Annotated in this window: 51 protein-coding genes and 1 pseudogene (1 of these 52 running past the window's edge); 45 read left to right on the top strand and 7 right to left on the bottom strand. The window is 66.0% G+C overall.

Going from position 1 to position 57,671, the window contains the following annotated elements:
- Positions 1-243: 243 nt before the first annotated feature.
- On the bottom strand, positions 244-1,242 hold the full coding sequence (locus tag ABZ319_RS12275) for a YdcF family protein (protein ID WP_354986435.1): 999 nt from the start codon (positions 1,240-1,242) through the stop codon (positions 244-246).
- 77 nt (positions 1,243-1,319) lie between these two features.
- On the opposite strand from ABZ319_RS12275, the gene ABZ319_RS12280 reads away from it, so the two are divergent.
- Positions 1,320-2,372 (top strand): hypothetical protein, encoded by a 1,053-nt coding sequence (locus ABZ319_RS12280; protein WP_354986436.1) that lies wholly within the window; start codon positions 1,320-1,322, stop codon positions 2,370-2,372.
- Between the two features lie 474 nt (positions 2,373-2,846).
- On the opposite strand, the gene ABZ319_RS12285 is transcribed toward ABZ319_RS12280, so the two are convergent.
- Positions 2,847-5,240: an N-acetylmuramoyl-L-alanine amidase gene (locus ABZ319_RS12285; RefSeq protein ID WP_354986437.1), complete on the bottom strand. Its 2,394-nt coding sequence runs from the start codon at positions 5,238-5,240 to the stop codon at positions 2,847-2,849.
- A 273-nt stretch (positions 5,241-5,513) separates the two neighbouring features.
- Between ABZ319_RS12285 and ABZ319_RS12290 the strand changes: the two genes are divergently transcribed.
- Together ABZ319_RS12290 and ABZ319_RS12295 are read left to right on the top strand one after the other, a co-directional pair.
- Entirely contained in the window at positions 5,514-6,692 is a 1,179-nt protein-coding gene (locus ABZ319_RS12290) for a SpoIID/LytB domain-containing protein (protein WP_354986438.1), read from the top strand.
- Between the two features lie 105 nt (positions 6,693-6,797).
- Complete coding sequence (locus ABZ319_RS12295) at positions 6,798-7,181, top strand: hypothetical protein (protein ID WP_354986439.1); 384 nt, start codon at positions 6,798-6,800, stop codon at positions 7,179-7,181.
- A gap of 890 nt (positions 7,182-8,071) precedes the next feature.
- Here the strand turns inward: ABZ319_RS12295 and ABZ319_RS12300 are convergent.
- Positions 8,072-8,326, bottom strand: a complete 255-nt coding sequence (locus ABZ319_RS12300; protein WP_354986440.1) for a helix-turn-helix transcriptional regulator — start codon at positions 8,324-8,326, stop codon at positions 8,072-8,074.
- Between the two features lie 140 nt (positions 8,327-8,466).
- On the opposite strand from ABZ319_RS12300, the gene ABZ319_RS12305 reads away from it, so the two are divergent.
- The 24 genes from ABZ319_RS12305 to ABZ319_RS12420 all read left to right on the top strand — a co-directional run bounded on the left by ABZ319_RS12305 (position 8,467) and on the right by ABZ319_RS12420 (position 31,928).
- The gene (locus ABZ319_RS12305) at positions 8,467-8,706 is read left to right on the top strand and encodes a hypothetical protein (RefSeq protein WP_354986441.1); all 240 of its coding nucleotides are present in this window, start codon (positions 8,467-8,469) and stop codon (positions 8,704-8,706) included.
- Entirely contained in the window at positions 8,703-9,422 is a 720-nt protein-coding gene (locus ABZ319_RS12310) for a PE-PPE domain-containing protein (protein ID WP_354986442.1), read from the top strand. The genes ABZ319_RS12305 and ABZ319_RS12310 overlap by 4 nt, the downstream gene beginning before the upstream one ends.
- Entirely contained in the window at positions 9,422-10,159 is a 738-nt protein-coding gene (locus ABZ319_RS12315) for a hypothetical protein (protein WP_354986443.1), read from the top strand. Before ABZ319_RS12310 ends, ABZ319_RS12315 begins: the two co-directional genes overlap by 1 nt.
- Before the next feature lie 541 nt (positions 10,160-10,700).
- Positions 10,701-10,910 carry a hypothetical protein gene (locus ABZ319_RS12320; RefSeq protein ID WP_354986444.1) on the top strand — a complete coding sequence of 70 codons (210 nt, stop codon included), beginning with the start codon at positions 10,701-10,703 and terminating at the stop codon, positions 10,908-10,910.
- Positions 10,911-11,207, top strand: a complete 297-nt coding sequence (locus ABZ319_RS12325) for a hypothetical protein (protein ID WP_354986445.1) — start codon at positions 10,911-10,913, stop codon at positions 11,205-11,207. It abuts the gene before it with no gap.
- Between the two features lie 270 nt (positions 11,208-11,477).
- Positions 11,478-12,095, top strand: a complete 618-nt coding sequence (locus tag ABZ319_RS12330) for a hypothetical protein (protein WP_354986446.1) — start codon at positions 11,478-11,480, stop codon at positions 12,093-12,095.
- Positions 12,096-12,097: 2 nt separating this feature from the next.
- On the top strand, positions 12,098-14,617 hold the full coding sequence (locus ABZ319_RS12335) for a hypothetical protein (RefSeq protein WP_354986447.1): 2,520 nt from the start codon (positions 12,098-12,100) through the stop codon (positions 14,615-14,617).
- A gap of 17 nt (positions 14,618-14,634) precedes the next feature.
- The gene (locus tag ABZ319_RS12340) at positions 14,635-14,937 is read left to right on the top strand and encodes a hypothetical protein (protein ID WP_354986448.1); all 303 of its coding nucleotides are present in this window, start codon (positions 14,635-14,637) and stop codon (positions 14,935-14,937) included.
- A 47-nt stretch (positions 14,938-14,984) separates the two neighbouring features.
- Complete coding sequence (locus ABZ319_RS12345) at positions 14,985-15,422, top strand: hypothetical protein (RefSeq protein ID WP_354986449.1); 438 nt, start codon at positions 14,985-14,987, stop codon at positions 15,420-15,422.
- A gap of 77 nt (positions 15,423-15,499) precedes the next feature.
- On the top strand, positions 15,500-16,087 hold the full coding sequence (locus ABZ319_RS12350; RefSeq protein ID WP_354986450.1) for a hypothetical protein: 588 nt from the start codon (positions 15,500-15,502) through the stop codon (positions 16,085-16,087).
- 233 nt (positions 16,088-16,320) lie between these two features.
- Positions 16,321-16,611: a hypothetical protein gene (locus ABZ319_RS12355; protein ID WP_354986451.1), complete on the top strand. Its 291-nt coding sequence runs from the start codon at positions 16,321-16,323 to the stop codon at positions 16,609-16,611.
- A gap of 185 nt (positions 16,612-16,796) precedes the next feature.
- Positions 16,797-16,985, top strand: a complete 189-nt coding sequence (locus tag ABZ319_RS12360) for a DUF5361 domain-containing protein (protein WP_354986452.1) — start codon at positions 16,797-16,799, stop codon at positions 16,983-16,985.
- 116 nt (positions 16,986-17,101) lie between these two features.
- Positions 17,102-19,513 (top strand): hypothetical protein, encoded by a 2,412-nt coding sequence (locus ABZ319_RS12365; RefSeq protein WP_354986453.1) that lies wholly within the window; start codon positions 17,102-17,104, stop codon positions 19,511-19,513.
- Positions 19,510-20,403: a phage tail protein gene (locus tag ABZ319_RS12370; RefSeq protein ID WP_354986454.1), complete on the top strand. Its 894-nt coding sequence runs from the start codon at positions 19,510-19,512 to the stop codon at positions 20,401-20,403. Before ABZ319_RS12365 ends, ABZ319_RS12370 begins: the two co-directional genes overlap by 4 nt.
- Positions 20,403-22,022, top strand: a complete 1,620-nt coding sequence (locus ABZ319_RS12375) for a phage tail protein (RefSeq protein ID WP_354986455.1) — start codon at positions 20,403-20,405, stop codon at positions 22,020-22,022. Before ABZ319_RS12370 ends, ABZ319_RS12375 begins: the two co-directional genes overlap by 1 nt.
- 20 nt (positions 22,023-22,042) lie before the next feature.
- Positions 22,043-23,068: a hypothetical protein gene (locus ABZ319_RS12380; RefSeq protein WP_354986456.1), complete on the top strand. Its 1,026-nt coding sequence runs from the start codon at positions 22,043-22,045 to the stop codon at positions 23,066-23,068.
- Between the two features lie 10 nt (positions 23,069-23,078).
- The gene (locus tag ABZ319_RS12385; RefSeq protein WP_354986457.1) at positions 23,079-24,155 is read left to right on the top strand and encodes a hypothetical protein; all 1,077 of its coding nucleotides are present in this window, start codon (positions 23,079-23,081) and stop codon (positions 24,153-24,155) included.
- A gap of 13 nt (positions 24,156-24,168) precedes the next feature.
- Positions 24,169-25,212 carry a hypothetical protein gene (locus ABZ319_RS12390; RefSeq protein WP_354986458.1) on the top strand — a complete coding sequence of 348 codons (1,044 nt, stop codon included), beginning with the start codon at positions 24,169-24,171 and terminating at the stop codon, positions 25,210-25,212.
- Positions 25,213-25,370: 158 nt separating this feature from the next.
- Positions 25,371-26,663 carry a hypothetical protein gene (locus tag ABZ319_RS12395; RefSeq protein WP_354986459.1) on the top strand — a complete coding sequence of 431 codons (1,293 nt, stop codon included), beginning with the start codon at positions 25,371-25,373 and terminating at the stop codon, positions 26,661-26,663.
- Complete coding sequence (locus ABZ319_RS12400; RefSeq protein ID WP_354986460.1) at positions 26,663-27,103, top strand: hypothetical protein; 441 nt, start codon at positions 26,663-26,665, stop codon at positions 27,101-27,103. The genes ABZ319_RS12395 and ABZ319_RS12400 overlap by 1 nt, the downstream gene beginning before the upstream one ends.
- Before the next feature lie 71 nt (positions 27,104-27,174).
- Positions 27,175-27,873: an N-acetylmuramoyl-L-alanine amidase gene (locus tag ABZ319_RS12405; RefSeq protein ID WP_354986461.1), complete on the top strand. Its 699-nt coding sequence runs from the start codon at positions 27,175-27,177 to the stop codon at positions 27,871-27,873.
- Positions 27,874-27,881: 8 nt separating this feature from the next.
- Positions 27,882-28,067: a hypothetical protein gene (locus ABZ319_RS12410; RefSeq protein WP_354986462.1), complete on the top strand. Its 186-nt coding sequence runs from the start codon at positions 27,882-27,884 to the stop codon at positions 28,065-28,067.
- 135 nt (positions 28,068-28,202) lie between these two features.
- On the top strand, positions 28,203-31,304 hold the full coding sequence (locus ABZ319_RS12415; protein ID WP_354986463.1) for a hypothetical protein: 3,102 nt from the start codon (positions 28,203-28,205) through the stop codon (positions 31,302-31,304).
- Positions 31,305-31,388: 84 nt separating this feature from the next.
- Complete coding sequence (locus ABZ319_RS12420) at positions 31,389-31,928, top strand: SUKH-4 family immunity protein (RefSeq protein ID WP_354986464.1); 540 nt, start codon at positions 31,389-31,391, stop codon at positions 31,926-31,928.
- A gap of 151 nt (positions 31,929-32,079) precedes the next feature.
- Here ABZ319_RS12420 and ABZ319_RS12425 read toward each other — a convergent pair whose 3' ends face one another.
- Positions 32,080-32,823: a helix-turn-helix domain-containing protein gene (locus ABZ319_RS12425; RefSeq protein WP_354986465.1), complete on the bottom strand. Its 744-nt coding sequence runs from the start codon at positions 32,821-32,823 to the stop codon at positions 32,080-32,082.
- Positions 32,824-33,757: 934 nt separating this feature from the next.
- Between ABZ319_RS12425 and ABZ319_RS12430 the strand changes: the two genes are divergently transcribed.
- Entirely contained in the window at positions 33,758-34,156 is a 399-nt protein-coding gene (locus ABZ319_RS12430) for a hypothetical protein (protein ID WP_354986466.1), read from the top strand.
- A 331-nt stretch (positions 34,157-34,487) separates the two neighbouring features.
- On the opposite strand, the gene ABZ319_RS12435 is transcribed toward ABZ319_RS12430, so the two are convergent.
- Positions 34,488-34,988, bottom strand: a complete 501-nt coding sequence (locus tag ABZ319_RS12435) for a MarR family transcriptional regulator (protein WP_354986467.1) — start codon at positions 34,986-34,988, stop codon at positions 34,488-34,490.
- Positions 34,989-35,090: 102 nt separating this feature from the next.
- Between ABZ319_RS12435 and ABZ319_RS12440 the strand changes: the two genes are divergently transcribed.
- Together ABZ319_RS12440 and ABZ319_RS12445 are read left to right on the top strand one after the other, a co-directional pair.
- Positions 35,091-36,017: an EamA family transporter gene (locus tag ABZ319_RS12440; protein ID WP_354986468.1), complete on the top strand. Its 927-nt coding sequence runs from the start codon at positions 35,091-35,093 to the stop codon at positions 36,015-36,017.
- Between the two features lie 80 nt (positions 36,018-36,097).
- Positions 36,098-36,736, top strand: coding sequence for an NAD(P)H-binding protein (locus ABZ319_RS12445; protein ID WP_354986469.1), 639 nt, complete (start codon positions 36,098-36,100; stop codon positions 36,734-36,736).
- 81 nt (positions 36,737-36,817) lie between these two features.
- Here ABZ319_RS12445 and ABZ319_RS12450 read toward each other — a convergent pair whose 3' ends face one another.
- Positions 36,818-37,549 carry a S1 family peptidase gene (locus ABZ319_RS12450; protein WP_354986470.1) on the bottom strand — a complete coding sequence of 244 codons (732 nt, stop codon included), beginning with the start codon at positions 37,547-37,549 and terminating at the stop codon, positions 36,818-36,820.
- Positions 37,550-37,784: 235 nt separating this feature from the next.
- Here ABZ319_RS12450 and ABZ319_RS12455 point away from each other — a divergent pair, with 235 nt between their 5' ends.
- Both ABZ319_RS12455 and ABZ319_RS12460 read left to right on the top strand, forming a co-directional pair.
- The gene (locus tag ABZ319_RS12455) at positions 37,785-38,537 is read left to right on the top strand and encodes a MerR family transcriptional regulator (RefSeq protein ID WP_354986471.1); all 753 of its coding nucleotides are present in this window, start codon (positions 37,785-37,787) and stop codon (positions 38,535-38,537) included.
- A gap of 144 nt (positions 38,538-38,681) precedes the next feature.
- Complete coding sequence (locus ABZ319_RS12460) at positions 38,682-39,263, top strand: hypothetical protein (protein ID WP_354986472.1); 582 nt, start codon at positions 38,682-38,684, stop codon at positions 39,261-39,263.
- An 84-nt stretch (positions 39,264-39,347) separates the two neighbouring features.
- Here the strand turns inward: ABZ319_RS12460 and ABZ319_RS12465 are convergent, their stop codons facing one another.
- Complete coding sequence (locus ABZ319_RS12465; RefSeq protein ID WP_354986473.1) at positions 39,348-40,616, bottom strand: hypothetical protein; 1,269 nt, start codon at positions 40,614-40,616, stop codon at positions 39,348-39,350.
- Positions 40,617-40,886: 270 nt separating this feature from the next.
- Here ABZ319_RS12465 and glf point away from each other — a divergent pair, with 270 nt between their 5' ends.
- From glf to ABZ319_RS12530, 13 genes and pseudogenes are all read left to right on the top strand, one after another.
- Positions 40,887-42,083 carry a UDP-galactopyranose mutase gene (glf, locus tag ABZ319_RS12470; protein ID WP_354986474.1) on the top strand — a complete coding sequence of 399 codons (1,197 nt, stop codon included), beginning with the start codon at positions 40,887-40,889 and terminating at the stop codon, positions 42,081-42,083.
- Positions 42,080-44,038, top strand: a complete 1,959-nt coding sequence (locus tag ABZ319_RS12475; protein WP_354986475.1) for a glycosyltransferase — start codon at positions 42,080-42,082, stop codon at positions 44,036-44,038. Before glf ends, ABZ319_RS12475 begins: the two co-directional genes overlap by 4 nt.
- Complete coding sequence (locus tag ABZ319_RS12480; protein ID WP_354986476.1) at positions 44,035-44,619, top strand: phosphatase PAP2 family protein; 585 nt, start codon at positions 44,035-44,037, stop codon at positions 44,617-44,619. The genes ABZ319_RS12475 and ABZ319_RS12480 overlap by 4 nt, the downstream gene beginning before the upstream one ends.
- Before the next feature lie 26 nt (positions 44,620-44,645).
- Complete coding sequence (locus ABZ319_RS12485) at positions 44,646-45,593, top strand: decaprenyl-phosphate phosphoribosyltransferase (protein WP_354986477.1); 948 nt, start codon at positions 44,646-44,648, stop codon at positions 45,591-45,593.
- A 46-nt stretch (positions 45,594-45,639) separates the two neighbouring features.
- On the top strand, positions 45,640-47,571 hold the full coding sequence (gene zomB, locus ABZ319_RS12490) for a flagellar motor control protein ZomB (RefSeq protein WP_354986510.1): 1,932 nt from the start codon (positions 45,640-45,642) through the stop codon (positions 47,569-47,571).
- 243 nt (positions 47,572-47,814) lie between these two features.
- Positions 47,815-48,900 (top strand): alpha/beta hydrolase family protein, encoded by a 1,086-nt coding sequence (locus tag ABZ319_RS12495; protein WP_354986478.1) that lies wholly within the window; start codon positions 47,815-47,817, stop codon positions 48,898-48,900.
- Between the two features lie 338 nt (positions 48,901-49,238).
- On the top strand, positions 49,239-50,348 hold the full coding sequence (locus ABZ319_RS12500) for an alpha/beta hydrolase family protein (RefSeq protein WP_354986479.1): 1,110 nt from the start codon (positions 49,239-49,241) through the stop codon (positions 50,346-50,348).
- 244 nt (positions 50,349-50,592) lie between these two features.
- Positions 50,593-51,639 (top strand): alpha/beta hydrolase family protein, encoded by a 1,047-nt coding sequence (locus ABZ319_RS12505; protein ID WP_354986480.1) that lies wholly within the window; start codon positions 50,593-50,595, stop codon positions 51,637-51,639.
- Positions 51,640-51,833: 194 nt separating this feature from the next.
- Complete coding sequence (locus tag ABZ319_RS12510; protein WP_354986481.1) at positions 51,834-52,805, top strand: alpha/beta hydrolase family protein; 972 nt, start codon at positions 51,834-51,836, stop codon at positions 52,803-52,805.
- 297 nt (positions 52,806-53,102) lie between these two features.
- On the top strand, positions 53,103-54,107 hold the full coding sequence (locus ABZ319_RS12515; protein WP_354986511.1) for an alpha/beta hydrolase family protein: 1,005 nt from the start codon (positions 53,103-53,105) through the stop codon (positions 54,105-54,107).
- A gap of 220 nt (positions 54,108-54,327) precedes the next feature.
- Positions 54,328-55,548: pseudogene (locus tag ABZ319_RS12520) on the top strand (alpha/beta hydrolase-fold protein); the annotation flags it as partial.
- Between the two features lie 232 nt (positions 55,549-55,780).
- Positions 55,781-56,965 (top strand): alpha/beta hydrolase family protein, encoded by a 1,185-nt coding sequence (locus tag ABZ319_RS12525; RefSeq protein ID WP_354986482.1) that lies wholly within the window; start codon positions 55,781-55,783, stop codon positions 56,963-56,965.
- A gap of 212 nt (positions 56,966-57,177) precedes the next feature.
- Positions 57,178-57,671: the 5' end (the start) of an alpha/beta hydrolase-fold protein gene (locus tag ABZ319_RS12530; protein ID WP_354986483.1), read on the top strand. Its footprint extends 1,507 nt past the window's final position; the window shows 494 of its 2,001 coding nt (coding positions 1-494); the start codon lies at positions 57,178-57,180; its stop codon lies beyond the right edge, outside the window.

Below are 57,671 nucleotides of genomic sequence, written 5' to 3' on the forward strand. Positions count from 1 at the left end.
GGGGCGCTTCGAGCAGGGTTTCCGCCGCGGCACCGAGTGCGAGTGCACCCTGCGCGGCTGTGGATTCCCCTCCCGAATTCATACCCCCATTCTACCCCTCAATAGCAATCCGCAATAGCCTAATTGCATTGTGATACAAAGCTATTCAGACACACCCACCCTTCGCAATCCTCTGATAATCGAGCCCGCGACAACCCCGGCATTCCCATCGAGTGCCAACGGCAATAGTCCCGAATATCCCATTCAGTAGCGCACAGCCACCATTGCCAGCAAAGGCAGCGAGGCAAGCGCCGCGCAGATCAGCGCGTTGGTCCAGCGGTGCTCGACCAAAATCGCGACATACTCGCGCAGGATCGCGCTGGGAAGGTAGTAGAAAGCCGTCTCGGCCCCGACCACCGTCGCATCCAACCCCAGTCGGCGAGCCAGGATTCCCGTACGCAGCGCATGGAAATTACTGGTAACCAACACCATTGGACCCGACAACCCCCGAGCAGCCAGCATCCCCGCCGTATAGAGCAGATTTTCGCGTGTGGTGGCGGAGCGATCCTCACGCAGAACCCCCTCCGCCGGAAAGCCCCTGCCGACCACGTAGTCGGCCATCGCGTCGGCCTCGGCGACATCCTCATCGGACCCCTTGCCGCCGCTGGTCACCAGCACCGGCGTGCGTCCCGCCGCCGTCTCCGCGGCATGAACCTCCAGCGCCTTGTCCAGCCGCGCCGCCAGCAGCGGCGGCACCCGCGCGCCGATCAGTCCCGACCCGTGCACGACGATCGCGCTCATCCCGCGCCGATACGGCAGCCGCAGATACACCCACGAATACACCAGGAAGGCCAGCAGAATGAAGCCCAGGTAGCACTCCACCAGCAGTACCGAGCCGAAAACCGCTGTCATCCATTCCCATTCCAGCTCGAATGCCACGATGAACAGCGCGTACGGAAGCAGCATCGCCACGCCGAGCCCGAACGAGAGCAGGTTCGCCGGCCGCCGCCCCTCGCGCCGCCACATCTGCACGCCGTTCATCATCAGCAACCCCGCGAGAATGAGCAGCACCAGCGGCGAGGCCGCCAGCAACAGCACGACCGCGATCGACACCGGGCTCTCGCTGTCCAGCTCGATCAGCCCCAGCACACAGAACGCGGCCGCGATCAACAGCAGCACGCCGTTGCCGATGCGCCGCGGCTCCCGGTACACCCGCAGGCCGAGCCAGCCGAGCAGCACGACGCCGATCATAAGAGCAAACATTCAGCAATCGTATGGGTTGCGGGTCGGCCGCCAATGACGCCGGGGCCTGTCGGTGCGGGCCGATACCGTCCCGCCTCGTGAGCACCATGACCGACAGCCGGTTCACCGCCCTCCTCGACGAAGTGGCCCGGCACGCTCCCGCGTTCTGCCACCGTGACCGCGCCGAGGCGGCCTGCCGCGAACTGGGCTGGACCCTGACCGGCAAGAAGATCGAGATCAGCGAAACGCCTTCGAGTGGAAGACTTTTCGAGGAGGACGACCAGTACAGCAAGGGCGATGGCCAGTGGCAGTCGCTGTACATCCGCATCGCGGTCATCGAGCCCGAGAACTTCCGCCACCACCTCGACCTCGCTACCGCGATCTGGGGAAAACCCTCCTGGTACACCGGATACGGCGATCTGGTCGTCTGCTGGGCGGTCGGCGACGACACCATTCGCCAACTGGCGCTCGACGAAGACGGCACGCTGACCCTGCGCGTTCATCTCTCCGAGGCCGAAGCGGACCAGAACTGGTGGCTGTGGAAGACCCAGTACCACTACCCGGATTTCGTCGATGACGATGACCTGGTCCTGCTCGATGAGAACGATCTGGCCGAGACCTCGGCCGACGAATACGAGATGACCTTCACCTGGACCGGCCACGAGGGCCGCGGCAACGCACACGGTCCCGCCGAGATCTGGAGCGTCTACACCCCGCGCCACCTGCGTGGCATCCTCACGGACGCGCTGCGCGATGTGCACCTGGCCATGCGCGCCCTCGGCCCGGGACCAGATCCGCTGCGTGTGGAGTTCTTCCCCGCCACCGCCGAGTCGGACGCCCGCGCCCGACTCGAATTGTCACCGGACGAAATTCGCCTGTCCGTCGATCTCACCGACGCCACCCGCGACTACCTCACCGCGCACGACGGCTTCGACCTCGACGGCGACACCGCCGAACGCCGCTGGCCCGCCACACCCGACTATTTCCGCATCGCCGCGACGGCGACCGTCGTCAGCCTGCACCACGTCGGCCTGGCCATTCCGGTCCCCGGCGAAGACGACGACGAGGACAACGAAGGCGTGGTCACCATGACCATATGCGGAAACCCGCTGCCCCTGGCCGATTTCGACCTCGCCATCACCATCGGCTGAACGGCGTTCCTCGATGGGCCGGAGATCCGGGTCGGCCGAACACTTTGGCGCGGTGGAAAACTCGGCACGATCGGTTCCCGTCATTCCGAATCCCGCCCCGTTCGGAAACGCCATGCTCCTTGCGGATTTCGATCGGCCGTCTTCATCGGCCGACCCTGCGGCAGGCCGGGAATCGAGGGTGCCGAAGATCTATCGGGTTCGGAACGCCGCGGCCGCCTCGGTGATGACACGACCGCGTAACCCGCAGTGATCATCCAGCGGTTGCCTCGCCGCACCGGCTCGGGCTGTTGGCCCCAACATGGATTGCATACGGGGCGTAGAGGGCGGGGCAGCCTTGCTGCCGCGACACCCCCGGGGCGCGATCGCGCCGCCGCGTCGTCTCGCACAAGGCCCGGAATTGGACGAGGACCGGGGGGCGCACCCCGGTCCTCTGGTAGGGGGTCCGGCAGCCGGCCCGCCGAACCCTTTCGAAAGCTACTGCTGCGCTGGGATTCCCGGCATGACGCGCGGAATCTCGGCGACAGCGGGCTGTTGTCCCGAGGTGTCCGGTATCGCCGCGACGGCGGGCTGCTGCCCACCCGCATCCGGAATCGGTGCGACAGCGGGCAGATCACGCCCGGGCCGCACCGACGGCGCCGGATCCTGCACCGCACCCCAGTGCTGCAGGATGGTGGTCACGATCCCCGTCATCTTGTTGAGAATCAGTGAGCCGAACTGGAAGTCGGCGCGCACACCGTCCTGCACCGCGTACTCCCCGCCGGTGGGCAGCCCCAGAATCCCGGTGGCGCCGCCCAATTGCACGAAGCGCTCCAGGATCTTGCCGACGACGGCGAAGACCTGCCCCTTGGGCGTCGAGTACACGTAGCCGTTCACGAACTGTGCGTACTGCCCGCCGTCCATCGTCGGCTGCGGCGCCGACTTCGGCTGTCCCAGTGAGCTGTTCGGGCCACCCTGATCGTTCCAGTACTTGGCCACCGGATTCGTGTCGATCAATCCGAGCAACCGCGTGGTGAGCTCGGCCAGCGTCGCGATGTCGTCCTCGGTGTCCGGCGCGGCCTGCGGATGCTGGTAACCCGCGTTCTGCTCCGGCCGGGTGCGGGGCGCGGGCGGCTTGGTGGTGGCGGGGGCGTCCGCCAGCGGACTCGGCCCGGCCGTCTTCAGCGCGATCTCGCGAATCCGATCCATCAGGTCGTAGAGGGAGTCACCCGGGCACGAGGTGTTGCCGACATCGCGGTGCGCGAAGATCGTCGGCAGCTTCACGGCCTGCCCGAGCGCGTAGCGCGTGTAATCGCTGCCCTCGGAGAACATCGTGGTCGTGCCTTCGGGATCGATCCCGGCGACCTTGGACCGCCAGCCGATGAACTTGCCCATCGCCTGCATCGCGACCTCGCTCGGGGTGTCTTCCTCGTAGTTGCCCATCAGGGCCACACCGGCGGTGTTGATATTGAACCCGCCCGAATGCGCGCCTTCGACCGGGCGATCCAGTCCGCCGTAGCGTCCCTCGAAGATCTGCCCGTACTTGTCGACCAGTGCGTTGTAGCCGATGTCGCACCAGCCCAGCGTCTTCGCGTGGTACGAGTAGATCGCACGCACGATGCCCGCCGACTCCGAACGGCTGTAGTCGTTGCGACCCGCGGTGTGGTGCACCGTGATCGCGGCCAGCCCGTCGTCGTAGGTCGGCTCCTCGCAGCGCAGGTCCTCGTCCGCGCCCCACTGCGAGCGGGTGATCACCTTCGGCCCGCCGCCGGGCAGCGCGGCCGCCACCTCGTTGAGGTTCTCGTCCGCCGCGCCGCGGCCCGGATCGATGAGGATCGCGGCGAGCTTCTCGAGGTCGATCTGTGCGGGATCGCCGTGATCGGTGAACGGCGCGGGTTCGGCCGGCGCGAGCGCAGCCGGTTCGCCCGCGGGCGCGGCGGCGTCGACCGGCGCGGCGGGATCCACGGGCGCTGCCGGATCGAGCGGCGCTTCTTCCGAAACCGCCGGTTCGACCGGCGCGGGCGCTTCGCCTTCGACGGGCGCGGGCGCCTCACCCTCGACGGGCGCCGCGGCGTTCTTCTTCGTCATCAGGATCTGCACGGCCTTGGTGTTGCCGACGTAGATCGGTTCGGTACCCGATCGTGTCCGCCCGGGCGTGTCGACCGGTTCGGTCGAATACCACGGTCCCCAGCCGCCGTCGGGCAGCTGGGCGCGGATCATCGCCGTCATCCCGGCCAGATTCTCGGCGGTCAGCGCCACCATGCTGAAGGGCTTGTCTCGGGTCAGCTCCTTGACCTGCGCGCCGACCTTGGACACGAGTTCGGTGGGTACCGCGCCCGGTGCGAGGGCGGGCTTGCTGAGGTCGCCGGGAATCGCCGGGCGAGCGTCCGGACCCGGAGCGGGGGCTTCGACGGGAGCGGGATCGACTGGGGCGGGGAGGTTTTCACCCGCGGCCGCACCGGGTGCCACCGGCGCGGGAACGCTGCCGGGCTCGCCGGTAGGAGCGGGAGGGACCGCGTTCGGATCCTGCGGTCCGGGTGCGGCGATGAAGCCGGGTGCTGCCGCGTCCGGTCTCTGGGCGCCGCGTCCGCCGGGCTCCGCGGGCCGGCTCAGTCGGGGGAGTTTGATCTCGTCCGGCAGCTGCACCCCGCCCGGCAATTCGAGCCCCGCCGGGATCTTGATGGACGCGGGCAGCGGGATGGACCGCAGGTCGGATAGTCGCAGATCCGGCAGGTCGAGCCCGGTCAGCTCGCGCAGCGGCAGCACCAGATCCGGGGCGGAAGCCAGCGCCACCTCGGCCATGTTCGCGGGTATAGCTGCCAGATTGCTCTCGTCGACAGACTGAATCTTCGGCGAGTCGCTCAGCCCGATCATGCCGAAGGGTGCGGTCATCGCCAGGATGGTGACGACCGGCAGGACATATGAGTTTTTCGGTCTGCGATATGGCACTGATAGCTCCCATTCCAGGTAGATCCGTCGAACTTCGCCGGAATGCCTTGGTTGCGTCCTGACGGCTCAACGATCACACTAGTCACAACTGTCCCATAGTCTGAACCTGTTGTTGAGGATTAGCTGCGGTAACTCGAATGTAGCTTTGGCTTACAAGAGAACGGGTATGACATGCCGAACGGTCACTTACACGCGCAACGTCGTCGCCGACGCCTCTTGGCCCTATCGCTCGCCGCCACGACCATGGCGGGCACGTCCGCCGGCCTGCTCTGGGCCTGGCCGGACGGAGAATTCCGGGTAACAGCGAGTCCCGGCCACGGCCGCGGCCTCAGCCAGAACGGCGCGTTCGACCGCGCCCTGGAGGGCAATACCGCCGAATCGATTCTGGCCCACTACTACCCGGGCGCGGAGCTGCAGACGATCGCCTCCACCCCCATCCGCGTGCGCCTGCAACAGCAGGACGACAGCACCCTGGACGTGGAGTCCGAGTCCGGCCTGTACGTCGCCGGCCGCCGCGTGATCCCCGGCCAGGCCGCCCACCTGACCCCCACCGAAACAGGCGCGGACGTGGTCATCACCACCGGCTGCGAGGGCGAGGTGCTGTGGGAGGGCACAACAGACGACCCCTACATCTACCCCCTGGAGGCGGGTTCCGACCGCCCCGCGGAGGAACACCTCAGCCTATGCGGCGGCAACGCCTACCGCGGGGTCCTCGGCGTGGCCCTGGAGGACGGCGCGTACCGCACGGTGAACGAGGTGGACATCGAGGACTACCTGAAGGGCGTGGTCCCCGCCGAGATGGTCCCGAACTGGGCCGACAAGGGCGGCGCGGAAGCCCTACGCGCACAGGCGATCGCGGCCCGCTCCTACGCGCTGGCCGAAGACCGCTACGTCTACGCCCAAACCTGCGACAGCACCGACTGCCAGATGTATCCCGGCACGGAACGCGAAGACTCGCGCACGTCGGAGGCGGTCCGCGTGTCCGCTGGCAAGGTCCTCGTCCACGAGGGCCACATCCTCCGCGCCGAGTACTCGGCAGCCCCCGACGCCGGGATCCCCAGCATAGAAAACCTCTCGGTGGGCCCCGCGGTCTCCGAATTCCCCTCCGCCCCAACGATGGTCGACCCGACGGTCCCGCCCATCGACCCCACCACCGAGGACCCGTCCTACGGCCCCACCTACGGACCCCCCACGCATTCGGACCCCACCCTCCCCACCGATACCGAATACACGATCCCCCTGGACCTCCCGAGCCTCCTGAACGAGATCTTCCCCCCGGCCCCCCGCAGGGTCGACCTCCAGCCCAACAGGCCCCGCGTCCCAGCCCCCGCGACCTCGGAGCCACTGGCCGCGGTCCCGCCGAGCGCCGCCGCGGGCGGTTACGCCGACGAGTAGTCCCGAAGGTTTCCGTTTCACACGTTGTCCGTCGGTACGATCGCTGCCTCCGACACCGAATCGAATTGGGCAAGTTCGGTGATCGGCAGTCCGGGAGGCGAAGTCGTGACCGTTGAACCCGCTCGATTCGAGTCGGCTATCCACCATCTCCAGCACGGCGACCCTCGCGAGCGATTCGAAGCCTGCGAAACGTTCGTCGATTGGATTCGAGCGCTGAGTCCGGATCAGGGAGCTGTGGCGGGGCGGGCACTGGCCGAGGCCGCCGTGGGGGAAAGCGATGCCTGGGCGCGCGAAGCGCAGTTCAATGCGCTCGTGCAGTTGTGGACCGCCGATCTGATCGGCCGCGTCGACCTCGATGCCCTCGCTCGGATTCCGAGGTCAACCCTTACCGCGGAGAATGCCGAACACCTGTCGTATCTCGAAGAGGACTTCGGTGCGCTGGTTTCGGACTCATGGACATCTCGGACTGCCCGGCGTTTCCGCGATTAGATCAGTTGAACCGCAAAAGATGTGGGCAGAGGTTGGCTTGACGGTCTCTCCTCGGGACGCTGCACCGTCGTCGCGCGGTCTAAGGGATTTCGATGGCATTGGACTAGTGCACGAGGTCGTTCTTCATGTCTGCGAATGGCAACCTACCTCGAGTAATAGGGAATTGCCATAGCGATTTGCGCGGGAATTCGCGTACTGTCGGTTTTGGGGGATGAGGCGCGATCACTTTCAAAGGCCGACGGATCACGTTGTGTCCTAGGTGAATCGGAATGCCAGAGCATAGAAGCAGCGGTAGAAGCATTGTCGCAGAGCGCAATTCCCGCCTGAGCAGCGCAAACAGAAGGAATCGATACTTCCGGATTGCCCATCCGAGCGCCTGCTTGTTACCGCAGAGTCGCTTCCGCGCAACGTATTTCGGCACCCGCTTCGCCTTCCTTCGACTGACGAACTACGATCACGCACGTGTATACTCCGCCTCGTCAACATTGTCCTGTGGCGTTGTGTCACAGGACATTACGGACGGTGGGGTGAGATGGGTTAAACGTGGGAGTGCCGCCTTGATTTTCCGGGGGCCCGGGTGGCGGATTTGTGCTGCTGTCCGATGTGGGGAGTTCGGCTGGAGGGAGCCGGTATCGACTCGTCGGCGGTCTCTTTCGGCTCCAGTTGGGCCGGAAGTCGGATGTCCGTGTCGACGGATCGAGTCATAGGGGTTTTCAGCCGTGCATGCAGCGTCATTGGTGGCGTGGTTCAGCCAAGTTGTAGATCATGAACAGATGTCGGTCGTGGCCGGCCAATTGGGTGTCGAAATGGCGGAGCGAGTCGCACAGGGGCGACTCACCGTGGCTGATCTGTGTTTGGTGGCAGAGGTGCTCGGTCGAAATGTGGTCGACCTACTCCCCAGAACCGTTGACCTTCTGAACGGACCGGGCGACGATCTCCTGCGGAGAGATGTCGAGTGCACTGCATAGCTGGTAGAGCTGTGTGAGGTCCGGTGAGCGTTCACCGTTCTCGAAACGTTGAATCGTGCTCACCGCAACTCCCGAGGTCGCCGCGAGCTGAGGGCGTGTCAGCCCGCGGCGGGCGCGCGCGGCACGGAGCTCGTCACCGACGGCGCGGTTGAGGTCGTCGAGGTCCCGCAATTCCATACGGACCATTCTGAGGTCCGAACGGCGTAGTTGCAAACAGCACCCTGAAACTCAAGCCTTAAACCTAAATGTTTGGAACTTCATAGTAGAAGGTCCGTTCGGACTTGTGAAAGGTCCGTACGGACCTTAGAGTGTTCCGTATGGACTTGATAGACGGACAGATCGCCGATCGCGTCAGGTATGCGATGGGTGCGATCGGTATGGATTCGCACACCCTCGCGGCCCGAACCGGCCTCGCCGAGCCCGTGCTGGAGCTGCGGTTGCGCGCCGCCGGCTCGTTCAAGCTCGATGAATTGCTGCTGGTCGGAAGCGTGCTGGGCTGCGATCCGATCGCCCTGCTGCCGACATCCGAGCGCGACCGCGCGGAGGTGGCCGCATGATCGACGTACTGATCGTCGGCGGCACGTGGGCCCCCAATGGCGAAAGCGTGACCGACACCTTCTCCCGGGCACTGGACCTGAGCCGCTTCGCGCCGCGCATGATCCCCTACCCGGCCGAATACGGCGGCCGGATGTCCTACGCGGAGAGCAGCGCGGCGGGGAAGGCCGCGCTACTCGCAGCGATCGAGAAGACCCCCAATCGCGTTGTCGTCGCGGGATATTCGCAGGGTGCGGCCATCGCGGGCGACGTCGCCGCCGAAATCGGCCGCGGCCTGTGGCCCAAGCTCGACGTCGCCGCCTGCGCCCTCATCGCCGACCCCCTGCGTCCGGCCGGCGAATGCGTCGGCACCGATCCCGGCGGTTACGGCATCGCCGGTCAGCGCTGGGTGACCGACATCCCGACCTACTGGGCCGCCGCCCCCGGCGACCCGATCACCGCGCTCCCCGCCGGAAACGCCCTGCGCCTGGTCGCGGACCTCTCCCAATACTTCTGTATGGACAGCCCCGAGGCCGCCCTGACCTGGGGTCGCAGCCTCGTCGACACCGTCGTGCACCGCCGCGTCCAGCGCTGGTGGGCCCCCAAGAACTGGAGCGCCTGGAGCGGCGCCCTGGCCTACGCCCGCGGCTACCTCACCGACGGCCGCCACACCGTCGACTATGTGCGCCACGGCCACGCCGCCCGCCTTGCCGAAACCATCAACCGGGAGATCGCCTGATGCACAGCGAGATTGATCCGAACCACCTGTTCCTGGATCGCGCCGCGGTGCTGGATCTCGTGCGCATGCTGCGCGAAATCCCGGAACTGGCGGTCGATCTCGAAGACGCGGTCCTGCGGCGCTCCCGGCTCGGCGACCCGAACCTGCGACTGAGCTCCCGCTCCGGTGACCAGCCGCTACCGTTCAGCCCCGCGGCCACCCGTGCTCGCGATCAGCTGCACGCGGTCCTGGTGTCCTGGGTGCGCCTGATCTGCGAGCAGCGCGGACTCGACTACACCGGTGGCACCTCGACCGGCGGCCTGGCCCGTTGGCTGGACCGCAATGTCATCGCCCTCGCCATGACCGAGGGCGCGGAAACCGCCCCGGCCGAGATCCGCGCCGCCGTGCAGACCGCCCTGCACGTCATCTGCCCGCCGACCTCGCAGATCGAGGTGGACGCGGCGCAGCTGGAGGCCGCCCGCACTGCCCGGCTGAACGTCAACGGAATCGCCACCCTGGCAAAGGAAATGGGTGAGGCGTTCCAGTCGATCACCGTCCGTCGCATCCAGACCCTGCGCGATGCCGGCCGGATCAGCCCGGTGCCGGGGCCGTGGGCGCCGGATTGGCCCGAGCTGTTCGTGGTGGGGGAGGTGCTCGAAGCCCATCTGGCCCACCCCGCGCGTAAGCGCCGGTCCAAGTCGGCCGCGGGGGAGCGGTACCAGCCACTGCTGCGTATCCGAGAGAAGATCGCCGGCTGACCGCCGACAAGTGCACAGAGCTCATGGAAGTCCCAGTCCTCGCCGAGGACTGGGACTTCGTCGTTCCCGGAGCATGCGTGCGCCGCGAGCCGGCGAGCTTGCGGTCACTGTTCCGCCGGATGCCAACCCTCGCGAGAACCACTCCCCACCTGCGGTTTCCAGGAATCTTCAAGATGGGTGTTGACTTTTGAATCCGCTTAAGTGAAGCTATGTGCAGCGCCACAGTTGCGCCTTCATCCCGAACTCACGGGAAACACACTCTCTGGCAAGAGGTTCCAACCTCGTCGGCCTCCCAAGCTCTTCACCCGAACCCTCGATCCGCATCCGGATCGAGGGTTCGGTCGTTGAGGCCTGCCTCGCGCCTTCGAATCAGGAGCAATCGCAATGCTTTTCGGTCTCACCATCGATCAGTGGATCACCGTCGGCTCGTACATCGCGCAGCTGATCGCGATCATCGTCCCGCTACTCATGTAGATCCGCCCCGCGTCCCCTGCTTCCAGAGCGGCAAACGGGGTCCGCGGCGCTGTCGGAAGGAAACATCATGCGTATCAACAGGGTTCCCGAACCCGCTCTGGTGCGATCCGTACTCGTCGCCATCACCGGTGTCGCGGCCTACCTGCTCGGCAGGCAGGTCGGCACCGAATGGATCGAATCCGCACTCACCCTCTACGGCCTGCTCACCCCCGTCATCGCGGGAGCGCTCATCCGCCCGGCCGTGACGCCGGTGCGATCACCGGGCGGTGAGGACTGAATGCAGACCTGGCTCAACCCCGACTTAGTCCAGGCGATCGGCCTGGCGATCGCCACCGTGATCGGCGCGGTCACCGCCTGGCAGGCCCGCGAGGTATCCAAACTCCGCGAACGCGTTGTGGCCCTGGAAGATCAGGCCGCCAGCGATCAGCGCCGCTTCCGCGACGCGATCCGCCTGATCCGCGCCCTGCAACGCCACATCGACGAGCTGCTCGCCTTCTTCACGTTCCACGTCCCGGGCCAAGAGCCCCCGGCCGCGAACTACAAGATCCCCGCGACGCTCGAAGAAGAGATCTGACGGTTTCCCCCGTCGCCCAGCCCATGCGGCCGGCCCCCGAAGCCTCTCGGTAGGTACACAGCGGGTTCAGAGCCTCGCCGCATGCCCGCTCCCCAGCGCGCCCGTCTCCCGCAGGTGGTCCGCGGTCGCAGACACGGACGCGGCGCTGGGGCGCAAGGTCCCGCCCCCGGGTAGTCCCCTCACCCGGGGGCGGGACCCCAATCCACACGATTCCGCGCCCGGGGAAGGGCGCGGAATCGGTCATGCCCTGAATCGGAAGGACCGAACCCTATGTCCGGCAAGGAAGTAATCAGTTCCGTCAGCTTCGGCCACCAGCCCCCGCCGTCGTCGGACTACGTGGAAACCGATACCGGCCAACTGGTTACGCCGGAGTTCTTGTCCTTCCTCCAGCAGACCCTGACCGGCAAATTGGCTGAGCACAAGCCCGACGAGACCCTGGATCCCCAGGTCCGAGCCCTCGCCGAGGAGCTCTCGATCATCCACCTGCCGGAGTGGTACAGCGAGGTAGGCCGCAAACTGGCCGACCCCACGGTGACCAGTATCAAGCAGGCGACCCGCGTAGCCGAGTACCTCGTAAAACGCGGGGTCCGAGTCCACCCCGATCTCGAAGAAATCCGCTGGACCCCCACCCCCCTGGGCCCGCCCGGAGCCTTCGACACCGGCATGCACATCACCCGCGACGAGCACGGCCACTGGCCCGCCCCCGACCCCGAATCCTTCTACGACCTGGAAGAAATCCAAGTCAAACAATCCGAAGACGGCCTCTGGTCCGCCACCCACCCCCGCGGCCTCTCCACCGAAGCCCCCACCAAAACCGACGCCTACGCCGCCATGGTCGACCAACTCCGCCAGCGCATCGACCAGGCCCGCCGCGCCCGTGAGGAGTGATCATGACGATCACCCCGTACGAGACGGGCAGCCCGCCCTCGTGGGTCGGCCGGCGATCGGCGGCCTGGAATCTGATGACCGCCAGCGGTATTGCGCAATTCGGTGCCGAAGATAGTTCGGTCGGCGACGGAAGGGTCTACAACTACTCCGTCAGGGATGGTGCCGCGGCCGTCCAGGAATACGCGCGTACCCGAAATATTCAGGATCTGCTGTTGGGCTCACCCGGCAATCAGGTGAAAACCATTGGGGATCCGATGGACTCGCTGGTGACCCCGGGCCCATCGCCCGGTGACATCGGTCCACCCAAGTCTCTAACGGAGCTCGCCGTACCCGGCTCCAAGGACGAGCCCGCCAAAACTGCGCCCAAAACCGAGATTCCGCCGCTGCTGAGCGCGATGACCGGAACGCCGGGCACTGACGGAAAGACAACGGATCTACCAGATGTCCGCCCGGACATCTTGCCGGAATTGCCGCCAACACCGTCGACCCAACCGCAAGTGGTGCCCATCGTGCCGCTCCCCGAGGGGACCACGCCGGAGATGGCGGTTTTCCTCGGACTCGCGAATACCCCGGAACCGACTCCACAACCTTTGGACTTGCTCGACGTCATCGATATCGGCGCCAGGGGCCTACCCGAACCCGGCACAGCGCGGACTCTGCCCAGCGGGTTGACACCCGCAACGAACTTGGAGGGCACAGCCACAATCTGGACGTTTCCCTCCGGGGATTCGTTCACGACCGCGCCGCCCAGCATCAAGAGGATCGTTCAACAGTCGGATCTGCAGCAGTACAACCCGAACGCGGTCGGAATTCTCAACGTCGAGCCGTACCGCCCGTCCTCATACCGCGGCATCGGCCCGGACGGTCCCGTGGACATTCAGATGCCCGCCTATCTCCCGGAACCGCCGGCTCTGCTCAACGATCCGACTCCGGCCGAGATCGTTCGAATCCAGCGCCCCGACGGAACATTCGGCTTCGGCGTAGTGAACGCCGCCGGGCAACTGCTCTACGAGTCCGACGCGATCGGGCGACAGGTCGTTCCACCGGAGCCGGATAAGCGCTGGTGGGAGAGCGTCGTCTCGTTCGGCGCAGGTATCGCAAATCCGGTGGTCGAATCTGTGAAGGATCTCGGTGCCAAGGTCGGCATAGGTGGTCCCGGTGTCAAGAACGCATGGCTCGGCACCTTCAACGGCATGGGTTCGCTGGTCGGCCTCGGCCCCGCGGGTGGTCCCGGAGTCTGGGATTCCTGGAAGGCCTTGGGCAAGGACACCCTGGCCTGGGACGATTGGGCCCGCGGCGACTTCGCCTACGCCGCAGGAAAACTCACCTTCAACATCGGCTCGCTCTTCCTCAGCGGCGGCTCATCAGCAGCCCTGAAACTCGGGAAACTCGGCCCCGACCTCCCGAAGGTCAAGGCCGACACCCCAGATCGAAAGGCGATCCCCGACCTACCCATCAGGGCAGGCGAAAAGCCCAAGGTCGTCGCACCCGACGCACCCGGTGGCCGACCGCAACAGCCCAAGAACAACCCACCCGAGCTCAAAGGAGACTCGACACAACCCGCCGGCAATGCCGAATCCCCGTCGAACCCGGCCACCCCGAACCCCTCGACGGAACCCTCGTTCGACCCACCCGGCAACACGCGAGATCCCCTTGCCCCTGGCTCGAGCATCTCCCCTAAACCGAACGCGCTCAGCGGAATCGGCGACATGCTCCAACAGCCCGGCACCCGCAACGGTCTCGCCGGCAGGCTGAACTACGACAAGAACTCCAACGGCCTCACCCAAAACCCGTTCAGACAAGACCCACTCGTGGGCGCGTCCGTCCCCCGGCGGACGCCGGACAAGGTTGATCGAGATGCCGCAACGACCGATCGGAGTGTTACCGGAGAGCCGATTCGACCGGGCAGTACTCGTGATGGCAAACCCGCAGGAAATCCTGAATCCAATAACGCTAGGGCCGAAACTGGCGCGGTAATCAAGGTCGAGTATCGGGGCGCGTCCAGATCGGAAAAAAGAGAAGGCGAGCAGAAAGGTGAAGGTAATCGCTCCACTGCTCAGGGTCGAAAACAAGTCAATTCAAATACTAGTGGTTCTAAGAATGAGGAGGAATTCAAAGAAGCGCCGGTTAAGCTGAACTTGGGTGCAGGTGAGAATCGTATGGATGGGGCGGTGAACACCGATCTGGAACCGCGCCCTGGTCTGGACGTTCGCGCGAACGCGGAGACCCTCCCTTTCCGTGACGCGGCCTTCGATGAGGTGCATTCAGTGAACCCTTATAAATTCAACCCGGTAAATTCTGAATCAGCACGAGTTCTGAAACCCAACGGAACTCTCGTTGTTACGGGGAGCCCAAAAAATAAGTATATAAAACCGCCGGCCGAACTGGAGGCGATGGGCTTTAGGCTAGAGTGGGAAGGGCCCATGGTCCCTGAGCACGCCTTTGGTACGCAGAGGCTGTCTAATGGCAGGCCATTGGATACAACCGAAAATCACGTGACTCGAATATATAGAAGGATATGACTGTGCTTCGTATATCCATGGACCAGCTTCTCGCGGGCCTACTTGAGCGTATGAATATTGAAGATTTTGTAGACGTATTCGAAACTCTTGTATGGAAGCTCGAAGATAACGGCGAAGAGATGTTCACGGTCTTGTCTGAATGGCTCGAGGGCGATGATCGCCTAAAGATCGAGGCAGCTTTGAATTCGAATGGCGGATTTATATTTTCTACTAATTTGGAAATGTCTACCGCATTCGAAAAGTTGGTTCATAGGTATCCGGAATTTCGAGAGTTGACAATGGATATTCTACGCAGATGGGATCTCCGTGTGCAAGAATAGGTCTGCATATTAGTCGCCTTTTCAATCTAAATGAAAGAGGTTGCGCGTTGATTGAAAGAATCGTGTTTCCTGACATTGAGAATACTCTTGTTGAATTCTTGATTGGCCAACTTGCGGAGTGGTCTGATCCTGTAGTTGTGCATACCAAGGTTCCCGAACCCCCTCATGCTCGTATGGTGCGGGTGGTTCGAGATGACCGCAGGGCGCGGTTGGATGTCGAAGATCGTGAGGGTCGCCGTGGCGCCCAGGTCATTTTCGACCATCCCCGAGTCGTCTTCGAATGCACCGACGACGCCGGAAACGCGGCCGACTTGGCCGCGCTGGTGCGCAGCATCGTGAATGCCGCAGCCCCCGGCTACATCGGCGACGTGTGGTGCGACCACATCGAAGACGCCGGCATGGAGAACGACACCGACCCGGTGACAGCCGCCCCGCGGTACACAATCGTCACCGACCTGATCGTGCGGGGAACAGTCCTCGCGTGACTCCCCCGAAAACGCGGGAGTAACAACTGAATACCCATCCCTAGGGCCTGCGCAACATTCCCAAGGGAGAAAAGAAAATGGCTCTGCCCTCCAGCAAGTTCATCGGCGCCGGCACCCCGAACATCGCCGTTACCGGTGGTGTTCTGGTCGCTCCGCTGGCCTCCAGCCTGCCGACCACCGCGGCCGGCACCATCGACCCCGCGTTCAAGGCCCTGGGCTACGTGTCCGAGGACGGCATCGAATCGCTGGGTGAGCGTCGCATCGAGTCCGTGAAGGACTGGAACGCCGACATCATCGCGCAGCTGCAGACCGAGCACTCGGTGCGTTTCGGTCTGACCCTGTACGCCGTGTGGGACAAGGACGTTCTGGGCGAGGTCTTCCACCCGGACAACGTCGTCACCACCGCCGCCACCGCCACCACCGGGTCGCTGTACACGGTCAAGGAGACCGGCACCCCGCTGCCGCGTCGCGCCTGGGTCTTCGACATGGTCAACGAGGACAAGAAGCTGCGGATCGTGCTGCCGAACGCCAAGATCACCGCGGTCACCGAGAAGAAGTTCGTGTCCACCGAACTGGCCGGCTTCACCATCACCGTCGAGGCGTTCAAGGACGACCTGGGCGTGAAGGCGTACCGCTACCTGGACGACGGCGTCAAGACCGTCTGATCCCGGCGGTCCTCGCGACCGTCTCTATTCCGGCGGCATCAGCCGCCATTCCCTGACAGGGCTCGATTCCGTGTGGATCGAGCCCTGTCGGCTGACGGCACTCAGCTGTCCAAAATCCCCCAACGGCGGCGGTTATCAAACCTATGCGCAGGCCCGCCCGCCGCCGTTGGGACCTTTTGCTCTGAACACCGTCACAACTTTCACTCTCCGAACTCGAAAGGGTCTGCGTAACAATGACTTCCCCCAAAGCCCCCATCACCATCGCCACCCCGACCAAGGTGAAGGACGACTTCTTCTACCGCGTCGCCGGCGTCGAGATCCAGCTGCCGTCGCTGTCCTACCTGAAGCCGGGCCTGGTGCGCCGCATTCGCCGCCTGGGCGATGTTGACGCGATGTACACCCTGCTGGAAATGGCTGTCACCCCCGAAGCGCTTGCGGCCCTGGACGATATGGATCCGGACGCCTACCACGAGATGCTGGAGGCCTGGCGCGCGCACTCGGGTATCAGCCTGGGGGAATCCTAGGCCTCGATGCTCTGATCGAAGAGCATTCCGAGGCAATCGAATACGACCTGATCGCACTCGGCCTCCGGCTCCGCACGCTCGGCGAGGAAACCCTGACCTGGGGTGACCTGCGGGCCATAGTCAGGTGCACGCCAACGGATTCCGCGTTCCAGCGCTCCGCCAACCCGGACGCCTATCGCTGGCAGTTGGACCAGTATCTGCTCGCGGATATGGCCGACTGCCTGCGCTGGCTGGTGTGGTCCAAGACCGATGACGCCAGGAACGGGCGCAACCGGCCCGAGCAGATCGCGCGGCCGGGACTCGAATCCAATCGCGAACGGGTCGGCACCGCCATGGGCGTCAACCAGATGAACGAGTTCCTCGGCTGGGGCTGAAGAGTCCATGGGCTCCATCGCCGGTGGCCGGGCACGCGAACAGTCAGCCCAGAAAGTGGATGTGAATTGTGGACAAGCAACGCCCATCGGCAATGAACCTGCCGGACATTCTTGCGATGACAACCAGCGGCCGGCCGCCGTCGGGGAAGAAGATCGCACTTCCCAGCGGCGCGGTATGGGAGGGCGGACCCACCCCGGGGACCTCGCTCATCACCCTGCCCGACGAGGATCCGATTCTCGTCTCCGAGGACGGCGGGATCGCGCCGAACGCCATCGTCGGCCGCACCGGCCCCTTCGGCACACTGACCCGAGCCTTCGAGGAGGTGCTCGGACATGTGCCGAGCTTCTTCACGAATCGGATGGCCTCCGAAGCCCTCAACCTCTTGCGCGGCGTAACGGAACCTGCGAACACCGAGACCGAAACCCGGATTCTCAAAATCAGTTCCAAGACCACGCTGCTCAATCCCGGGAAGCGGAGCGGAAAGCCCGGCTCGGGCGAGACCATCGTCGAAGAGATTCTGGGGCAGGGGAATTCGGCGAGCGATGCGCCGATCCCCATTCGCCGGGCCTACGGCGGCCCCATCCATCGCGAAGAGCAGGCCCTGCTGCCCGGCGGCATGATCACCGGGCCGGGCGGCTCCACCGAGGACAAAGTCCTGGTGGCCGCGTCACCCGGTGAGTTCGTGGTCAATGCCGCGGCGGCGGACAACGTGCTGCCGCTGCTGGAATTGCTGAACTCCGGCTGGGTGCCGTCGGCCCAGTTCCTGACCGGAATGCTGAACGGGGTCGGCTCCGCCGATCCATCGGCCACGGCGAATCCCGGTCAGTGGCGCGACATGCTCGGCCAGGGCGTAGTCGCGGACGCCCTGGGCAGCCTCGGCAACGCCGCGATCGACGCGGGTGCGTGGGCCGGATCCGCAGTGGGTTCGGCACTGTCGCCGCTGTTCGCGCCCGGTGGGCCGCTGGCCGCACAGCCGGGCACGGGTTCCGCGCCGTCGGTGCAGAGCCCGCAGTCCTCGACCGATTCGCCGATGCCATTGACGGCATCGATGCAGGCCACGCCTTCCGGGATGCTCGGTACTCTCGCCGGTTTTACCGGTGGAGCGGGTGGCGCGACCGGTGTCGATGCCACCGAATTGGGCTCTCTCGGAGCAGCTCTCGGTTCCGGCGTCACCAGCGCCGCGACAGTGGCCGGTGGTCGCGTGGGTGCGGCCCTCGGCGAGGTCGTCAGCCGGATGCTCGGTCCCGCCGGTGAGATGGCTCCGAAGATCGGCGAACAGCTGGGCCAGCTGATCGGCTCGAGGTTCGGCGGTGAGCTGAACACCTCTATGACCCTGCGCGCGGAGCTCGGCGGACAGCCTGGCACCAGCCTCGGATCGAGTGGCGGACTCGGCGCCGGAACCACTGGCGGCGACGGCATTCCGTCGGTCACCGACGGCACACCCGTGGATACGGGCTCTGCCCCGGAACCCACTTCCGGCGACAGCGGCGACCCCAATTCCGTTGTGACCAGCGCCGGGCCGTCCGCTACGACAGGTGGTGGAACCGAGGATTCGAGCACGGCTCGCTGGCAGTACATACCGCCGAGCGCGGATGGTAGTACCAACGGCGGTTGGGCGTACTTGACCCCCATCCCGAACGTCGACCGGACCGGTCTGCCCCTCGATATGCAGCTGTCGGCACTTATCGAGGACCAGCCCGACACAACTCGCTGGGTGAACGGCACCAAGAGCCTGAGTTCGATTCTCGGCGGCAATTCGGCCGCCCAGGAGCTCAAAGACGAAAGGCACCGGTACAACCCCAGCGAAGGAAACTTCACCGATCTGGTCAAGCTGGCTGCCAACGACTGGGGAACCAATGTCGGCAACCTGCTGAAACCCATTTTGGGCGATCAAGCACCGGAAGCCCTGGGCAATCTCGCGCAATCGCTGCTCACGCCCCTCGGGGAGGCATACAGCGCGGCCGATCCCGACAAGAACTGGACGAACACGCTCGGCCAGTGGATCAGCAACCTGACGGGTGTCCCGTGGAAGCCGACCGGCACCGGTGGCTCGAGCACCGCCACCCAAATGACCCACGATCAGCAGATCGGCTACAACGCACTGACTTCCGCTGTCTCCGGCCTGCAGCAACACGGCCTGCTCGGCGGCCTGACCGGAGCAATCTCCGGCGCGGCTTCCACCGCGGGCAGCCTGGTCGGCGGCGCGATCGGCACCGCCATCGCGCCCTTCCTCGGCCCGGCCGCCCCACTCGGCCCCGTCATCGGCCAGTTCCTGGGCTCGATGGCCGGCGGCATGCTCGGCGGCCAGCTCACCCGCCGTATCGAATGGGCCGGAAACGCGGTCAAAGAGCTGGTCGGAACCGGTTTCGGGCTCACCGATCTGGCCGACGGCCCGGGCGGCCACACCGTCCGCGGCGATATCTACAACTTCAACGGAACAGACCCCAAAAGCGCGTCTATCGCGGTGGAGCGGGTGCGCCGGCGCCGGGCAGTGGCGCAGCAACGCGGAGGAGGCATGGGGCGATGACCCACCAACTATTGGAAAGCCACGGCACGAAGGTCGTGCTGTGGGACGTGAACGGCCGGGTGTGGCATCTGTCCGGCACCAATGCCGGGCGCGAAGGCGTGCGCCTGTCGCAGCAGGCCGGATACATGTTCGCCCCCGTGCAGCTGCTGATCTCGGAAGGCGCGCGCCAGGACGGCGCGACCTTCGTCCGCTCGGTACGCGCGAAGAAGGAATGGGACTTCCTGGTCGTCATCTCTGGAGACGCGAAAGGCGCGGGCGCGGACCCGATTCGGGACTTCCACGCCGTGCACGACGCGTGGTTCCGGGGCTGGTCCACCGATAAGCCGGTGACCGTCGGGTACTACACCCGCCACCAGGGCTGGCGATTCCAGCAGGCGCAGTTGGATTCCGCACCGGAACCGGTCGGCGACATCGATCCGGCGCGCAATGCCACGGCCGGCTACAAGATGTCGGCCACGGCGATGGATCCGCTCGAGCGGCATTTCGACGAGAACCAGGTGTGGACCAACACCTCCGGCCTGGACGAGGGCATCGTCCGGCTGCGCAACGCCGCCGACCAGCCGGTATGGCCGCGGTACACGATGAGCGGCCCCGGGCGCTGGTCGATTCTGGATCCGTTCGAAGGCGACCTGCTGCGGATGGTGCAGACCCCGACCCTGCAGGCGGGCGAGACGCTGCGCATCGACACGCATCCGCGTCATCGGACCGCGTTCGTGTACACCGGCGGCAACTCGAAGGGCCGCAACGTCTGGGGCCAGCTCGCCGGCCGCCGCTGGTTGCAGCCCATGCAGCCGTGGAGCACCACCGACATCACCGTGAAGGTGGAGGGCGGCACCACCGCCTCCAGCATCGTCGCGACCGTGACGCCCCGATCCTCGAGGCCGTTCTGATGGGCGCGGGCACCTGGGATCCGCACGCCGAAGTGCGGCGGATGGACGAGGCGTTCCGGCAGGACCAGGAGCAAGCGCGCAATCCCGATGTGCTGGTGCGCTATTGGAACAAATTCATGCAGGAGGTGGGGGAGGAGCACAGCTACCTCTCCCTGGAATTCACCTACCCGCGCAATTCCGCGGGCGGCCTGAAGATGATCTGCCCCCGGGACATGGTGCACTTCGACCACCTGTTCAACAACGAGGACGGCGAAGACGCCACCATCCCGATCACGGTGAACACCAAGGGTTTCCGGTGGGACGGCTACATCACGAAGGCCTCCATCGTCCGGGACGACAACGGCGTCGAAACGGTCGACATCGAGGCCATCCACGCCTGGAACCACATCGCGACGATCTGCTGCTGGGCCTCGCCGTTCGCGCCGGTCCTGGCGCAGTTCCCGCGCCACCACATCCTGTTCGGCCCGGTCCGCACGCTGGTCACCACGTATCTGACGATGAACCTGATGCGGTTGCAGGCCCCGGGCTGGGCGCCGACGAACGCCGACGGCAAGCCGATGTGGGAAGGGGTCGGCGACTCGCTGTTCCCGATCGCGGTCGTTCCGGTCGACCCGCTGCACGACACCAGTCGCTGGAGCGCGGCCTCCGCACGATTCGACATGGCGGACAAGCTGTTCCAGCCGATGCTCGAGGATTCGGGCGTCATGCTCACCGCCCGCTTCTTCCTGCCGGGCGAGGACGAGCAGCCCGCGCCGCAGTGGTTCTTCCTCGACAAGCCCACCGTGGTCCTGGAAACCGTCGACAAGTCCGGCGTGACCGGTGACACCGGTACCCTGCTGGACGGAATCAAGTCGTGGATAGAGGAATTCGCCGACGACGGCACCACGCCGAAGCGCTATCCGAAGTTCGATTCGACCACCGAGTACGAGGCCGTCTACGGCCAGCCGGGCAAATTCGGCACCACCAAGAACTTCCCCTGGGTCTGGTACTTCGAAGGCGAATACTCGGGCATCGGCGCTTCCGAGGTGGCACTGCACAAGCCGACGGCCACGGACATCATCATCGGCGGGCGTTCCCCCGGCTGGGTGAACGCCGGCATCGAAGTCGTCATCAAGGGGCTGTTGTCCCTGATCGGCCTGGACTTCCTCTACCGGGGCCAGCTCAACGACGTCTTCCTGGCCTGGATGGTCTACCGGGACTCCGAGCGTGTCCGCCGCGCCGGGCCGTATGCCTTCCGCGAGCTCTACATCACCGGCAGCGACAAGGCCTTCAACCTCGACGGCCTGGTCGCTGCCCGCCAGGGCCTGCACCTGACTCGCGGATACACCAGCCACAAGGTGACCATCGAGGACAACGCCCCCTATCTGCTCGGCCGCGACTTCGGGCTCGGCGATCAGATCGGATTCGCCATGGACCGGCTCGTATTCACCGACTACGTCACCGAACTGTCCTTCTCCGACAACCGCGAAACCCCGGCCGTCTGGCAGATCACCGTCGGCGACGGATCCGACGAAGAGGACTCGGTCGTCAAGGCGTGGCAGCGCCTGGGCCGCTTCGCCTCCGCCATCAAGGATCTGTCCACCGATGTCGGCGCCGATCTCGACCTGCTCATCTTCTAATCCCGCTGAGAGGAAACACCATGGCGGACATCAGTTTTCCCGCCCATCTCACCGTGGATCGACAGCCGGACGTGGATGGGCTGCCGATTCTGAACGCGACATTCACGGTCTCCGAGGCGGTGGCCGCGCTCGAACTGCCTACGGGCCCCGTCGGCGAGCGCGGCCCGAAAGGCCGCGCGCGCACCACATTCCGGAAGATGGGATCGATCGCAAACGCCGCGGCCCGGCCTACCGGTCTGGGTTCGGACGATCGCGGCAAGTGGTGGCATCGGACCGACGACGACGGCATGGACGTCTGGGACGGGACCCACTGGCAGCATTCGCCGCACGCCGTCGGCCCGCAGGGGCCGGTCGCCGCGGCCAATACGATCGACGTCGCACCGGCGGTCCACAAACCGAATCTCACGGTCCCCGCAGTGGAGTTCGTCGGCAAAGGCGCCGACCAGCAGTTGAAGGTAACGGCACCGGCGGGTTTGCCGGGACCGAAAGGCCCCGCGGGGGTGTCGGGCGCGATTGTCGGCTCGCCGGACTATGACAATTCCACGAGCCCCGCGCCCGGATCCGTCTTCGCCTATCACCGCGCTTCGCAGAAGTTCCGGCCGACACCGCCGCCGCTGGGCACCGGTCCCTGGTCCTGGTTCGGCACGGAGTTCGCCGTCGAGACGGAGCAGGATGTGCCGGAGTTGACGGTCGGAACATTCACCGTGCCGGCACAGACCTTCGCATGGCGTCCGCTGGTGCAGGGTCACGTCTACTACGGCGGTGCCAACGCGACCGAGGTGACGGTCCGGCTCAATTACTCCACCGGTGAAGTCGTGGCCGCCACGCGCCCCAGTGCGGGTGGATACCTGTATCTGCCGCTGCTCCCGACCTATCGCGAAGACCAGACGGTCAAGACGCTCTCGCCCACTTCCACGTTCGCGACCGTCCCGGCCGGCCAGCCCGCGAAGTTCGTCGTGCAGCTGACCCGGCTCCCCAACGGCAGCGGAAAGATCTGGTGGTCGCGCAGCGGTGCGTCGCTGGTCGTTCACGCTCAGCCCCTCTGAAGGAGGTGACATGTCCACCGTAAGTGAATATTTCGATTCGACGCTGGTTCGCGGCATCGATGAGGGGATCGGTTCCCCGGGCGTCGTACAGTCGTTCAACGGGACGCCCCGCGACGGTTCTCTCGAACTCATGACCGGAACGCCCGGACCCGCTGGCCCGCAGGGTGAACCGGGCGCCGCCTTCCGCTGGGAAGGCGATATCGCGGACCAGGCCGCGCTGACCGCGCTGGCGACCAAGCTGGGCACCGCGCAGGCCGGGAAGACCTGGCGGGTCCTGGCCACCAATACGTTGATGTATTGGAACGGAACGAGTTTCGACTCCTTCGCCGATGCGTTCGGAGCGCCCGGACCGGACGGCCAGCCGTGTGTGCTCAGCATCGGCACGGTCGACACCGGGCCCGTTGACTCGGACCTGCAGGTCACAATCACCGGGACGAAGCCGAACCTCGTGCTGAACCTGACCGTGCCGCAGGGCGTCAAGGGTGAGAAGGGCGTTCCGGGCGGTCCCGGGCCGATCCGGCAGGCGCCGGACTACGCCAACGGCACGCACACCGCGCGCATGGTTCCCTCCTGGGACGGCACCGGGCAGAAATGGAAGCCGCGTCCGCACCCCGGTCTGCGCGGGCCCTGGTCGATCACGGCCACCCAGGCATGGGACGGCGGCGCGGGATTCGCCCCGTCCGTTTCCACCACGAACGCCACCCCGATGACGGTCGCGCAGCTGAAGATTCCGGCGCAGGACGTGGATTGGCGTCCGGTGATCACCGGCGGCGTGCTGGTCTACACCTCGGAAGCCATCGGCAATTTCAACACCAGGATCGACGCCGAAGTGCGCATCGACGCGGCCAACGGTCAGATCGTCGCGCTCGGCGCCGGCTTCCCCTTCGGCGCCGATAGCTACTGCTACTTCCAGCCGCACTTCGGTACCCAGTCCATGACCCCGGACAGTCCGGTGGGCCTGATCCAGGCGGGCCGGGCCATCACGCTCTACGTGGTGCTTGCCCGGAACCTGGGCGGCTCCACCTACTCCTACAAGCAGGACAGTGCCCAGATCTTGTGCTGGGCACGACCTGTGACGGCTTCGTGAGCCGGAGAGCACTATGACCAACGAACAGCACATCGTCTACGACGACAACATCATGATCACCATGCACGGCGTCTCCGATTCGATCGGACTGCCGTACACGGTGAATCCGCTCGAACTGGTCGATCGCGAGGCGCTGATCGAGCTCCGCGAAGGGCCCGCCGGTGGCATCGGCCCCGAAGGTGATCCGGCCCGGCCATGGCAGTGGCGCGGCGATGTCGCGAATCCAGCTGCCCTGCAAGCGCTGAACCTCACGACGGCCGACGCGCGTTCCGCGTGGCGGGTCGTCTCGGAGAACGCGATCTACTACTGGACCGGGCTGGAGTTCATCGCCTTCGCCAATGCTTTCGGGCAGCAGGGCAAGCCGGGCCCGGCCAACATCCTGACCGGGTCAGCGGTCACCGGTGCGCCCGGTTCGACCGCGGCAGCGCAGATCACGGGCTCCGCACCCGGCCAGCACCTCGCGATCACCTTCCCCCAGGGCGAGCGCGGCGACGCCGGGGATCCGGGCGCTGCGGGGCGTATCCAAGACGCCGACGATGTTCTCATCGATGCAGAACATCCGCTCGGACAGGACTACCTGCTGGCGTGGAACACAGCGCTCGGCAAGTTCGTCCCCACCCCGAGTCCGCGACCGGGCGGTCCGTGGGCGGTCGCGAAGAATCAGTTCTCCGGCGGTACCAACCTCAATGAGCCCAAAGTCCTCGCGGCCATCACGATTCCCGGGCAGCCGACCGCGTGGCGACCGCGCGTGCAAGGGTCGGTACGGGTCCGGCCGGAGGGCGGCGGGTTCGGTACGCGCGCCGATGTCGAAGTGCGAGTCGGTGGCACGAGCGGCACTCTCGTCGGCGGCGGGCTCGGCTACGACATCCAGAACTGGGACTGGGTCCTGATCGGCCCGCGGTTCGAATTTCCGCCGACCCCGACGAACGGGGTCGGTGTCATTCAGCCGAACCAGACCGTCACGTTGTACGTGATCGCGAAGCGGGTCAAGGGCGATCGCTCGTTCGCGGTGGACAACACCGGGGCTCAGCTCATCGTCTACGCGGACCCCGTCTGATCTTTCCTTCCGCTCCTGCGCCGATCACGCTGCGCGGAAGCCGAATTCGCCGTCCTGCGCTCTGACGGCGCTCACCTCACGGTTCGTCCCCGGGCCGTTCCGCTGCTTCGCGGGCACGTCGACTTCGGCGTGCCCGCACTCTCGAAAGGACCAATCTCATGGCTGATCTTCCTCCGCTGAAATACGGCAAGGTCATCGGACGCTTCCTCGCCAATGTCGCCGACGGCCCCGATCTCGGCGACCTGCCGGAGTTCCTGCCGCTGGCGGGCAGCATCACCTTCACCGCGGACGCCCCGAAGGTGCTGGTCGCGGGTGCGCAGCCGGCACCGGCCACCTACGTGCAGCTGCCCGAGCACTACGTGTGCCAGCTGGACGAATTCGGCTACCTCACCTGGCGGGGCAAGCGCGGTGTTCGCCTGGTCGCGCCGGGTGCGGCGACCAATCCCACGGAGTGGACGTGGCGGGTCTCGTTCGATCTGAATTACGACGGCCGTCAGATCCCCATGGACGCTTTCAATTTCGAGGTCGGCGAGTACGTGGCCGGGTCGAACCCGGAGAATCCGGACGAGGGCTCCTCGGGTCTGGTCGATCTGACGCTGGCCGCGCCGGTACCCGCCAGCGCGGGCAACGCGGTGGTCCGCGGTGAGCGCGGCGCCGGGGTGCAGATCGACGGCCAGGTCGCCGCGTACAACCAGCTGCCCGCGGCCCCGGCCGAGGGCGCGCAGTACGTGGTCACCGCCGACGGTCTGCTGTACGTGTTCCACGCCGCCGCGGGCGGGTGGACTCCGAACGGTCAGGGCATCGTAATTCGCGGCCCGGCCGGCACCACCGCGTGGGCCGGCATCACGGGTAAGCCGACCACCTTCGCGCCGACCATCGGCGCGACCGCCACGACCGCGGTCGCCGGCGACGACGCACGCCTGAACGACGCCAGAACCCCACTGCCGCACGCACATCCGGCGAGTCAGATCTCCGACGCGACCGCCACCGGCCGGTCCGTCGTGACCGCCGCGGATGCCGCAGCCGCACGTACGGCCATCGCGGCGGTCGCCAGCACCGACACCCGGCTGACCGATGCGCGTGTGCCGACCGCAGCGGGGCAGATCTACGACATCGCGTTCAAGTCCCACACCGGAACCCGTGCCGTGGGCGCGGGCAACGTCATGCCCGAGGGCCTGCGCATCGAGCGGGCGATCAGCATCTCGTCGATCACCTACCGCGGCGAGACCGCGGGCACCGGCAACCTGGTCGCCGAACTCCGCAAGAACGGCACCACGGTTCCCGGTACCGCCGCCACCATCGCGGCGGCCGGGCACGCGACCGACACCGTCGTCACCACCGGTACGCCGTGGGCCTTCGCCGTGGGCGATCGGCTCACCGTGTTCATCACCACCGCCGACAGCCCGGCGGGTAAGGGGCTGCAGGTGAGCCTGAAGGGGGTGACTTCCTGATGGCATTCATCGTCGTCACCGGCGGAGAGGGATTCATGCCGTCCGGCATGACCAAGAACGGTACGTTGAAGATGAGCGCGACCTGGACCGATGTCGCTTCGTGGACGGCGGATACCACGGGGTACCCGGGTTCGAATCTGTTAGGCAACGGTGTGCGCGTGCAGGGCGGCAACGGCAATGCCACGATCACCGTCAACCTGCCGTTCTCCGGCGGCACGAACACTCCGACGCAGCAGGCGCGGATCATGGTCAACAACGTCTTCCTCGTGAACGGACCGCAGGTAGTGACTGCGAACTCGGGCACGCTCACCGCTACGGCCACCGGGGTCACTCTCGCCGACGGCGACGTGGTGACGGTGCAGGCCATGTGCACCGCGCAGTTCACGAGCTGGGAGAGCACGATCTCGGCAGGCGCCGGCACTTACGTGCGAATCACCTAGGGCGGTAACCCATGTCCTGGACCGGAGACCCGACCTGGCTCGCGGATGTGCTCCGCGAAGCCGGACTACGGGTGATCGAACACGACGGCTGGCGCGAGCGCGGTCACGGAGATTTCCGTGACCTGCGCGGCGTGCTGTGCCACCACACCGCGGGCGGCGGCGCCCAAGACTGGCGCATCGTCCAGTACGGCCGCCCGGACCTGGAAGGCCCACTGGCCCAGCTGGTTCTGGAAAGCGACGGTACCTACCGCGTGATCGCGGCCGGCGTCTGCTGGCACGCGGGCCGCGGTTCCTGGCCCGGCTGGCCGACCGATAACGCCAACTACCACGTCATCGGCATCGAGGCGGTCTCCCGAGGCGACGGATCCGACTGGACCCCGGCGCAACTCGACGCCTACAAACGCGGCTGCGCGGCGATCCTGTCCCGCATCGGCCGCACGGCCGACGACTGCGTGGCCCACCGCGAGTACAGCCGCGAAGGAAAAATCGACCCCGCCGGCATCGAGATGGATTCGTTCCGCCGCGATGTCCAGGCCTTCATCGACGGAGAGGAAGCGCCGATGAGCGCAGCCGAAGTCAGCCAGATTCAAGAGTTCATCACCGCGTTCTGCGGCCCGATCGGTGCCGACGTGAAAGACATCCGCGAACAGCTCTGCGGCGAGGCCCAGCGCGACACCGGCGGTTTCAACGGCTGGCCCCAGCTCGGCAACCGCACCCTCGTGGACGCGGTCGCCGACATCCTGACCCGCCTGGAACACCTGGAGAAGTAGGAGGATTCATGCCCGCGAGCTCACGTTCCGTCTCGGCATGGACGCCCGGGGCACCCCGAACGCCCTCCCAGACCGGTAGCGCCCGCCGTGTCGGAAACGTCTACAACTTCAACAACATGGCCGAACAGCCCACTTTCCAGCGGGTGCAGCGCGTCAACAAGGGCGTCGCGATCAAGCGGGCAGCGAAGCGCTAGCCCTGCGCGACAGCCAGTTTCAGGGCTGAGTCGCCGCTGCGGCGCGAACTTCCACGGCCCGGCTCATCCGGATCCCCATTCCATTCGCGGAGTGGGGATTTTTCATGCCCAGATTCGGAAGGCGGATCAACTTCGATGTCGAATCCCTTCGGCGAGACGACCGGTCCGCCTTCCTGGGTAGGCCCGCGTTCGGCGGCGTGGAATCTGATGACCGCCAGCGGTCTCGCCCAACAAAACCCGGCAGCCGACGGCTTAGTCGCCGGCAGAACCATCAACCTGTCGGTCAAGGACGGTGTAGCGGCGGCACGCCAATACGCCCGAATCCGCAATGTCGAGGCCCTGACCCAAAACCCGCCCGCCGTCGCGCAGTCGATCGGTCTGCCGATGGGCCCAGATGCGGTCGGCGGCCCGACGGGCCCTGTTCCCCACGTACCGATGCGACAGGACAACGAGCAGCTACCGGTGACCCAGGGCGGCTCCGCCGCACCCAGCACGACGCTGCCCGCTCCCTCGAATCCACAACCGCAGCTGCCGAATTCCCAACCCGCGCCACAGAATCCGAATCCGGCTCCGGTCCAGAACGCAAAACTGGTCGCGGACGGCCCGATTCCCGGCGGGCCGGATCAAGTACCGCAACCGGTTGTGCAAGCTCCGCCCATTGTTCCCCGAGTGGAAGGGCAGCCGTGGGTATCAGGCCCTAACCAGTCGAGCGTGGTCGTGGAAGGCACCGGCGGCCAGACCGTCGACACCACGACCTTCGACAAGGACGGAAACCCCCTCGACCAGGTCCGGGCGGTGTCCGACGGCGCCGGCGGTGCGACCGTGTGGGTTGCCCATGCCGACGGCTCGCACTCGGTCACCTACGTGGCGCCCGACGGCACCCAGGAGACCTACAAGGTTCCACCAGGCGGCGACCCCGTCAACGGCGCTACCGAGCGCATTATCGGTGACGGCCAGGGAAATTGGCTGAAGCAGGGACAGAATGCGGATGGGTCGCCATCGACAACGCTGATCGAAAAGCAGCCCGACGGCATCACGTATTACGAGACCACAACGCTTCCGGGCGGTGGCACCAGCACAACTGCGACGCGCCCCGGATCGCCGGAATTCAGCACGCCATGGCTGGTCGGTGAAACAAGGCCGGATAAGTCCGGTTGGCGGCTCCGGTACGACGGCTCAACGAAGTATCTGAATGCCGATGGTTCCGGATACATCGAAGGCGGCCTCGACTCCACTAAAACCACGTTCGGTGTCGATCAATGGGGCCAGCCATTCACACAGCTGCGCGATCCGGTCAACAACCAAATCGTCACTCGTGTTTCGAAGGACGCCAATACCGACCATCCCTGGACCGAGATCATTATCAGCGACGGTCAAGGGCGGTCCGAAGCACATTATAGGGAAGGGCCCGACGGCAATCCGCAGCTGATGTGGCGCAACGCTCCAGGCTACAACTGGCGCGAAATGGAATATGGCTTCGATGAAAATCGTGTCGTGCTCGATGAGTACCGTGTTGAGCCCAATCCCGCGGGTGGCGAATATGTAAAGGACGGCAGCGTCGTCCTGGGAACCATCACCACAGACCCGGACGGGACCCGGCATTTCAAGCCCACTCCAGAATACGGAAAACGCCCCCCTTACGCGTCGTTGCTGCTCGAAATAATCATTCCCCCTGACGGTAAGAACCCGATCACCATCAGCGGTAATGATCCGAATCATCCGATACGGCACATCGAGTGGAAAACCAAAACGCAATTCGGAGAGATTCCAGGTATGCCTGAGATCGGCTCTGGTGTTGGTCCTTTCGGTCAGGAGAACACTGGTTTCGCGAATAAATTCGGTACGGCTTTCCTGGGCACTTACCAAGGAATGCTTCCATTGGTGGCGATGGGTGGTCCGGATGCTCCGGGCTTCGCGGCTGCATGGTCGGCAGTCGGTAAGAATGTCGCAAAGACCGCCGCCATAGCGGCGTTGACCCTACAGTACGGGCCCGCTGGATACACGCTGGCCAATAGTGGCAACGTTCCCGGTCTGAACAGCGGAGAAGCGAATCAGATCGTTCGCGACTTGGCGAACAGCCTCGGCTATGACGATTTCAAAAAGGGAAACATAGGCGACGGCTTGGGCACTCTGCTCGGCGCCTTGGTCGCGGGCTCTGGGATTGGAGCCGGGAGCGGACTCGTGCTTCGGCCGATAATACAGGGCGCGCAGGGCGCAATTGGCGCTGCTGTCAGAGCCGGTGCTCGGCTCCCTGGTGCAGATCCCAGCATCCCAGCAGTGCGCGATCTGCCTAGCGCCTGGCCTGCCTTGCACTCGCAGCGTGCTACGGGAGATTCGGTTCCCAATTACGGATATCGGCCATTACACACACGAGTTCCTCTCTGGGTGCCGAAAGCCGTGCTGAATGGATTTGAGCGAGTAGTTTCCGTTCCTCGCCAGATCCAGAACCTGGGATACGGCCTGATCGAAAAAACGCTGGAGATCCATGCAAGGTTGATGGTAGCGGAATCACGCAGTGGGCTTGTGGGATCCACAAATGCCGGCGACGTCGTTATTTCGCGGTCTGTGTCTCTCGGCGACGGGCCGATGGCCAAGGTGCCGGGGGCACGCCCTAAAACGAGGAATCTCCCTCGAAAGGGGTGGGAGATGGATGGTCGAACGTTCGATCGGGGTGCGCTTTCAGAGCCTCCGGCGCCCACATGGGTGAGATTCGTCGAACGGACCCTCGATGATGGGACCGTCCTCAGGATGCAGGTGGATAGGCAGAGATTGTATCCCGATTACACGAGAGGCTTTGCTGATATACCAGCGCCCTTCAAGAACGCAGATGGTTCATGGACTATCAATCTTAGGATGCATCAAGGTTGGAACGTTTCTGATTTCGACGTTAAATCTCGGTATATGCAGGGGCTCGGCGCTCAGGGCAAGCTGGTCAAAAGGTCCGGGGATGGCGATGATCGTACAAAGCGCACCGATTCCTGGCGTCGTGCACGCGAACGTGAAATATTCAACACGGCGAGAAGTCAACGAGAACTGGATGCTCTGATTCGTGAGCTGGATAATCAGCAAATTGATCATGCTCACGAGTTACAATTGGGAGGCAAGGATCTGCACAGCAATATGTGGGCTCTGGATGCTGTAACCAACCACGGTATGGGTGGTCAGATCAATTCGCAGTTGGCGAAGGTTCTGGATGAAGGAGCAGTTATTCGAATCAATATACTACCTACTGTATGAAAGTCGGTATTGACGGATTCGGCTTCATCCTTGATAGGATCCCTTCGTGGCCTCGAATGCTCGATTGAAATGGGGAAATTAACAATGACTACCCGTCAGCAGTACGTGGATGCCTGGGGCATCGATAACATCTTCGAGTTCCCGCGGGCCGAGTTCATCGAAGAGTTTCGAGCTCCAGTGGAATCGTATCCCGAGATCGATTTCATTCCCACCGATATGTCTGTGGTATTCACGTCCTATCTCGAAGGTGGGAAATACAGTCTTTACGATTCGATCAATTTGCGAATTGCTGATGACGAATTCATGCCGCTGGTGATTATAGGTGCAGTGCCGAGTGATCCTGACTCGGCGCTGTTCTGTTTCGATGCCAATGGCGGTCGAGTAGTACTGTTGGGTACCGAAGCCGGTACGCTCGAATTGGTGAACTCGACATTCAAGGCTCTGTCGGATTTCCTCTATCAATTCGCACTGTTCATCGACGCGGATACGGGGATCGACGGCCGTGCGCAGCGGGCGTCCGTGCTCTTCGAGAAGCTTCGCTCAATCGACGAGGCGGCGTTCAAGAATCCGGAGTCTTGGTGGACGGTCGCGTTGACTCAGCTGGGAGCAACTCTCTCTCGCTGACTGCCCGGGACGTCGGTATCAACCTGATGTTGTCCAGCTCATTCTCTGGTACCCGCGTTGCTTGGGTATGTGGGAATCAGCCGCCAAGGGCGGTCCGACGCGCCGTCGTGGGCTGAGTTTCGTTGCGGTTAGTACGAACCGTAGGGCGCCCTCACTTGCCTGATTCGTGCTGGCTTCGGCAGGCTGGAATCAGGCGGAGCAGCCACCACGGCCGGTCCGGGAATTCCGGGCTGTAGAGGCGAGCCAGCAGCGGGTGAACCTCGTTGCTCGCGGGCTCGCGGACCAGTATCTGATCGCGGAACTGATCGGCAATCGGGAGATTGGTCGTCCACATCCGTTCCCACTCCGGCGATTTCCCGCAATTCTCGATCAACTCGAGGGTGTGGACATCCGTTGACGGATCCGGCGTCAGGGTCCGGAACGCGCAGACCAGGCGGTGGGCCTCCTGGCGCCACTGGGGGACGACCGCCGGGGCCGCCGGGTTCAGCAGGATCCATTCGATCAGGTTCGTTCCCGGGCCCGTGCCCGGGAAGGCGTGTTCGAACGCCGGGTTCACCGCCACCGCGGTGAACGCCGGGATCAGGAAGAAGCCGGCCGGATGGCCCAGGCTTTCGAGGTCATCGAGGTCGGCGGGGGTCGGGGCCGGTGTCGGGGCGTCGTCCGTGGTCAGCATCCCCGGCAGGCTCAGGTTCAGGATGTGCCGCCGTTGCAGCGGGGGCACATCCAACCCGTCGAACAGGATCCGCAGGTTCGCCAGCGTCGTCGGACGAGTTCCCTGTTCGATCTTCTCGATCAACGACACCGACAGGTTCACCCGGCTCGCGAGTTGCTCGCGGGTCAGGCCGGCCGTCCTGCGCCGATGGCGAATGAAGGAGCCGAATGGGTTGCCGGACAACGTTTTTCACCTGTCTGCCGGGGGTCGGGAGCTATTCGTTTTTGAGTCCTCGCACGGATTGTGTGGACGGGGATCGTTGACCTCGTCTCGTCTGATCTTGAATACTAGAACATATGTTCGAACGATAAGCGATTCGGTGAGCGTGTCTTCAGTGGTGAGGGCGGGGTTGCCGGCGTGGCTCGATTGGGAGGCGGTCCGGTGGGCTGGATGGGCGAATGCACTGGCGGAAGAGTTGGGTGGGCGATGGCCGCCGCGGGGGTCGGGCGTGGGACGCTCGCCGCGCGGACCGGGCTTTCCGAGAACCTTCTCGCCGCCCGACTCGCAGCGCCCGCCTCGTTCCGGCTCGACGAGCTCGCGCTCGTCGCCTCGGCGGTGGATAGGGGAGTGGTCGAACTGTTGCCCTGTGTTCGTGGGCCGGCGGGGCAGGTGTGTGTGAGTTGCGGTGGAACGAGGTCGGGGAGCGGCATTGCGCCGCACTCGCGAAGTAGTGGATGGGTTTGATTGACGAGAGCGGCACTCCCGAATGGGGAGTGCCGCTCTTTTCGTATTTGTGGTGTTGATGAATTGGGGAGAGGCTGGGGATGGGCTGGGGATAAGTGGCGCAGGGGATTCCGGGAGCGTGGGAGAGGTTGTGGATGGGTGTGGATCGGCCGCGACGGCGCAGGTGAAACGACCCGGTTCACGTGAAACGTGATGTGCGCCATAGTGATGACTAGGTCGCTATCGAAATCCACAGGGGTCATTGGGTATTTGTGGATGAGTCCGCGCAGGTCGGGTCGAGTTGCGCTGGCGGAGAGCTACTTACGGGTAATGGGGAGAGTTGTGGAGATGTTGTGATTCACTTGATTTCTGTCGGTGGAATCCGATAGAAGTTAATCGTTGACAGGCCGCGCATTCGGCGCGGCGGGGTCGGGGAGATCGGGGTTCAATCATCATGATTCGTTCGTTCAAGAATGCCGGCCGCAAGGTGCTCGTGGGCGCGCTGGCCGCGGGGGCCGTTCTGGCCGGAGCCGGTGTGGCTTCCGCCAATGCCGGTATCAACGCGGCCGAACAGCCGGCCGTTGTGCAGCAGGTCGCCGTCGAGGTCGCGCCCGCCGCCGCGGCGCCCATTGCCACCGATCCGAATGCGCAGAATTCGGACCCGCTGGCGAATGCCGTCGCGACCGGCGCCGCCGGTGGCGCGATCATTCACGCCGTGCTCTGCCTGCTGGTTCCGGGCGCCGGTTCCGTTGCCGCTCCGGCCTGCGCGGTCGGTGGCGCGCTGAACGGCGCACTGCTCGGCCTGCTGGTCGGCGCCCTCGCGCCGCAGGTCGTGCCCCAGGTCCTGCCCTGATAGTTCGGGCATCGAGAGTTTCACCCTGAACGATGCGAACCCGACGGGGTTCGGTCGGTTCGAACGAATCTGACGAGGTCCGTTCGAATTTCTGAGTACCGCGTACGGCCGCGACTGACGAGAAGCGAACGCGCGTTGTGCTCACGGGCAATACGTATCGGAACTCCCGACGGGGAGTGACGTGCGTATTGCTTTGCAGCCCGGATTCCGTGGAATCCGGGCTCTTTTCGTTTCCGGGGCAGGCTTCCACAGCCGGCCCTGTGAACCCTGGGGATGAATCCGAATTCCCGAATTCGGCGCTGCGTCAGGACGGTCAGGACGGTCAGGACAGTCAGGACAGCGTTGTGTCGCCCCAGGATTCGCCGAGGACCCGCAGCAGCGCGGCCAGCTGTTCGCGGTCGGCGGGGGAGAGATCGGCGAGCAGCCGGGTCTCGTTGGCCAGGTGCAGGGGCAGCAGCTCGTCGATGAGGGCCAGGCCCTTGGGTGTCAGGTGGACCCGGATCGCGCGGCGGTCCACGGCGTCGGGGAGGCGCTCGACCAGATCCTTGGCGGCCAGCCGGTCGATCCGGTTGGTGATCGCGCCGGAGGTGACCATGGCGGCCTTGTTGAGGGCGCCCGCGGTGAGGCCGGTCTCCGATCCCGCGCGGCGCAGCGTCGCCAGGACGTCGAACTCCCAGCGCTCGAGGTCGTGGCCGGCGAAGAACGTGCCCAGCTCGCGTTCGAGGACGCGGGAGAGCCTGCTCAGGCGGCCGAGCACCTGCATGGGGGAAACGTCCACGTCAGGACGCACTTCCTGCCAGGAGGCGGCGATCAGATCTACGGCGTCGGGCATGGTTCGCTCCTGTCGCTGAAATGTTTCAACGTTGAGATACTTGACGCTGAAGCATCCGGGTGCTTTTATTTCAACGTTGAGATTATCAATGAGGAGCTAAAAATGACCAGCACCCGCCCCGGAGTCGCTTCCTACGCCGGAACCTTGGCCCTGACCGGCCTCGCGCCGTTGGTGTGGGGCTCGACCTACGCCCTGACCACCGAGTTCCTGCCCGCGGACCGGCCGCTGTTCACCGGACTCATGCGGGCCCTGCCCGCCGGGTTGCTGCTGCTGGCCATCACCCGCACCCTCCCGCACGGCGGCTGGATCTGGCGGGCCGGCGTGCTCGGCGCGCTGAACATCGGCGCGTTCTTCCCGCTGCTGTTCCTGGCCGCCTACCGCCTGCCCGGCGGCGTCGCCGCGGTGCTCGGCGCGGCCGCCCCGCTCTTCGCACTCGGCCTGGCCGCCGTCGCCCTCGACGAACGGCTCACCACCAGAAAGATTCTCGCGGCGGTGATCGGCATGGCCGGCGTCGGCATGGTGGTGCTGCGCTCCTCGGCCGCACTCGACACCGTGGGCGTGATCGCCGGTCTCGCCGGGGCGGCGTCCATGGCGACCGGCATGATCATGACCAAGCGCTGGGGGCGTCCCGAAGGCGTTGGGCCCCTTGCGATGACCGGATGGCAGCTCACCGCGGGCGGAATCATGCTGCTGCCGCTGGCACTGCTGATCGAAGGCGCTCCGCCCGCCCTGGACGGCCGCAACATCGCCGGATACCTGTTCCTCGGACTCGTGGGAACCGCCGCGGCCTACGCGATCTGGTTCCGCGGACTGGCCAGGGCCAACGCCACCTCGGTCACCTTCCTCGGCCTGCTCAGCCCGCTCTCGGCCGCCGTCATCGGCTGGATCGCACTCGGCCAGTCGCTCGCCCCGCTGCAGATCCTCGGCATCGTGATCGCCCTGGGCGGCACCCTGCTCGGTCAGCTGGCCACCGCGCCCAAGCCGGTCGCCGCAGCGGTCGAGGAGAAGGTGCTGGTTCGCGCCGCCTGACGGTGCGGAATCACCGTTCTTCCCAAGCGCATTCGAACAAGCAACCCCGTCACGCGAACACTCGTCCAAGGAGAGAAGTCATGCGCATCACCGTTTTCGGAGCCGCCGGTGGAGTCGGCGCCCGGGTCGTCACCGAGGCACTGGGCCGTGGACACCGGGTGGTCGCTGTCTCCCGCAACCCGGATCGCCTGCGCGACCTGCCGGTGGAGGTGGAACTGCGTGCGGGCGATGCCGCCGACCCCGAACAGGTCGCGGATCTGGGCGCGGACAGCGATCTGGTGATCAGCGCGACCCGCCCGGTCCCGGGTCGCGAACAGGAATTGGCCCAGGTCGCCGCCGCGCTGCTGAAAGGCCTGGGCGGCACCGAGACTCGGCTGCTGGTCGTCGGCGGCGCGGGCAGTCTCACGGTCCCCGGGACCGGGCGGACCCTGGCCGAGCAGCCGGATTTCCCCGCGGACCTGCATCCCATCGCCGAGGGCTGCAACCGGCAGCTCGCGGTCTTCACGGGCTACACGGGCGCCGTCGACTGGACCTATCTGAGCCCCGCCGCCCTGCTGGAGCCCGGCGTCCGCACCGGCGCCTACCGGCTCGGCGCGGACGAGCTGATCGCCGATGACGAAGGCAACTCGGCGATTTCGATGGAGGACCTCGCGGTCGCCCTGCTCGACGAGGCCGAGCGCCCCAAGCACCACCGGACCCGATTCACCGTCGGCTACTGAGCTATCGGCTACCGAGCACCGGCGCGAAACACGAAGGGCCCCGGACGCATACGCGTCCGGGGCCCTCGCTCGTGTGAGACGTCAGAAGAGGCGGAACCCCGCGCCGACTCCGCCGCGGCGGTCGATGTCGGCCAGCACCAGGGCGATGGTGGTCGAGATCTCCGGCTGGTGCAGGATGTCGCCCGCACCCTTGCACGGTGCGAGATCGACGGTGATCGGGCCGAGTTCGAAGTCCTGACCCGCCACGACCATGCCGACCAGGCGGTCGCCGACCAGCACCGGGGCGCCGGAGTCACCGTGGTTCGCGCACACCTGGCTGCGGAAGTACGAGTTGTGCGCCTCCCAGACCAGCCCGCAGGTGTAGCCGGTGGTGCGGCCGTTCTTGCAGGCCATGTCGCCCAGGCGCGGCGGCCCGCCGACGCCGTTGATCACCGTCTGCGCGACCTGGCGGGTCGGGGTGACCCGCTCGGGATCGAGCAGGATGACGGCCCAGTCGTTGCCTTCGCTCTTCTCGACGATGACCCCGATGCCGCCGCTGCGGGTGTACTCGGCGGCGATGCGGGAGCCGATCTGGCCGCAGTGCCCGGCGGTCAGCGCCACCAGGCGGTCCGCGGCGTCGTAGCCGACCGCGGTCAGGGTGCAGTCGGCGGTGCCGCCGGCGTCGTCGAGCTGTTCGACGTGCACACCGGAGCCGCCGCCGAGCACCACGGGCGGCGCCGCGTCGGCGGTGCCGGTGATCAGCAGGGTGGAACTGAGCGCGGTGGCCGCGACGGCCGCCCAGCGCAGGATTCGGGCACGGCCCGCAGAGAGCATTGTGAAGATTCCCCATCCCCGGAAGACGAACTAGGCGCGTGGAAACCGGTATTCGCCAGCGCGCCGTCGAATCGTTTCACGGGCTGTGACACGGGGGCAAGTCACTTCGGGCGATGACCGATTCGCTGCCCCATTCACCGCCGCGCGCCGCGCATACTGAATCGGGCTTGACCTTGACGTTACGTCAACTCGCATCCTGAATCGGTCGAGGTTAACGAGGGAGGAAGGGTCGGACGTGGCAATCGAATGGTCCATTCAGGAACTGGCGAAGGCCGCCGGAACCACCAGCCGCACACTGCGGCACTACGGTGAGATCGGGGTGCTCGAGCCGAGCCGGATCGGCGCCAACGGTTATCGCTATTACGACCGGGATTCCCTCGTCCGGCTACAGCGGATTCTGCTGCTGCGCGAACTCGGGCTCGGCCTGCCGGCCATTGCCGAAGTACTCGCGGGCGAACAGGACGCCGCCCAGGCCCTGCGCACCCATCTGGATCTGCTGCGTCAGGAGCAGGCCCGGATCGCGCGCCAAATCGCCTCGGTGACCACCACATTGCGCAAAACGGAAGCGGGTGAGCCACTCATGGCCGAGGAAGTATTCGACGGATTCGACAACACCGAATACAAGGACGAGGTCATCGACCGCTGGGGAAAGGACGCCTGGGAGAGCGGTGATCGCTGGTGGAACGCCATGAGCGAGGCCGGCAAGAAGGCGCACTTCCAGACCCACATCGACATCGCCGCCGACTACGGCCGCGCCCACGCGGACGGGGTCCCGGTCGAGAGCGATGCGGTGCAGGCCATCGTGCGCAGGCACTACGACTGGGTGACGACCGGCTGGCAGGGCACGTGCCCGGCCCCGGAATACTTCGTCAATCTCGGCGAAATGTATGTCGCGGACGAGCGATTCGCGCAGAACTACGACCGGCACGGCGCGGGCACCGCGGTCTACGTTCGCGATGCCATGCGCGTATTCGCCGAACGGCTGTAATCCGAATACGGGTAGCCGCGGGCCCTTTCGACGCTCATGCGCCGAAAGGGCCCGCTGCAGTCCTGATCACAGCCCCGAAATACGGCGTCGCCCCGAACCGCGCACCCCGGTAAGGTTCGCCGGAACGAGGAGGGGGACTCAGCCATGAGCAATCCGTACGGTCAGCCCTATCCGGGGGGTTACGGCTATCAGCAGCCGGGCTATCAGCAACCCGGATATCCGCCGCCGGGATATCAGCCCGGCTATCCGATGTATCCGCAATCTCCGCCCAGCGGCGCGACGGCCATCACCGCGGGCATCATCGCGTTGATTCTCGGTCTGATCGCGGGTATCGGCGGCATCATCGCGGTCATCGCCGCGGCCTCGCTGAGTTCGGATCGTTCGAGCGGTGGATACGGCAGCAGCCGCGCGTCCAATGATTTCGAGGCGCTGCTGATCGGCCTCGGCATAGTCGTGACACTCATCGGCGCGTTCTGGTTCATCGGCGCGCTGCTGTTGTTCGCGCGCAAGACCGCGGGCCGCGTGATGCTGATCCTCGCGTCCGGCCTCGGCGTGGTGAGCGGCCTGGTGCAGTTCACGCTCGGCGAGTTCACCACCCCGATCTTCGGCCTCGGCATCAGCCTGACGATCCTCGTCCTGTGCGCGGTACCGGCGACAGGCCGCTGGATCGCGGCGGGCAAGCACCCGGTCTACCCGCCCGGCTACAACCAGTACCCCTACTACTGACCGCGCCGCGGCAACACGTGCGGCACGAAGGCCGAACGGCCCGGACGAAACTCGTCCGGGCCGTTCCCCTTCTCCGTGCCGCGATCAGGCCGCGCACATCGACTGCATCACGCCCTTCAGGATCGGGGCGCCGTAGGTGGTCGGGGCGAACGCCAGGGTCTGGGCCAGGGACAGGGGGGTCAGGACCGTCGAGGCCACGCCGGTCCAGCCGGCGATCGTATTGCCCAGTGTCAGTAGCAGACTCGTGGTGTCCAGCGCCAAAGTCACCAGGTCGAAAGCGTTTTCGACGGTCACGTCGCCGAGGGGGACCGTCTCGAGCGCCCTACCCTCGTAGATGTCGAAGCCGAGGTTCGCCAGGAAGGTCAGGGGGCCGTAGTCCATCGCGGCGACGGCCGGGCCGAGTTGTTCCGTCCGGCGCAGCGTGATGACGTCGGCCACCCGGTTGTCGCGCAGGAAGCCCTGCAGCGCATCGGCATTGGCGTGCACGGTGGCAGCGTCGACGCCCAGGGCGGGGTGGGCGGCCAGAAAGTTCCGGGTGCGCTCGACCAGGTCCGAGGTCTTCAGTTCGGCCAGGGGAGTGCACGCGCCGTCGGCCAGGGTGAGTTGGTTCGCCAGGTCGAGCAGTGGCTGGGGCACGTCCACCCGGGACTCGGACAGCTCGAGGTGCAGCTTCTCGTAGGCCCCGGATGTGTTGCAGCCCAGCGCGAGTTGCGCCTGCACCGAGCGAGCCAGCGACTTCACGCCGTTGAAGATCGCGCCGACGATCGGCTTGAGCACGAAGCCGACGGTCGGCACCAGGCTCACCCCCAACTGGGCGGGGATCTTCACGATGCGGGTGGCGAGGATGAACACCTCGATCACGTCGTTGATCGAGAGCGCCGAGACCGCCACGGTCTGATGCAGCCTACCGGTGCGGAGCGCGTCGAGGTTGTTGACCAGGTGCGTGACGATCGGATCGTCCAGGTACTCCAGCCGGCCGCCGAATTCACCGGAGTGGATGGGCAGTGTCGCCCGGTGCACCCGCAGCGCGGCGACGGACCGCCGGAACTCGTTCACCTGCCGGTCGTAGTCGGCCAGCTGATGCGCGGGGACGACCGTGCGCACGGCGGTGGCGGCATTGGTGACGACATCGTCGACGGTGGCCGCGCCCTTTCCGCAGAGGCCGTCGGCGTCGGCGACCGCGACCTCCGCCAGGGTCTCCCCGGCCGCGCGGGCCGGAGCGGCGTTCGGGACGAGCGCGGCGGTGCTCAGTAGAGCCGCCAGGGTGAAGGCGCCCACGAGCGGGGCGAGGCGGGGGCGCTTGCGCGGGGCGAGCGAGGGAAACCCGGGCGGGGCGAGACGGGGGAACCGCATGGTGATGTGTGTCTTCCGGTCGAGCGAGGGGCACGGCCGCATACTGCGCACGGCAACGAACTGGACGGATGTTCAGCTCATGTGCGTATGTAATACAGCTCTCATGAAGTGCCCGTGCCCACTTTGGTGAATATCGGGCAAACATCCCGCTGCCGGATCCCGCTCGACGGGATGACCCGCGCCGCTCGCGACCGTATCCCCGAGCGCGTCGGAACCCGGCCCGCCGGAGCCAACGCGCGCCCGTACCGTCTTCCACTACGCTGGGCTCCCGTGACCGTCGCACCCCCCTTCGATCTCATTGTTGTCGGCTCTGGTTTCTTCGGGCTGACCATCGCCGAACGCACCGCCAACCTGCTGGGTAAGCGGGTCCTGGTCGTGGAACGCCGCTATCACCTCGGCGGCAACGCGTATTCGGAGGCGGACCCCGAAACCGGTATCGAAATCCACAAGTACGGCGCCCATCTTTTCCACACCTCGAACAAGCGGGTGTGGGACTACGTGAATCAGTTCACCGAGTTCACCAACTACCAGCACCGCGTCTTCGCGATGCACAAGGGCCAGTCCTACCAATTCCCCATGGGACTCGGCCTGATCTCCCAGTTCTACGGCCGCTACTTCACCCCCGAGGAAGCGCGCGCCCTCATTGCCGAGCAGTCCGCCGAAATCGACACCAAGGACGCGGCCAATCTCGAAGAGAAGGCCATCTCCCTGATCGGCCGCCCGCTCTACGAGGCGTTCGTGCGCGATTACACCGCCAAGCAGTGGCAGACCGATCCCAAGGAACTGCCCGCCGGAAACATCACCCGCCTGCCGGTGCGCTACACCTTCGACAACCGCTACTTCAACGACGCCTACGAGGGCCTGCCCAAGAACGGGTACACCGCGTGGCTGTCCAAGATGGCCGAGAACGACCTCATCGAGGTCCGCCTGGACACCGAATGGACCGACGTCCGCGACGAGATCCGCGCCCAGAACCCGGACGCCCCCGTCGTCTACACCGGCCCGCTGGACGCCTACTTCGACTACGCCGAAGGCGAACTCGGCTGGCGCACCATCGATTTCGAGACCGAAATCGTCGAAACCGGTGATTACCAGGGCACCTCGGTCATGAACTACAACGACGCGGACGTCCCCTACACCCGCATCATCGAACCGCGCCACTTCCACCCCGAGCGCGACTACCCGGCCGACAAGACGGTCATCATGCGCGAGTTCTCGCGCTTCGCCCAGACCGGCGACGAACCGTACTACCCGATCAACACCCCCGACGACCGCGCCAAGCTGCTGGCCTACCGCGAGCGCGCCAAGGCCGAAACCGCCGCCAACAAGGTGCTTTTCGGTGGCCGCCTGGGCACCTACCAGTACCTGGACATGCACATGGCCATCGGCGCCGCGCTCAGCATGTTCGACAACGTGCTGCGCCCGCACCTGGAGTCGGGCGCCGCGCTGGTGGACACCGCCGAATGACCGCACAAGCCACCCTGGAAGCCATGACAACCGAGACCCGGGCCATCTCACTCCTACAGCGCGTCATCCTGCCCCGGCCGGGTGAACCGCTCGACGTGCGCACCCTCTACCTGGAGGAATCGGCGACCAACGCGCGCCGCTCGCACGCACCCACCCGCACCTCGCTGTCCATCGGCGCGGAGTCCGAGGTGTCGTTCTGCACGTACTTCAACGCGGTGCCCGCCAGCTACTGGCGGCGCTGGAGCGTGCTGAAGTCCGTGGTGCTGCACCTGGAGCTCGCCGGGCACGGCCGCGTCGACGTCTACCGCTCCAAGGCGGACGGCTCGCGAATCCACGTGCAGGGCAACGAATTCGGATCGCCCGGTAGCGGCGCGAGCCACGAGCTGGATTCGGCGCACCGCAGCACCGTCGAATTCGAGGTCGAGCTGGCCCCGTTCGAGGACGGCGGCTGGATCTGGTTCGACATCACCACCGACAGCGCGGTCGAACTGCGCGACGGCGGCTGGTACGCGCCGACCGAGGCGCCGGGCGAGGGCAGCATCGCCGTCGGCATGCCCACCTTCAACCGGCCCACCGACGCGGTGAAAACCATTGCCGCACTCGGCAACGACCCGCTGGTGCTGGAGAAGATCAAAGCGGTCATCATCCCGGACCAGGGCAACCGCAAGGTGGTGGACGAGCCCGGTTTCGCCGAAGCCGCACTGCCGCTGGGTGATCGGCTCGCCATTCACAACCAGCCCAATCTGGGTGGGTCCGGCGGTTACAGCCGGGTCATGTACGAGGCGCTGAAGACCACCGACGCCGAGTACATCGTCTACATGGACGACGACATCGAGATCGAGCCGGACAGCATCCTGCGCGCGCTCGCCTTCTCGCGCTTCGCCAAGTCGCCCATCCTGACCGGCGGCCAGATGCTCAACCTGCAGGAGCGCTCGCACCTGCACACCATGGGCGAGGTCGTGGACCGGTCCATCTTCATGTGGTCCGCGGCCCCGAACGTCGAGTACGACCACGATTTCTCGAAGTACCCGCTGCGGGATCGCGACAATTCCAAACTGCTGCACCGGCGCATCGACGTCGACTTCAACGGCTGGTGGACCTGTGTGATCCCGCGGCAGGTGGCCGAGGAGATCGGGCAGCCGCTGCCGCTGTTCCTGAAGTGGGACGACGTCGAATACGGTTTGCGCGCACGGGAACACGGCTATCCGACCGTTACCCTGCCGGGCGCGGCCGTGTGGCACATGGCGTGGAGCGACAAGGACGACGCCATCGACTGGCAGGCGTACTTCCACCTGCGCAACCGGCTGGTGGTCGCCTCGCTGCACCTGCCCAACGACGGCCGCCCCATGGTCGTCAACACCGTCAAGGCGACGCTGAAACACCTGCTGTGCCTGGAGTACTCGACGGTGGCCATTCAGAACGAGGCCATTCGCGACTACCTCGCCGGGCCGGACCGCCTGTTCGACCTGCTGCCCAGCGCGCTGGGCAAGATCCACGCCATGCGCAAGCAGTTCCCGGACGCGGTCGTGGTGCCGTCCTCCACCGAACTGCCCATGGCCAGCCGGGCCGGGGTCGGCGCGGTCGGCGAACCCGGCAACCCGATCGCCAAGATCGCCCGCCTGGGCCGGGGCGTGCTGCACAACTTCCGTAAGGCGGACACCCGCCACCACGAGACCCCGCAGCTGAACGTGCCCACCCTGGACGCGCGCTGGTTCCTGCTCTCCCAGGTGGACGGCGTCACCGTCACCACCGCCGACGGTCGCGGCGTGGTCTACCGCAAGCGCGATCCGCGGCAGGCCGCGGAACTGTTCAAGGAATCGATGCGGCTGCGCAAGGAACTGGCCGAGCGCTTCCCCGAGGTGCGCGAGCAGTATCGTGCGGCGCATTCGCATCTCACGAGCAAGGCGGCGTGGGAGAACATCTTCGGCATCGACGCAGGGAACGAGAGCAAATGACAGCAGCAGATTCGGCCGCCGTGGCGGACCGCGGGTTGCACGCCGTTCCCGACGCGTCGTCTGCCCCGGGGGACTCGCCGTTCGAGGTCAAGATCCTCAACGCGGTGCAGGGGACCATCGGGCAGAATCCGGCGGTGGTCAAGGCCGCGCGCGGGATGTCGCACTTCGGTGAGCACTCGCTCGGCTGGATCGGCCTGGCCGCGGTCGGCGCGCTGGTCGACAAGCCGCGCCGGCGGCAGTGGGCCGGGGCCGCGGTCGGCGCGTTCGGCGCGCACGCCGCGTCCGTCGTGATCAAGCGAATCGTGCGCCGCCCCCGCCCGAATCATCCGTCCGTGCAGGTCAACGTGTCGACGCCGAGCAAGCTCAGCTTCCCGTCGTCGCACGCCACCTCCACCACGGCAGCGGCTGTGTTGCTCGGCAGACTCACCGGGCTACCCTTGCCTGCGGTGCTCGTCCCGCCGATGCTGCTGTCCCGAGTCGTACTCGGGGTGCACTACCCCTCCGACGTACTCGCCGGTTCCGCGCTGGGCGCCGCATCAGCCGCCGTTGTGCTTGCCGCCGAAAAGAGACTCGCCAAGTGACCGCACAGGAAAGAGCGCTTGTTGACATGAGCGAAGAGCCGACCGGGACCGACCTAGCCGAGGGGGTCGTCAAGGGCCCGCCCAAGACCCTCGCCGGCGGCCTGATCAAGGCCATGCGCCCGCGCCAGTGGGTCAAGAACGTGCTGGTGCTGGCCGCGCCACTGGCCGCGGGCAAGACCGCCGCCGGTGATCTGGTGGTCGGCGACTGGACGGTCATCGGGCATGTCGGCATCGCCTTCCTGGTGTTCTGCATGGCGGCCTCGGGCATCTACCTGGTGAACGACGCCCTCGACGTCGAGGCCGACCGGGCGCATCCGACCAAGCGTTTCCGGCCCATCGCGGCCGGTGTGGTGCCGGTGAACCTGGCCTACATGCTGTCGGCGGCGCTGCTGGTGGGTTCCATCGCGGTGTCCTTCGTCGCGTCCTGGCATCTGGCCGTGGTGATGGCCGTGTACATCGGCATCCAGCTGGCGTACTGCTTCGGCCTCAAGCACCAGGCCGTGCTCGACATCTGCATCGTGTCCTCGGGCTTCCTGCTGCGCGCGATCGCGGGCGGCGCGGCGGCCGACATCAAGCTGTCGCAGTGGTTCCTGCTGATCATGGCGTTCGGCTCGCTGTTCATGGCGGCCGGAAAGCGCTACGCGGAGTTGAAGATCGCGCTCGACACCGGCGCGAAGATCCGCAAGTCCCTGCAGTACTACACCCCGACCTACCTGCGTTTCGTCTGGATGCTCTCGGCCACCGCGGTCGTGGTGTTCTACGGCCTGTGGGCGTTCGAACAAGGCCGGGTCAAGGACACCGACTGGTTCGCGATCTCCATGATCCCGTTCACCATCGCCATCCTGCGCTACGCGGTCGACGTCGACGGCGGCGAAGCCGGTGAGCCGGAAGAGATCGCCCTGGGGGACCGCATCCTCCAGTTCCTCGCAATAGCCTGGATCGGAGCGGTAGGTGTCGCTGTCTATCTCACCTGACGTGGTCGAGGGACACGAGCGAGAGGCGGGCGCCCCGACGGCACAGTTGCCGCTCGGCGGCGCCGGTCGTCGTGCCGGAGAAGCCGGCGGTCGCTACTCGCTGCTGTCCCGCGCCATCTTCATCGGTGGGATCACGCTGACCGCGACGCTGTTCGCGGCCGGCGGCTGGCAGCGCCGCTGGATCGCCGACGACGGCCTGATCGTGCTGCGCACGGTGCGCAACCTGCTCGCGGGCAACGGCCCGGTCTTCAACGCCGGCGAACGCGTCGAGGCGAACACCAGCACGGCCTGGACCTACATCGTCTGGTTCTTCAGCTGGCTCACCCAGGGCAGGCTCGAATACGTGGTGCTCGCCATCGCGCTCGTGCTCTCGGTCCTGGCGATCGTGTTCGCCATGCTCGGCGCGGCGCGGCTGTGGGGCGGAACGGGTTCCGCCCTGCTGCTGCCCGCGGGCGCGCTGGTCTACATCGCGGTGCCCCCGGCCCGCGACTACGTCACCTCCGGCCTCGAGACCAGCCTGGTCATCTGCTGGCTCGGCGTGCTGTGGTGGTGGCTGATTCGCTGGTCCCAGACCGAGAATCCGCGCCTGCCCGGCTATTTCGGGCTGGTGTTCTGCGCCGGTCTGGCCCCGCTCATCCGCCCGGAGATGACCCTGGTCGGCGCCCTCGCGCTGATCATGCTCTTCTGCGCGCCGGTGCCCCGGACCCGGTTGGGCCCGATCTTCTTCCGCGTCGCGATCGTCGCGGTGGCCGGGCTGGTGCCGATCGCGTACCAGGTGTGGCGGATGGGCTACTACGGCCTGCCCTACCCGAACACGGCGGTCGCCAAGGACGCCGGCGGCGCGAAGTGGGAACAGGGCTTCGTCTACCTGTGGAACTTCATCGGCCCGTACTGGCTGCTGGTGCCGCTGGTGCTGCTGGCGGTCGGCGGCACGGTCGCCGTGCGCTACGGCCGGCCCGAGACGCCGACCGGTAAGCATTCCGAACCGGACACCGCCCCGCGCAACCGGATTCAGCGGGCGAGCGCGGCCCTGCACAGCCCCGCCGCGGTGGTGCTGCTCATGGTCGGCAGCGGCCTGCTGCTGGCGGTCTACCAGATCCGCGTCGGCGGCGACTTCATGCACGGCCGCGTGCTGCTGCCCCAGCTGTTCTGCCTGCTGCTGCCCGTCGCGGTGCTGCCGCTGCGGATCCCGGAGGGTTTCCTCGGCGGCTCCGCGCACGGATCACGCCGTCTGGACTGGGCTTTCGTGGTCGTGCTCGGGGTGTTCCTGGGCACGGCGGGCTGGGCGCTGTTCGCGGCGAACACCACGGCCATCACCAGCGGTACCAAGATCAGCTCGACCGGCATCGTGGACGAGCGCGTGTACTACGTGCTCAATACCGGCCACGACCATCCGATTCGGGCCGAGGACTACCTGGACTATCCGCGCATGCGCGCCATGGTGCGCGATATCGCCGATACGCCCAACGGCGGCCTGCTGCTGAATTCGCCGTCCTTCATGTTCTGGTACATCGCGCCGCCGCCGGAGCCCATCCCCGCGGGCGGGGCCGGGCATACCGTGTTCTTCCTCAATCTCGGCATGACCTCCATGAACGTTCCGCTGGACGTGCGCGTCATCGATCAGATGGGGCTGGCGTATCCGCTTGCCGCGCATACCGAGCGGCTCGTCGACGGCCGCATCGGGCACGACAAGAACCTGTACCCGGACTGGGTCGTGGTGGACGCGGGCATGGTGGATCAGAAGCCGTGGCTGCCCTGGTTCATGGACGACAAGTGGGTGACGCAGGCGCGCACCGCGCTGTCCTGCCCGCAGACCCAGGATCTGCTGGCCTCCTCGCGGGCGCCGCTGACCCTGGATCGCTTCCGGCACAATATTCAGCAGGCGCTGGAGTTCGCGAGCTATCGCATCGACCGGGTGCCCAAGTACGAGATCGAGCGGTGCGACCTGGTCGATCCGACACAACCCGCACCTCGGTAACTTCCGGCAAAACTCTCGAAAACCACACGGCGGCGGTCCATTAACAATGGGCCGCCGCCGTTCTGTCCGATTCGCAAAGGATTAACAAACTCGCATCTCGGTTTGGTAACACCGAGGGGGCCTTTCCGCGATAGCATCCACAGAACAACCGGGCCGAACCATCTCGTATGCACCGCAACGGTTGTCGTGATAACCCACGCGGGCGCCGGCTGGCCCTCGCGCGCATGAATGAAGGGCGCGGCAATGCGACGCTGCAACGGGGATGGGGCGCACCAGCGCGAGCAGACGCGGGATGGTTCGAGAACGCGAACCTGGGCGCGCAAGTCCGCCGTCGGCTTGGCCCTGGCCGCGGTGCTGCCCTTCGGGGTCTCGGTCGCGGCACCGGGATTCGAGCCCGCCGCCGCGCAGGCCGCCTTCAATCCCGACGGCTTCGACTTCTACGTCGACTCCAGCATGGGCCCGATCAAATCCCGCATCTTCCGGGCGCAGGACGGCAACACCGACCGGGTGGTCTACGCCCTGGACGGCCAGCGCGCCCGGGACGACCTGAACGGCTGGGAGATCGAGACCGAGGGCGCTCGCGCCCTGGCCGCCGCGAACATCAACGTGGTCATGCCGGTCGGCGGCATGTCCAGCTTCTATGCCGACTGGAAGTCCCCGAGCACGTTCCTCGGGATTCCCGCGGGCTCGGCGGCGGGCAGCGGTTCCGGTGCCTCCCAGGTGCTTGCCGGCGGCCCGGGCAAGACCTACACCTACAAGTGGGAGACGTTCCTGACCCAGGACCTGCGCAACGCGCTGCGGGACAGGCTGGGCTTCAACGTCACTCGCAACGGCATCTTCGGGCTGTCCATGAGCGGCAGCGCGGCGCTCACCATCGCCGCGCACCACCCGGACCAGTTCGTCTACGCGGGTTCGCTTTCCGGCGCGCTGAACCTGTCCACGCCGATCATGCGCAACGCGGTGCGCCTGGCCATGCTCGACTGCGGCGGATACAACATCGACGCGCTGGGCGGCGCCAAGGACTCGTCCTGGACCCGGCTCGATCCGTACACCAACGCGTCGAAACTCAAGGCCAACAACACCCGCCTGTGGATCTCGGCGGGCAGCGGACTGCCGACCTCCACCGACGTCATCAATATGACCACCATTCAGGGCATGGGCATCGAAGCCGTCGCGCTGATGGGCACCAAGGCCTTCCAGACCCGATTCGCGAGCGTCGGGGGCAAGAACGCGATCTACGACTATCCGGCCGTGGGCGTGCACAACTGGAAGAACTGGGAGGCAGAACTCGCCCGCATGATCCCCGATCTGTCGGCGAATATCGGCTGAGTCGGTTGCCCGGCCGAAACCGACACTGTCCCACGATCTTCGGATCGTGGGGTTTCACCATGCTCATCACGCATAACCGGCGGGTTGCCGGTGATGTGCGAGGGATGTGCGATGCCGGTGGTGTCCGGTGGTGACGGTGTTTCCGAGATCACGGTTTTGTTCTCTACGTTGTATTGACCAGCGGGTTCGGGCCACAAACGCCCCCGTGCGTGGCCCCCATCACATCTGTCTCTTTCTGATAACGCTCAGTTAGCCGTCACACGATAGGGTGCCCGAGACGCCCACAGCGGCCGCGAAGACGCCGTGGACACGAACAGAAGCGAAAGGCCGTACGGAATATGCGAGGCGAGCAGGATAGACGTCGGAGATCGAGCGGCGGTTGGGTGAAGAAGTCGGTACTCGGGGTGTCGATGGCACTGCTGCTGCCGTTCGGGGTGTCGGTGGCAGGTGTGGGAGCGGGTGCGGCCAACGCGGCCTTCGACCCCTCCGCGTTCGACTTCTGGGTGGACTCCTCCACCGGAATGGGTCCGATCAAGTCCCGCATCTTCCGCGCGGCCGACGGCAACACCTCCCGCGTGGTCTACGCGCTGGACGGCATGCGGGCCCGCACCGACCTGAACGGCTGGGAGAACGACACCGATGTGGCGCGGGCGCTGACCGCCGCGAACATCAATGTGGTCATGCCGGTCGGCGGCGAATCCAGCTTCTACGCCGACTGGGTCGCCCCCAGCACCTTCCTGGGCGTCGAGGCCGGCACCGGCTCGGGCTCGCTGTCCTCCTCGGGTTCGGGCACCGGCTCGGGCGCGGGGTCCTCGTCGGGTTCGGGCGCGTTCCAGCTCATGGCCGGCGGGCCGGGCAAGAGCTACCGCTACACCTGGGAGACCTTCCTGACCCGCGACCTGCGCAACGCGCTGCGCGATCGGCTCGGCTTCAGCACCACCCGCAACGGCGTGTTCGGCCTGTCCATGGGCGGTTCGGCCGCGCTGACCCTGGCCGCCTACAACCCGGACCAGTTCAGCTACGCCGGCTCGTTCTCCGGCTACCTGAACGTCTCCGCGCCCGGCATGCGCGAGGCCCTGCGCCTGGCCATGATCGACGCCGGCGGCTACAACATCGACTCCATGGCGCTGCCGTGGAGCCCGGCCTGGCTGCGCATGGACCCCTTCGTCTTCGCACCGCGCCTCAAGGACAACAACACTCGCCTGTGGATCTCCGCGGCGAGCGCCATCCCGGGTCCGGGTGACGTCTCCGGCGTCATGTCGGTCATCCAGGGCATGCCGCTCGAGGCGCTCGCGCTGGCCAACACCCGGGCCTTCCAGGTCCGGATGGCCTCCATCGGCGCCGGGAACGTGACCTACGACTTCCCGGGCACCGGTGTGCACAACTGGAACAACTGGGCCGCCGAGGTCTACCGCATGATTCCGGACCTGTCGAACAACATCGGCTGATTCGTTCTCGCCCGGCCATTCGAGGCCCCCGCCCTTTCCGGGCGGGGGCCTTCGCCGTTTCCGGAAAGCCCGCACCAATTTCTCGCGCCCGCCGTTTCGGATTCGCCCCAGGTCAGCGGTCTCGGTTCGGTTCCAGCGCACGACTCCGGCCTAACACGCCGAGTCGATCGCCCGATAAGCGCCGTGTATCGAAGAAGATCAGTCTTGGAAAGCTCGGTTCTGCTCCAACGAGAGGGCTAGGTCGATGCGAAGTACGGGCGTAAGAAGGTTGGTGCTGGGGATAGCGACAGCGCTGCTCCTGCCACTGGGGGTGACGGTGATCGGAACCGCGCCCGCCACCGCGGCTTTCGACCCCGCCGGATTCGACTTCTGGGTCGATTCGCCGGTCATGGGACCGATCAAGTCGCGCATCTTCAGAGCGGCGGACGGCAATACCAACAGGGTGGTCTACGCGCTCGACGGCCAGAGAGCCCCGGAGACCATCAGCGGCTGGGAAAACGACACCAATGTCGCCCAGGTGCTGACCAGTTGGAATATCAATGTCGTCATGCCGGTGGGTGGGCAGTCGAGTTTCTACGCGGACTGGGCCGCACCGAGTTCGTTCTTCGGAGTGCCGGCGGGCGCGGGCTCCTCGGCCGCGAACACCGGCTCGGGCGCGACCGAGGCGCTGGGCGCGGGACCGGGCAAGAGCTACAGATACGACTGGGAAACCTTCCTGACCAATCAGCTGAGATGGGCGCTGAAGGATCGGCTCGGGTTCAATCCCAACAGAAACGGTGTTTTCGGCCTCTCCATGGGTGGCTCCGCGGCTCTGACGCTCGCGGCCTATCACCCCGATCAATTCAGTTTCGCCGGCGCCTTCTCCGGCTATCTCAACATCTCGGCCCCGGCCATGCGTGAACTCATCCGCATCGCCATGATCGATGCCGGCGGGTACAACGTCGACTCGATGGCCCCGCCCTGGGGGCCCCAGTGGTTCCATATGGACCCGTTCGTCTTCGCCCCCACCCTCATTGCCAACAACACCCGGCTGTGGATCGCAGCGGGCAGTGGCACGCCGATGGACGCGGATCTGGCCATCCCACTCGGGGCCGCCGCCGATCGGCTGGTACGAGGTTCGCCCCTGGAAGTTCTGGCGCTGGCCAATACTCGGGCATTTCAGGCGCAGATGAACTTCCTCGGCGCCCAGAATGTGGTCTATTCCTTCCCGCCCCAGGGTCTGCACGCCTGGACGAATTGGCAGGAAGAGGCCTACCGGATGATCCCGGATCTCTCGGCGAATATCGGATAGCGATCGCAGGTGCGCGAAGGCCCCCGCCCCCGGAGGGTGAGGGCCTTCGCCGTACTCCGATCCCGGCGGATCACGATTCCGCATCCGGGTGCGTTTCCCCGGTCCTCGGCTCCGAATATGCGCCTATAGAGAAGCCGGAGCGGCACAGAGCTTCTGCAATTCGTCATGGTCATCGATGCCTGAAAGGCGAGTGGATGCGGTCTGTTCGGATACGCAATGTGGTGGCGGGTCTCGCAGTGGCCCTGGTCCTACCGTGGGCGAGCGCGCTGAGCGGGGGAGCCGCACCCGCGGCCGCCGCCTTCGACCCCGCCGGGCAGGACTTCTGGGTCGACTCCAGCATGGGGCCGATCAAGTCACGCATCTTCCGCGCGCACGACGGCAACACCCAGCGCGTCGTCTACGCGCTCGATGGCTTGAGAGCCAGAAACGACCTCTCCGGCTGGGAGATCGACACCGACATCTCGAAGGTGCTGCCCGCCTGGAACATCAACGTGGTGATGCCGATCGGCGGCCAGTCCAGCTTCTACTCCGACTGGATCTCGGCGAGCAATACGAACGGCCAGTCCGCTCCCTACGCCTGGGAGACCTTCCTGACCCGCGATCTGCGCAATGCGCTCGCGTCCCGGCTGGGTTTCAATCCGAACGGCAACGGGGTCTTCGGCCTCTCCATGGGAGGCAGCGCCGCACTCGTGCTGGCCGCCTACCACCCCGACCAATTCCGTTACGCCGCATCCTATTCCGGGTACCTGAACATCTCCGCGCCCGGCATGCGCGAAGCGCTGCGGCTGGCGCTGCTCGACGCAGGCGGCTACAACATCGATTCCATGTGGGGACCGCCGTGGAGCGAATTGTGGTTGCGCCATGATCCTTTCGTCTTCGCCTCGCGCCTGCGTGACAATGGCACCCGGCTGTGGATCTCCTCCGGAAACGGTGTGCCCGGCCCGCGCGACGCGGTGCGCTCCCCGCTGGACGCCTTCAATGTCACCAATGCCTCCGGTCTGGAGAGCGTCGCACTCGCGAATACCCGTGCATTCCAAGCCCGTATGGACTCGCTCGGACCGAGCAACGCGGTGTTCGACTACACCCCGGACGGCGTGCACTCCTGGCACTACTGGCAGGACCAGGTCTTCAAGATGCTGCCGGACTTGAGCGCCAACATCGGCTGAGGCATAGGGATTTCCCGGTTGCCGCGACATCACGTCCGATTCGCGATAAGGTCACCGCACGATTACGGCCGGAATTAGCATCACCTTGCCAAGGGATCGGAATGTCGAATACCCTCCAGCGAGCGCAAGTTACCGGACCGTGGTAGCGCCGGGCCCACTCGAAGCGTCGGGATTCGTAGTGGGCCTTGGTGAGCCTTGATCGCACACATCTATGTGGCTTCGCCATGCGCGTGTGCGAAACAACTGAACTACAGCAGTAGAGAAGGAGCAGTATCCATGCGTTTCGGCAGGTCTGCCATGCCGGGTGGAGTCCAGTCAGGACGTGGTGCTCATCGTGGTTGGGGCGCACGACTTCTGGCTGCGGGCGCCGCGGCACTGGCAATCCCGACCGCCGCGGCAGTGGCGACTCCCGCTGTCGCTCTGGCCGCCCCCGCCTTCGGCCCCGTGCACCGCACCCCCGCGGGCGGCTTCGAAGAACTGATGGTTCCCTCCAGCATGGGACCGATCAAGGTCCAGGTGCAGTGGGCCCGCAACGGCGGTTCCTCGGCCATCTACCTTCTCGACGGTCTGCGCGCGCGTGACGACAAGAACGCCTGGTCGTTCGAGACGAACGCGATGCAGCAGTTCGAGAACGACGATGTGACCCTGGTGATGCCGGTCGGCGGTCAGTCCAGCTGGTACGCGGACTGGACTTCGGCGAGCAACACGAACGGCCAGAAGTACACCTACAAGTGGGAGACCTTCCTCACCAAGGAGCTCCCGAACTTCCTTGCCGGATATGGCGTTTCGAAGACCAACAACGCGGTTGTGGGTCTGTCGATGTCCGGCCCGGCCGCGCTGCGCCTGGCCGCGTTCAACCGCGGTCAGTTCAAGCACGCGTCCTCGTTCTCCGGTCCGCTGAACTGGAACGCTCCCGGCATGCGCGAAGCCATTCGCGTCATGATGCTGGACGCGGGCCGCTTCAACGTGGACTCCCTCGCCGCCCCGTGGAGCCCCGCGTGGCTGCGGATGGACCCCGCGGTCTTCGCGCCGCAGCTCAAGGGTCTGCCGATGTACATCTCGGCCGCCAGCGGTCTGCCGACCGAGGCGCCGAACTCGGCCATCGGCGCGTTCAACACCGCGAACGCCATGGGCATCGAGGCGATCTCGATGGTCACCACCCGCCTGTTCCAGCAGCGCTTGAACTCGCTGGGCATCCAGGCGACCTACGACTTCCCGGCCGCGGGCACGCACACCTGGAAGAACTGGGAAGCCGAGCTCTGGAAGGCGCGGCCGCTCATCCTGCAGTCGCTGAACTCCTGAGCGCACTCGCTCTCGAAAGACCGGCCATCCTCTCGCGAGGGTGGCCGGTTTTTTGTGTCCGGCGGTGATTCCGCCCGTGTGTTCGTTGTCACGAGGATCTCGGAGATTCCCGCGAAAGGCGTTGGCGCGGTAGAAACCTACTGTGACACGTGTGGCATGTGGTGGATGGGGGAGACGCGGGCGCGGTGGTCTGATCGCGCTCGCGGTAGCCGCGTCGGTCCTGGTGACGGGGGGTGCGGCGGTCGCGGAGCCGTCCGCGCCCGCGGTGCGAAATGTGGTGTGGCTGAGCGATAGACGGGTCGCGCTGTGGGTCGACTCGCCCGCCATGGGCGATCGAGTTCAGGTACAGCTGCTGCTGGCGCGCGATTGGAATCTGCAGCCGGACAGCCGGTTTCCGGCACTGTTCCTGCTCGACGGGCGCTGGGCGGGTGACGACGAGAGCGGCTGGACCAAGACGGCCGGTGCGCAGAAGTTCTACGCGGACAAGAACATCACGGTCGTCCTGCCGGTGGGCGGGCAATCGAGCTGGTACACCAACTGGCGAAGACCCGACCGCGGCAAGACATATCGGTGGGAAACCTTCCTCACCAAGGAACTGCCGCCGCTGCTGGATCGCTCGTGGCGCACCAGCGGCGTGCGCGGCATCCTGGGCGCGTCCATGGGCGGCAGCGCCGCCATGACCCTGGCGAGCCGCAATCCGGGCTTCGTGCGCTTCGCCGGATCGCTGTCCGGCGTGCTGACCACGACCACTCTCGGTATGCCGCAGGCGATCCGGTACACCATGGGCGAGGCGGGCGGCTACGACTCGGAGAACATGTGGGGGCCGGCCACCGACGGGGAGTGGGCCGCGCACGATCCCTACGCCCTGGCCGAGCGCCTCAAGGGCGTGAGCCTGTACGTCTCCAGCGGTAGCGGGCTCGCCGGGCGCCGCGACATACCGCACGGAATTCCCGGGGTGAGTACCGACTGGACGGGAATGGCCCTCGAAGTGCTGGCGCGATTCTCGGCTCAGCTATTCGTAGCAAAGCTCAATAAATTGAGCATTCCCATTCAAGTGAATTACCGCCCTTCCGGAACACATTCCTGGCCGTATTGGGATTTCGAGATGCGGCAGTCCTGGCCGCAGGCGGCGTCCGCGCTCGGCGTCGACGCGGGCGCGCCGGACTGCGCGGCCGCCGGCGCCATTGCGCCCGTGGCGCAGTCGAAGGACTGGCTGGGCGGATGCGTGACGCGGGAGTTCGCGCTGGCCGGGGGCGCGGCACAGGATTTCCGGGGCGGTCGCGTGTTCTGGAGCGCGGCCGGCGGGGCGCACGCGGTGGGCGGGTCGATCGGCGGCGCGTACCAGGGCGCGGCGGGACCCGGTGGAACGCTTGGTTTTCCAATAAGCGACGAAACTCCCATTCCGGGCGGCGCACGGCAGGACTTCCAGCGCGGCTACATCCTCTTCCGGGAGGGAAAGGCCGAAATACACGCCAGCTGAACGAGATACTTGCCAGCAACCGGGTATGCACCGGTAATGTGCTCCGATGTCCGTGACGCCAGTCACGTTTGGTGTCGTTCCCCCCTTGCGGTTCAGGAGCACAATTCTGATGGCAGCACAGGGCGCGTCATGCCCACGTTCGGTTCGAGAGCTCGACTCGGTTCCCCTCGCGAAGACGCGTCAGTGGCGACGCGTGCTGACGGTGGCGGCCGCCGCGGTGGTCCTGCCCGGGGCGACGGTCTTACCGGGAGTCGCTGCGCTGCCGGGTATCTCGGGTTCGGCCTCGGCCGCCCCCGCCCCCCTGCTGCGCGCACCCGACGGCGGTGCGGAGCCGGCCGCCGACCCGAAGCCGGAGGTCGATCCGAAGCCTGCGGCCGACCCGGCCCCGGCCGCCGAGGCCGCGCCCGCGGCCGATCCGAAACCCGCCGACCCCAAACCCGCCGCCGACCCGGCCGCCGCGGCGCCCGCCGCCGCGCCGAATCCGGCCGCCGCGGGCGATCCGGCGCCCCCGGCCGCCCCGGAACCGCCGGCGCGCCCGCGCTTCCAGGAATTCATGGTGCCCTCGAGCATGGGCCCGGTGAAGGTCCAGGTGCAGTGGGCGGCGCGCGGCGGCGACGCCGCGCTGTACCTGCTCGACGGTCTGCGCGCGCGGGACGATTTCAACGCCTGGTCCTTCGAGACCAACGCGATGCGTCAGTTCATCGATGACGATGTGACGCTGGTGATGCCGGTCGGCGGCCAGTCGAGCTGGTACTCCGACTGGCGCGCGCCCTCGGGCACCAACGGCCAGAAGTTCACCTACAAGTGGGAGACCTTCCTCAGCGACGAGTTGCCCGCTTTCCTGGAGCAGCACGGCGTCTCGCGGACCCGCAACGCGGTGGCCGGTCTGTCCATGGGCGGTTCGGCGGCGCTGGCCCTGGCGGCCTACCACCGGGATCAGTTCAAGCACGCGTCGTCGTTCTCGGGCTACCTCAACATCTCCGCGCCCGGGATGCGCGAGGCGATTCGCCTGGCCATGCTCGACGCGGGCCGCTTCAACGTCGATTCCATGGCCTGGCCGTGGAGCCCGGCGTGGCTGCGGATGGACCCGTTCGTGTTCGCGCCGCAGCTGCGCGGGCTGCCCATGTACGTCTCGGCAGCCTCGGGCATTCCGGGACCGTACGACAACCGCGAGGGCCAGACCGCCTTCAACACGGTCAACGCCATTGCGCTGGAAGCGCTGTCGATGGTCAACACGGTCGCGTTCATGTCCCGGCTCAAGCAGCTCGGTATCGACGCGAACTTTCACAGTCCGGCCAAGGGCACCCATTCCTGGGGCTATTGGCAGGACCAGCTCGCCACCGCGCGCCCGGACATCCTCGCCGCCCTGGGGGTGTAGGGGCATACGGGAAACGACCGACCGAGCCATTCCGAGAATCGGTCAAAGAAAACCGGTCGTTTGCTGAACGCTCCTGATTTCCGCGCGTCCTCCCCAGCTCTCGCGGAAATCAGGGGTACAACACTTGTGTGGTTGGAGTTGTTCGTGGGACGAAGCGAGCGCGCCGACGCTGGGCGGCAATAGCCGCGACCTTGATTTCTTCACTGGTCGCGGTGACTTTCACGGGGCTGGGTCCGGCCACTGCCGAACCCGAGGCCCCCGCCGCTACGGGTCCGGCGACGGTCCAGAAAGTCGTGTGGCTGGGTGATCGCCGGGTGGCACTGTGGGTGAATTCGCCCGCCTCCGGCACACCCGTCCAGGTTCAGCTACTGCTGGCCCGTGATTGGCGCTCCCGCCCGGACGCCAAATTCCCGGTCATGTTCATGCTGGACGGCCTGCGTGCCACCAACGAGGAGAACGGCTGGACCAAGGAGGCGGGCGCGGCGGGCTTCTTCGCCGACAAGAACGTCACCGTGGTGCTGCCGATCGGCGGTCAGTCCAGCTTCTACACCGACTGGCTGCAACCGGACAACGGGCACAACTACAAGTGGGAAACCTTCCTCACCAAGGAACTGCCGCCGCTGCTGGAAAGCCAGTGGCGCGCCACCAATGCCCGTGCGGTGTCCGGGCTCTCGATGGGCGGCACCGCGGCCATGATGCTGGCCGC

Origin of the sequence: Nocardia sp. NPDC005978, from assembly GCF_040614455.1 — a bacterium.
Taxonomy (GTDB): Bacteria; Actinomycetota; Actinomycetes; order Mycobacteriales; family Mycobacteriaceae; genus Nocardia.

Coding starts and splice junctions, on each gene's coding strand:
- ABZ319_RS12275 (WP_354986435.1), bottom strand. CDS start 1,242: ATGTTTGCTCTTATGATCGGCGTCGTGCTGCTCGGCTGGCTCGGCCTG.
- ABZ319_RS12285 (WP_354986437.1), bottom strand. CDS start 5,240: ATGACCGCACCCTTCGGCATGATCGGGCTGAGCGACTCGCCGAAGATT.
- ABZ319_RS12300 (WP_354986440.1), bottom strand. CDS start 8,326: ATGGAATTGCGGGACCTCGACGACCTCAACCGCGCCGTCGGTGACGAG.
- ABZ319_RS12305 (WP_354986441.1), top strand. CDS start 8,467: ATGGACTTGATAGACGGACAGATCGCCGATCGCGTCAGGTATGCGATG.
- ABZ319_RS12310 (WP_354986442.1), top strand. CDS start 8,703: ATGATCGACGTACTGATCGTCGGCGGCACGTGGGCCCCCAATGGCGAA.
- ABZ319_RS12315 (WP_354986443.1), top strand. CDS start 9,422: ATGCACAGCGAGATTGATCCGAACCACCTGTTCCTGGATCGCGCCGCG.
- ABZ319_RS12320 (WP_354986444.1), top strand. CDS start 10,701: ATGCGTATCAACAGGGTTCCCGAACCCGCTCTGGTGCGATCCGTACTC.
- ABZ319_RS12325 (WP_354986445.1), top strand. CDS start 10,911: ATGCAGACCTGGCTCAACCCCGACTTAGTCCAGGCGATCGGCCTGGCG.
- ABZ319_RS12330 (WP_354986446.1), top strand. CDS start 11,478: ATGTCCGGCAAGGAAGTAATCAGTTCCGTCAGCTTCGGCCACCAGCCC.
- ABZ319_RS12335 (WP_354986447.1), top strand. CDS start 12,098: ATGACGATCACCCCGTACGAGACGGGCAGCCCGCCCTCGTGGGTCGGC.
- ABZ319_RS12340 (WP_354986448.1), top strand. CDS start 14,635: ATGGACCAGCTTCTCGCGGGCCTACTTGAGCGTATGAATATTGAAGAT.
- ABZ319_RS12350 (WP_354986450.1), top strand. CDS start 15,500: ATGGCTCTGCCCTCCAGCAAGTTCATCGGCGCCGGCACCCCGAACATC.
- ABZ319_RS12355 (WP_354986451.1), top strand. CDS start 16,321: ATGACTTCCCCCAAAGCCCCCATCACCATCGCCACCCCGACCAAGGTG.
- ABZ319_RS12365 (WP_354986453.1), top strand. CDS start 17,102: ATGACAACCAGCGGCCGGCCGCCGTCGGGGAAGAAGATCGCACTTCCC.
- ABZ319_RS12370 (WP_354986454.1), top strand. CDS start 19,510: ATGACCCACCAACTATTGGAAAGCCACGGCACGAAGGTCGTGCTGTGG.
- ABZ319_RS12375 (WP_354986455.1), top strand. CDS start 20,403: ATGGGCGCGGGCACCTGGGATCCGCACGCCGAAGTGCGGCGGATGGAC.
- ABZ319_RS12380 (WP_354986456.1), top strand. CDS start 22,043: ATGGCGGACATCAGTTTTCCCGCCCATCTCACCGTGGATCGACAGCCG.
- ABZ319_RS12385 (WP_354986457.1), top strand. CDS start 23,079: ATGTCCACCGTAAGTGAATATTTCGATTCGACGCTGGTTCGCGGCATC.
- ABZ319_RS12390 (WP_354986458.1), top strand. CDS start 24,169: ATGACCAACGAACAGCACATCGTCTACGACGACAACATCATGATCACC.
- ABZ319_RS12395 (WP_354986459.1), top strand. CDS start 25,371: ATGGCTGATCTTCCTCCGCTGAAATACGGCAAGGTCATCGGACGCTTC.
- ABZ319_RS12400 (WP_354986460.1), top strand. CDS start 26,663: ATGGCATTCATCGTCGTCACCGGCGGAGAGGGATTCATGCCGTCCGGC.
- ABZ319_RS12410 (WP_354986462.1), top strand. CDS start 27,882: ATGCCCGCGAGCTCACGTTCCGTCTCGGCATGGACGCCCGGGGCACCC.
- ABZ319_RS12415 (WP_354986463.1), top strand. CDS start 28,203: ATGTCGAATCCCTTCGGCGAGACGACCGGTCCGCCTTCCTGGGTAGGC.
- ABZ319_RS12420 (WP_354986464.1), top strand. CDS start 31,389: ATGACTACCCGTCAGCAGTACGTGGATGCCTGGGGCATCGATAACATC.
- ABZ319_RS12430 (WP_354986466.1), top strand. CDS start 33,758: ATGATTCGTTCGTTCAAGAATGCCGGCCGCAAGGTGCTCGTGGGCGCG.
- ABZ319_RS12435 (WP_354986467.1), bottom strand. CDS start 34,988: ATGCCCGACGCCGTAGATCTGATCGCCGCCTCCTGGCAGGAAGTGCGT.
- ABZ319_RS12440 (WP_354986468.1), top strand. CDS start 35,091: ATGACCAGCACCCGCCCCGGAGTCGCTTCCTACGCCGGAACCTTGGCC.
- ABZ319_RS12445 (WP_354986469.1), top strand. CDS start 36,098: ATGCGCATCACCGTTTTCGGAGCCGCCGGTGGAGTCGGCGCCCGGGTC.
- ABZ319_RS12450 (WP_354986470.1), bottom strand. CDS start 37,549: ATGCTCTCTGCGGGCCGTGCCCGAATCCTGCGCTGGGCGGCCGTCGCG.
- ABZ319_RS12460 (WP_354986472.1), top strand. CDS start 38,682: ATGAGCAATCCGTACGGTCAGCCCTATCCGGGGGGTTACGGCTATCAG.
- ABZ319_RS12465 (WP_354986473.1), bottom strand. CDS start 40,616: ATGCGGTTCCCCCGTCTCGCCCCGCCCGGGTTTCCCTCGCTCGCCCCG.
- ABZ319_RS12475 (WP_354986475.1), top strand. CDS start 42,080: ATGACCGCACAAGCCACCCTGGAAGCCATGACAACCGAGACCCGGGCC.
- ABZ319_RS12480 (WP_354986476.1), top strand. CDS start 44,035: ATGACAGCAGCAGATTCGGCCGCCGTGGCGGACCGCGGGTTGCACGCC.
- ABZ319_RS12485 (WP_354986477.1), top strand. CDS start 44,646: ATGAGCGAAGAGCCGACCGGGACCGACCTAGCCGAGGGGGTCGTCAAG.
- ABZ319_RS12495 (WP_354986478.1), top strand. CDS start 47,815: ATGCGACGCTGCAACGGGGATGGGGCGCACCAGCGCGAGCAGACGCGG.
- ABZ319_RS12500 (WP_354986479.1), top strand. CDS start 49,239: ATGCGAGGCGAGCAGGATAGACGTCGGAGATCGAGCGGCGGTTGGGTG.
- ABZ319_RS12505 (WP_354986480.1), top strand. CDS start 50,593: ATGCGAAGTACGGGCGTAAGAAGGTTGGTGCTGGGGATAGCGACAGCG.
- ABZ319_RS12510 (WP_354986481.1), top strand. CDS start 51,834: ATGCGGTCTGTTCGGATACGCAATGTGGTGGCGGGTCTCGCAGTGGCC.
- ABZ319_RS12515 (WP_354986511.1), top strand. CDS start 53,103: ATGCCGGGTGGAGTCCAGTCAGGACGTGGTGCTCATCGTGGTTGGGGC.